Annotated in this window: 52 protein-coding genes and 3 pseudogenes (2 of these 55 running past the window's edge); 29 read left to right on the forward strand and 26 right to left on the reverse strand. The window is 71.1% G+C overall.

The genetic code is table 11. The annotated features are described in order from the left end of the window. Positions 1–342 carry the 5' portion of an alpha/beta fold hydrolase gene (locus ACFYTE_RS17580; RefSeq protein WP_388710480.1) on the reverse strand. 555 nt of this gene lie to the left of the window's left edge, so only the first 342 of its 897 coding nucleotides appear in the window; it begins with the start codon at positions 340–342; the stop codon falls past the left edge of the window. Between the two features lie 99 nt (positions 343–441). Here ACFYTE_RS17580 and ACFYTE_RS17585 point away from each other — a divergent pair, with 99 nt between their 5' ends. Continuing rightward, positions 442–1,335: a LysR family transcriptional regulator gene (locus ACFYTE_RS17585; protein ID WP_388710482.1), complete on the forward strand. Its 894-nt coding sequence runs from the start codon at positions 442–444 to the stop codon at positions 1,333–1,335. Positions 1,336–1,404: 69 nt separating this feature from the next. Then, positions 1,405–2,460 (forward strand): tartrate dehydrogenase, encoded by a 1,056-nt coding sequence (locus tag ACFYTE_RS17590; RefSeq protein ID WP_388710484.1) that lies wholly within the window; start codon positions 1,405–1,407, stop codon positions 2,458–2,460. Between the two features lie 54 nt (positions 2,461–2,514). Here ACFYTE_RS17590 and ACFYTE_RS17595 read toward each other — a convergent pair whose 3' ends face one another. Together ACFYTE_RS17595 and ACFYTE_RS17600 are read right to left on the reverse strand one after the other, a co-directional pair. Next, a complete protein-coding gene (locus ACFYTE_RS17595; RefSeq protein ID WP_388710486.1) occupies positions 2,515–3,306 on the reverse strand; it encodes a CPBP family intramembrane glutamic endopeptidase in 792 nt (263 codons plus the stop codon). A gap of 192 nt (positions 3,307–3,498) precedes the next feature. Beyond that, positions 3,499–4,035 (reverse strand): hypothetical protein, encoded by a 537-nt coding sequence (locus ACFYTE_RS17600; protein ID WP_388710488.1) that lies wholly within the window; start codon positions 4,033–4,035, stop codon positions 3,499–3,501. 405 nt (positions 4,036–4,440) lie between these two features. Here ACFYTE_RS17600 and ACFYTE_RS17605 point away from each other — a divergent pair, with 405 nt between their 5' ends. After that, positions 4,441–6,336, forward strand: coding sequence for an N-acetylmuramoyl-L-alanine amidase (locus tag ACFYTE_RS17605; RefSeq protein WP_388710490.1), 1,896 nt, complete (start codon positions 4,441–4,443; stop codon positions 6,334–6,336). 96 nt (positions 6,337–6,432) lie between these two features. On the opposite strand, the pseudogene ACFYTE_RS17610 reads toward ACFYTE_RS17605, so the two are convergent. Then, positions 6,433–6,931, reverse strand: a pseudogene (locus tag ACFYTE_RS17610) (SDR family oxidoreductase); the annotation flags it as partial. Between the two features lie 59 nt (positions 6,932–6,990). On the opposite strand from ACFYTE_RS17610, the gene ACFYTE_RS17615 reads away from it, so the two are divergent. Continuing rightward, entirely contained in the window at positions 6,991–7,248 is a 258-nt protein-coding gene (locus ACFYTE_RS17615) for a hypothetical protein (RefSeq protein ID WP_388710492.1), read from the forward strand. 80 nt (positions 7,249–7,328) lie between these two features. Here the strand turns inward: ACFYTE_RS17615 and ACFYTE_RS17620 are convergent, their stop codons facing one another. Then, positions 7,329–8,228, reverse strand: a complete 900-nt coding sequence (locus ACFYTE_RS17620; protein WP_388710494.1) for an RNA polymerase sigma-70 factor — start codon at positions 8,226–8,228, stop codon at positions 7,329–7,331. Between the two features lie 334 nt (positions 8,229–8,562). Between ACFYTE_RS17620 and ACFYTE_RS17625 the strand changes: the two genes are divergently transcribed. From ACFYTE_RS17625 to ACFYTE_RS17635, 3 genes are all read left to right on the forward strand, one after another. Continuing rightward, positions 8,563–9,096, forward strand: a complete 534-nt coding sequence (locus ACFYTE_RS17625; RefSeq protein WP_388710496.1) for a DUF11 domain-containing protein — start codon at positions 8,563–8,565, stop codon at positions 9,094–9,096. A 248-nt stretch (positions 9,097–9,344) separates the two neighbouring features. Continuing rightward, on the forward strand, positions 9,345–9,677 hold the full coding sequence (locus tag ACFYTE_RS17630; RefSeq protein ID WP_388710498.1) for a hypothetical protein: 333 nt from the start codon (positions 9,345–9,347) through the stop codon (positions 9,675–9,677). A 186-nt stretch (positions 9,678–9,863) separates the two neighbouring features. Then, a complete protein-coding gene (locus ACFYTE_RS17635) occupies positions 9,864–10,967 on the forward strand; it encodes a hypothetical protein (RefSeq protein WP_388710500.1) in 1,104 nt (367 codons plus the stop codon). 42 nt (positions 10,968–11,009) lie between these two features. Here the strand turns inward: ACFYTE_RS17635 and ACFYTE_RS17640 are convergent, their stop codons facing one another. From ACFYTE_RS17640 to ACFYTE_RS17670, 7 genes are all read right to left on the reverse strand, one after another. Further along, positions 11,010–11,306, reverse strand: a complete 297-nt coding sequence (locus ACFYTE_RS17640; RefSeq protein ID WP_388710502.1) for a hypothetical protein — start codon at positions 11,304–11,306, stop codon at positions 11,010–11,012. Positions 11,307–11,369: 63 nt separating this feature from the next. Then, positions 11,370–12,797, reverse strand: coding sequence for an RtcB family protein (locus ACFYTE_RS17645; protein ID WP_388710504.1), 1,428 nt, complete (start codon positions 12,795–12,797; stop codon positions 11,370–11,372). A 51-nt stretch (positions 12,798–12,848) separates the two neighbouring features. Beyond that, positions 12,849–13,292: an archease gene (locus tag ACFYTE_RS17650; RefSeq protein ID WP_388710506.1), complete on the reverse strand. Its 444-nt coding sequence runs from the start codon at positions 13,290–13,292 to the stop codon at positions 12,849–12,851. Then, a complete protein-coding gene (locus ACFYTE_RS17655; protein ID WP_388710507.1) occupies positions 13,289–14,242 on the reverse strand; it encodes a GAF domain-containing protein in 954 nt (317 codons plus the stop codon). The genes ACFYTE_RS17650 and ACFYTE_RS17655 overlap by 4 nt, the downstream gene beginning before the upstream one ends. A 189-nt stretch (positions 14,243–14,431) precedes the next feature. Then, positions 14,432–14,950, reverse strand: a complete 519-nt coding sequence (locus tag ACFYTE_RS17660) for a hypothetical protein (RefSeq protein ID WP_388710509.1) — start codon at positions 14,948–14,950, stop codon at positions 14,432–14,434. 237 nt (positions 14,951–15,187) lie between these two features. Beyond that, on the reverse strand, positions 15,188–16,333 hold the full coding sequence (locus ACFYTE_RS17665; protein WP_388710512.1) for an RNA polymerase sigma factor: 1,146 nt from the start codon (positions 16,331–16,333) through the stop codon (positions 15,188–15,190). Then, positions 16,330–16,749 carry a YciI family protein gene (locus tag ACFYTE_RS17670; protein WP_388710515.1) on the reverse strand — a complete coding sequence of 140 codons (420 nt, stop codon included), beginning with the start codon at positions 16,747–16,749 and terminating at the stop codon, positions 16,330–16,332. The genes ACFYTE_RS17665 and ACFYTE_RS17670 overlap by 4 nt, the downstream gene beginning before the upstream one ends. Before the next feature lie 275 nt (positions 16,750–17,024). Between ACFYTE_RS17670 and ACFYTE_RS17675 the strand changes: the two genes are divergently transcribed. The 7 genes and pseudogenes from ACFYTE_RS17675 to ACFYTE_RS17705 all read left to right on the forward strand — a co-directional run bounded on the left by ACFYTE_RS17675 (position 17,025) and on the right by ACFYTE_RS17705 (position 23,039). Beyond that, a complete protein-coding gene (locus ACFYTE_RS17675; protein ID WP_388710518.1) occupies positions 17,025–18,530 on the forward strand; it encodes a hypothetical protein in 1,506 nt (501 codons plus the stop codon). A 7-nt stretch (positions 18,531–18,537) separates the two neighbouring features. Then, positions 18,538–18,753, forward strand: a pseudogene (locus tag ACFYTE_RS17680) (nitroreductase family protein); the annotation flags it as partial. Positions 18,754–19,020: 267 nt separating this feature from the next. Then, the gene (locus tag ACFYTE_RS17685) at positions 19,021–19,404 is read left to right on the forward strand and encodes a nitroreductase family protein (protein ID WP_388710817.1); all 384 of its coding nucleotides are present in this window, start codon (positions 19,021–19,023) and stop codon (positions 19,402–19,404) included. Further along, a complete protein-coding gene (locus ACFYTE_RS17690) occupies positions 19,392–20,990 on the forward strand; it encodes a hypothetical protein (protein ID WP_388710521.1) in 1,599 nt (532 codons plus the stop codon). Before ACFYTE_RS17685 ends, ACFYTE_RS17690 begins: the two co-directional genes overlap by 13 nt. Next, complete coding sequence (locus ACFYTE_RS17695) at positions 20,987–21,406, forward strand: hypothetical protein (RefSeq protein ID WP_388710524.1); 420 nt, start codon at positions 20,987–20,989, stop codon at positions 21,404–21,406. Before ACFYTE_RS17690 ends, ACFYTE_RS17695 begins: the two co-directional genes overlap by 4 nt. After that, on the forward strand, positions 21,403–21,816 hold the full coding sequence (locus tag ACFYTE_RS17700) for a hypothetical protein (protein ID WP_388710527.1): 414 nt from the start codon (positions 21,403–21,405) through the stop codon (positions 21,814–21,816). Before ACFYTE_RS17695 ends, ACFYTE_RS17700 begins: the two co-directional genes overlap by 4 nt. Continuing rightward, a complete protein-coding gene (locus ACFYTE_RS17705) occupies positions 21,813–23,039 on the forward strand; it encodes an acyl-CoA dehydrogenase family protein (protein WP_388710530.1) in 1,227 nt (408 codons plus the stop codon). Before ACFYTE_RS17700 ends, ACFYTE_RS17705 begins: the two co-directional genes overlap by 4 nt. Before the next feature lie 150 nt (positions 23,040–23,189). On the opposite strand, the gene ACFYTE_RS17710 is transcribed toward ACFYTE_RS17705, so the two are convergent. From ACFYTE_RS17710 to ACFYTE_RS17720, 3 genes are all read right to left on the reverse strand, one after another. Continuing rightward, the gene (locus ACFYTE_RS17710; protein ID WP_388710533.1) at positions 23,190–23,948 is read right to left on the reverse strand and encodes an MASE1 domain-containing protein; all 759 of its coding nucleotides are present in this window, start codon (positions 23,946–23,948) and stop codon (positions 23,190–23,192) included. Beyond that, positions 23,945–26,656, reverse strand: coding sequence for a SpoIIE family protein phosphatase (locus ACFYTE_RS17715; protein WP_388710819.1), 2,712 nt, complete (start codon positions 26,654–26,656; stop codon positions 23,945–23,947). The genes ACFYTE_RS17710 and ACFYTE_RS17715 overlap by 4 nt, the downstream gene beginning before the upstream one ends. A gap of 138 nt (positions 26,657–26,794) precedes the next feature. Beyond that, positions 26,795–27,460: a hemerythrin domain-containing protein gene (locus tag ACFYTE_RS17720; protein WP_388710536.1), complete on the reverse strand. Its 666-nt coding sequence runs from the start codon at positions 27,458–27,460 to the stop codon at positions 26,795–26,797. Between the two features lie 236 nt (positions 27,461–27,696). On the opposite strand from ACFYTE_RS17720, the gene ACFYTE_RS17725 reads away from it, so the two are divergent. Both ACFYTE_RS17725 and ACFYTE_RS17730 read left to right on the forward strand, forming a co-directional pair. Next, positions 27,697–28,563 (forward strand): DMT family transporter, encoded by an 867-nt coding sequence (locus tag ACFYTE_RS17725; protein ID WP_388710539.1) that lies wholly within the window; start codon positions 27,697–27,699, stop codon positions 28,561–28,563. Between the two features lie 102 nt (positions 28,564–28,665). Then, a complete protein-coding gene (locus ACFYTE_RS17730) occupies positions 28,666–30,477 on the forward strand; it encodes a thiamine pyrophosphate-requiring protein (protein ID WP_388710540.1) in 1,812 nt (603 codons plus the stop codon). Positions 30,478–30,495: 18 nt separating this feature from the next. Here ACFYTE_RS17730 and ACFYTE_RS17735 read toward each other — a convergent pair whose 3' ends face one another. Beyond that, on the reverse strand, positions 30,496–32,277 hold the full coding sequence (locus tag ACFYTE_RS17735) for a glycoside hydrolase family 15 protein (RefSeq protein ID WP_388710543.1): 1,782 nt from the start codon (positions 32,275–32,277) through the stop codon (positions 30,496–30,498). 217 nt (positions 32,278–32,494) lie between these two features. On the opposite strand from ACFYTE_RS17735, the gene ACFYTE_RS17740 reads away from it, so the two are divergent. The 4 genes from ACFYTE_RS17740 (at position 32,495) to ACFYTE_RS17755 (ending at position 37,819) form a co-directional block, all read left to right on the forward strand. After that, positions 32,495–34,294, forward strand: a complete 1,800-nt coding sequence (locus ACFYTE_RS17740) for a thiamine pyrophosphate-requiring protein (protein WP_388710545.1) — start codon at positions 32,495–32,497, stop codon at positions 34,292–34,294. After that, positions 34,291–35,439, forward strand: a complete 1,149-nt coding sequence (locus ACFYTE_RS17745; RefSeq protein WP_388710548.1) for an enolase C-terminal domain-like protein — start codon at positions 34,291–34,293, stop codon at positions 35,437–35,439. Before ACFYTE_RS17740 ends, ACFYTE_RS17745 begins: the two co-directional genes overlap by 4 nt. A 327-nt stretch (positions 35,440–35,766) precedes the next feature. Beyond that, positions 35,767–37,458, forward strand: a complete 1,692-nt coding sequence (gene ctaD / locus ACFYTE_RS17750) for a cytochrome c oxidase subunit I (RefSeq protein ID WP_388710552.1) — start codon at positions 35,767–35,769, stop codon at positions 37,456–37,458. A gap of 16 nt (positions 37,459–37,474) precedes the next feature. Then, positions 37,475–37,819: a cytochrome C oxidase subunit I gene (locus ACFYTE_RS17755; protein ID WP_388710555.1), complete on the forward strand. Its 345-nt coding sequence runs from the start codon at positions 37,475–37,477 to the stop codon at positions 37,817–37,819. Here ACFYTE_RS17755 and ACFYTE_RS17760 read toward each other — a convergent pair. Both ACFYTE_RS17760 and ACFYTE_RS17765 read right to left on the reverse strand, forming a co-directional pair. Beyond that, a pseudogene (locus tag ACFYTE_RS17760) lies at positions 37,817–37,933 on the reverse strand (ubiquinol-cytochrome c reductase cytochrome subunit B); the annotation flags it as partial. The gene ACFYTE_RS17755 and the pseudogene ACFYTE_RS17760 overlap by 3 nt on opposite strands. A gap of 17 nt (positions 37,934–37,950) precedes the next feature. Further along, on the reverse strand, positions 37,951–39,012 hold the full coding sequence (locus ACFYTE_RS17765; protein ID WP_388710558.1) for a PucR family transcriptional regulator: 1,062 nt from the start codon (positions 39,010–39,012) through the stop codon (positions 37,951–37,953). Positions 39,013–39,366: 354 nt separating this feature from the next. Here ACFYTE_RS17765 and ACFYTE_RS17770 point away from each other — a divergent pair, with 354 nt between their 5' ends. Then, on the forward strand, positions 39,367–40,056 hold the full coding sequence (locus ACFYTE_RS17770; RefSeq protein ID WP_388710561.1) for a hypothetical protein: 690 nt from the start codon (positions 39,367–39,369) through the stop codon (positions 40,054–40,056). 32 nt (positions 40,057–40,088) lie between these two features. Here the strand turns inward: ACFYTE_RS17770 and ACFYTE_RS17775 are convergent, their stop codons facing one another. Together ACFYTE_RS17775 and ftsH are read right to left on the reverse strand one after the other, a co-directional pair. Continuing rightward, on the reverse strand, positions 40,089–41,252 hold the full coding sequence (locus ACFYTE_RS17775) for an MFS transporter (protein WP_388710564.1): 1,164 nt from the start codon (positions 41,250–41,252) through the stop codon (positions 40,089–40,091). Between the two features lie 99 nt (positions 41,253–41,351). Next, on the reverse strand, positions 41,352–43,361 hold the full coding sequence (gene ftsH, locus ACFYTE_RS17780; protein WP_388710567.1) for an ATP-dependent zinc metalloprotease FtsH: 2,010 nt from the start codon (positions 43,359–43,361) through the stop codon (positions 41,352–41,354). 169 nt (positions 43,362–43,530) lie between these two features. On the opposite strand from ftsH, the gene ACFYTE_RS17785 reads away from it, so the two are divergent. Beyond that, a complete protein-coding gene (locus tag ACFYTE_RS17785; protein ID WP_388710570.1) occupies positions 43,531–43,668 on the forward strand; it encodes a hypothetical protein in 138 nt (45 codons plus the stop codon). 47 nt (positions 43,669–43,715) lie between these two features. Here the strand turns inward: ACFYTE_RS17785 and ACFYTE_RS17790 are convergent, their stop codons facing one another. Continuing rightward, positions 43,716–44,057: a hypothetical protein gene (locus ACFYTE_RS17790; protein WP_388710573.1), complete on the reverse strand. Its 342-nt coding sequence runs from the start codon at positions 44,055–44,057 to the stop codon at positions 43,716–43,718. 114 nt (positions 44,058–44,171) lie between these two features. Continuing rightward, positions 44,172–44,918: a PP2C family protein-serine/threonine phosphatase gene (locus ACFYTE_RS17795; RefSeq protein ID WP_388710575.1), complete on the reverse strand. Its 747-nt coding sequence runs from the start codon at positions 44,916–44,918 to the stop codon at positions 44,172–44,174. 174 nt (positions 44,919–45,092) lie between these two features. Between ACFYTE_RS17795 and ACFYTE_RS17800 the strand changes: the two genes are divergently transcribed. Together ACFYTE_RS17800 and ACFYTE_RS17805 are read left to right on the forward strand one after the other, a co-directional pair. After that, entirely contained in the window at positions 45,093–45,278 is a 186-nt protein-coding gene (locus ACFYTE_RS17800; RefSeq protein WP_388710578.1) for a hypothetical protein, read from the forward strand. Further along, positions 45,275–45,586, forward strand: coding sequence for a type II toxin-antitoxin system PemK/MazF family toxin (locus tag ACFYTE_RS17805; protein ID WP_351727684.1), 312 nt, complete (start codon positions 45,275–45,277; stop codon positions 45,584–45,586). Before ACFYTE_RS17800 ends, ACFYTE_RS17805 begins: the two co-directional genes overlap by 4 nt. Positions 45,587–45,782: 196 nt before the next feature. On the opposite strand, the gene ACFYTE_RS17810 is transcribed toward ACFYTE_RS17805, so the two are convergent. Both ACFYTE_RS17810 and ACFYTE_RS17815 read right to left on the reverse strand, forming a co-directional pair. Next, a complete protein-coding gene (locus ACFYTE_RS17810) occupies positions 45,783–48,335 on the reverse strand; it encodes a trehalase family glycosidase (protein ID WP_388710581.1) in 2,553 nt (850 codons plus the stop codon). Between the two features lie 155 nt (positions 48,336–48,490). Further along, the gene (locus ACFYTE_RS17815; RefSeq protein WP_388710584.1) at positions 48,491–49,456 is read right to left on the reverse strand and encodes an ArsR family transcriptional regulator; all 966 of its coding nucleotides are present in this window, start codon (positions 49,454–49,456) and stop codon (positions 48,491–48,493) included. A gap of 148 nt (positions 49,457–49,604) precedes the next feature. Here ACFYTE_RS17815 and ACFYTE_RS17820 point away from each other — a divergent pair, with 148 nt between their 5' ends. Beyond that, positions 49,605–50,612 carry a hypothetical protein gene (locus tag ACFYTE_RS17820; protein WP_388710587.1) on the forward strand — a complete coding sequence of 336 codons (1,008 nt, stop codon included), beginning with the start codon at positions 49,605–49,607 and terminating at the stop codon, positions 50,610–50,612. Positions 50,613–50,763: 151 nt separating this feature from the next. Here ACFYTE_RS17820 and ACFYTE_RS17825 read toward each other — a convergent pair whose 3' ends face one another. Continuing rightward, positions 50,764–51,216 carry a YbhB/YbcL family Raf kinase inhibitor-like protein gene (locus ACFYTE_RS17825; RefSeq protein ID WP_388710590.1) on the reverse strand — a complete coding sequence of 151 codons (453 nt, stop codon included), beginning with the start codon at positions 51,214–51,216 and terminating at the stop codon, positions 50,764–50,766. Positions 51,217–51,299: 83 nt separating this feature from the next. On the opposite strand from ACFYTE_RS17825, the gene ACFYTE_RS17830 reads away from it, so the two are divergent. Next, complete coding sequence (locus ACFYTE_RS17830; RefSeq protein ID WP_388710593.1) at positions 51,300–52,049, forward strand: erythromycin esterase family protein; 750 nt, start codon at positions 51,300–51,302, stop codon at positions 52,047–52,049. Next, a complete protein-coding gene (locus ACFYTE_RS17835; protein ID WP_388710596.1) occupies positions 52,046–52,432 on the forward strand; it encodes a DUF2267 domain-containing protein in 387 nt (128 codons plus the stop codon). The genes ACFYTE_RS17830 and ACFYTE_RS17835 overlap by 4 nt, the downstream gene beginning before the upstream one ends. Positions 52,433–52,442: 10 nt before the next feature. Here the strand turns inward: ACFYTE_RS17835 and ACFYTE_RS17840 are convergent, their stop codons facing one another. Continuing rightward, positions 52,443–53,186 (reverse strand): SOS response-associated peptidase, encoded by a 744-nt coding sequence (locus ACFYTE_RS17840; protein WP_388710599.1) that lies wholly within the window; start codon positions 53,184–53,186, stop codon positions 52,443–52,445. Positions 53,187–53,600: 414 nt separating this feature from the next. On the opposite strand from ACFYTE_RS17840, the gene ACFYTE_RS17845 reads away from it, so the two are divergent. Both ACFYTE_RS17845 and ACFYTE_RS17850 read left to right on the forward strand, forming a co-directional pair. Then, positions 53,601–54,671, forward strand: coding sequence for a LacI family DNA-binding transcriptional regulator (locus ACFYTE_RS17845; RefSeq protein WP_388710602.1), 1,071 nt, complete (start codon positions 53,601–53,603; stop codon positions 54,669–54,671). A 129-nt stretch (positions 54,672–54,800) separates the two neighbouring features. Continuing rightward, positions 54,801–55,764, forward strand: partial view of an ABC transporter substrate-binding protein gene (locus ACFYTE_RS17850; RefSeq protein WP_388710605.1) — the 5' portion only. Its footprint extends 353 nt past the window's final position; only the first 964 of its 1,317 coding nucleotides appear in the window; it begins with the start codon at positions 54,801–54,803; the stop codon falls past the right edge of the window.

Below are 55,764 nucleotides of genomic sequence, written 5' to 3' on the forward strand. Positions count from 1 at the left end.
CCCGACCCGGCCGCCCCGATCGTGGCCGACGACCGCGAAGCGCTCGAAGCCCAGTTCCCGCATCACCAGAAGCTGATCATGTGCCATCCGGCGCTTGGCGTAGGCACCGTGGTCGGGGCCGGAGCGCGGCTTGTCGCTGTCGCCGTAGCCGCGCAGGTCGGTCAGGACCACGGTGTGCCGGGCGGCCAGCAGCGGAGCCACATGGTGCCAGATCAGATGCGTCTGCGGGTAGCCGTGCAGCAGCAGCACCGGAGGGCCGTCTCCGCCGACTCGGGTATGGATGCGCACACCCTCGGCGTCCACGGGACGAGTGGCGAACTCAGCGGGCAGCAGGTCGGTCATGCCCTGATCACAGCAGCCCGCGGCAGCGCCGGTCCAAGACCGTTTGACGACCATCCTTATAGGGTCACCCTATGAGACCCCTGGTGTGGAGGCGCGGCGATGGATGTCAGGCAGCTTGAGTACTTTCTTGCCGTGGTCGACCATGGCGGCTTCAACCGTGCGGCCTCGGCGCTCTATCTGGCCCAGCCCTCACTGTCGCAGGCGATCCAGGCGCTGGAACGCGACCTGGGCAGTGAGCTGTTCCACCGTATCGGCCGCAAGGCCGTGCTGACCGAGGCCGGAACCGCACTGATCGAACCGGCCCGCGCGGCCGTCCGCAGTCTGGAGATGGCGCGGGCAACGGTGGAATCCGTGCACGGCCTGCGCAGCGGACGGGTCGACATCGCGGCGATGCCCTCCCAGTCCATCGAACCGCTCACCGGCATGATCAGGCGCTTCGCGGAGCGACACCCGCAGGTCTCCGTGGCCATTCAGGCGGCGTTCACCCCAAGAGATGTCACCGAGACGGTGCGCACCGGGAAAGCCGAACTGGGGCTGGTGGCGAGCCCCGTGCCGCTTCCGGCGACCGATGTGCGGCCCTATCCGGTCATGGAGCAGAGGTTCGTTCTGCTCACCCCGCCCGACGGGCCCTTCCCGCCCGGGTCGCCGGTACGGCGTGAGCAGCTTGCCGGGCAGCGTCTGATCGTCGGCCAGCAGGGGACGGGGATGCGTCAGTACGTCGATGACCTTCGGGCGGCGGGAGTCGAGTGGACCCTCGCCGTACAGAGCGAGCACCGCATCGCCCTCGTGCCGCTCGTGCTCGGCGGCGTCGGACTGGCCGTGGTGACCGATTCCTGGCGGGAGTTCGCCGAACGGGCCGGGGCGCTCGTGCTGGACATCGAGCCGGCGACCACACTGCACATCGCGCTGCTCAGCAGGAAGACAGCGCTGACCCCGGCCGCCCGGGCCTTCCTGGCCGATGCGATACAGGGCGCCGGTCGCCAAGCTGGATAGGCGCCTCCTATAAGACACATGGATGGCCCGTCTTGGACGCATCGATGCGCTGGTTGCTGCAATCCACACATGACGACCCACCGCATCGCCCTCATCCCCGGTGACGGGATCGGCACCGAGGTGCTGCCCGCCGCCCGACGCGTCCTGGACGCCGTCGCCGCCCGGCACGGCATCGCCTTCTCCTACGACGAGTTCGACTGGTCCTGCGAGCGCTATCTGCGCGAGGGCGCGATGATGCCCGACGACGGCCTGGATCAGCTGCGCGGCCACGACGCGATCCTCCTGGGCGCCGTCGGATACCCCGGCGTGCCGGACCACGTCTCCCTGTGGGGCCTGCTGATCCCCATCCGCCGCGGCTTTCGCCAGTACGTCAACCTGCGGCCGATCCGCGTCTTCGAGGGCGTGGCGAGTCCCCTGCGCACCGCCGAGCCCGGCGAGGTGGACTTCGTGGTCGTCCGGGAGAACGTGGAAGGCGAGTACAGCGAGATCGGCGGCCGTCTGAACCGCGGCTTCCCCGAGGAGATGGCCGTCCAGGAGGCCGTGTTCACCCGCGCCGGGGTCGGCCGGGTGCTCGACTACGCCTTCGACCTGGCCGCCCGGCGGGGCGGCCGGCTGACCTCGGCCACCAAGTCCAACGGCATCGTGCACACCATGCCCTTCTGGGACGAGCTGGTGAACGAGCGCGCCCGGCACCACCCGCACGTCGCGTGGGAGCAGGAGCACATCGACGCACTGGCCGCGAAGTTCGTCCTCCAGCCCGCACGCTACGACGTCGTCGTCGGATCGAACTTGTTCGGCGACATCCTCAGCGACCTTGCCGCCGCGGTCGCGGGCAGCATCGGCATCGCCCCCGCCGCCAATCTCAACCCCGAGCGTGCATTCCCCTCCATGTTCGAGCCGGTGCACGGCTCCGCACCGGATATCGCGGGACGCGGCATCGCCAACCCGCTCGGCGCCATCTGGTCCGCCGCCATGATGCTCGACCACCTGGGCCACCCTGCCGCGGCCACCGACATCACGGACGCGATCGCCGCGGTGCTCGCCGAGACCCCCGTGCGCACCCCGGACCTCGGTGGCTCTGCCGGCACCGCGGAGTTCACCGAGAAGCTGCTCGAACTGCTCTGACGCACACGGCGGCAGACCCGCGCGGTGAACAGTCCACGGCGCCGCTTTCGCGCCTTACCGTGGGTCTGTCGGGGCCTGGTCCCCGGCGGACCCGGAGGCTGCCGCGGAACGCCTGGCCCCTGCCGCGTCGCCGGTTCCGTACCGGCGCAACAGCCACACGCCGTACAGGGCGTGGAGGAGGTAGACGCTCACCTGCCACCAGTCCGGGGCCGCCCCGGGAGAGCGTATCTGGAAGAAGTCGTCCAGCCCATGGACGACGACCATCGGCCAGACGGAACCGATCGCGTAACGCAGCGCAGCGCAGGTGAAGCCGAACAGCCCGGCGGACAGCATCTGCCAGAGGGTGCTGTCCAACGGGGCATCGAAAAAGAGGTAGTTCTGGAGGTGGCCGCAGCCGAAGAGCAGCCCGACCCAGAGGGCCGCGCGGACCGGGCCGAGCGGAGTCAACGTCTGCTGTACCAGACCGCGACTGTAGATCTCCTCGTTGACACCGACCCACAGCAGGGACAAGAGCCCGCTCGCAAGAACGGTCGTGCCGCCGCTGATCCCGGCAACGGCGTAAGAACAGGCGATGGCCAGCAGAGGCGCCGCCAGCCACCATCTGCGCACCCGGCCCCACGTGGCCGTTCCGGACGCACGCAGCCATCCCCACCGCCACGCGACGAAGACCACGCCCGCACAGCAGACCATGTTGACCACCATCGGCCCGAGGTCGGGAAACCAGGCGGGGGCCAGCGGCGGCAGCACGACCTCGGCCGTCAGCAACAGCACGGCATGCCAGGCAACGGTCAACTCCAGGGCACCCCAGAGCGGGTGACGTACTACGTGGCCCTTCCAGCGCTCCATCACGAGGCCAACACTGTAGCGGCATGTGCACGCCGAGGCAGTGTCGCGTCGGATCAGCCGGGCCGCTCCCGTACCCGGCCCGGACGTCCCCTGCGGTTCGACGGCGCCCCGAAGGGGCGCGGGGAACTGCGCGATCAGCCACGACGGTGCCGCAGACAACCGACGGCACAGCGCGGCACACGGGCAGAGCGCTCAGCGCTTGGCGCGGTACAGACCCCGGCCGGTGCGCCGGATACGCGACGCACCGACGAGACGGTCGAGCGTGCTGCGGACCCCGTTGATGCTCCCGCTGTCAACGTCGCGCCCCAGGGCCGCCGCGACATCGCGGGCCCGGACGTCGACATCGCCGACCGCGGCGAAGTACTCCATGATCTGCTCGGTGAGCTTGCCGTACTTCTTCTGCCCGTCGATGCCGGCACCGGCCGGCGTGGGCGCGTCGGCCGGTTCGGGGGAGGCGGGACGGGACCGCCGGGCGACCGGCGTCGCAGCCTCGTCGCGTTCCGCGGCAGCGGTTTTGGCGGCCGGACCCGCCGGGGCCGCCTCGCCGTACGGGGGCAGCATCAGGGTCTCAAGCGTGCTGAGGGCCCGCTGCACCGAGCCGAGGTGCGCCACGACCGCGGCCAGCTCCCTTTCCAGTGACTGCTTCTGGATCCGCAGGCGCTCCAGTTCGGCCTGAAGGCTCTCAGCGGTGACCTCGATGTCATGCGCCGCGTGGGTTCCGGAGACCATGTGTTCCTCTCATCCTCACCCCATGCTGCCGCGCCGGACTCATCTGCGGTGTCGCCGGACACGGAGACGGATGTCCCTTCACATCATACGCAGCGTTTTTCCCACGCCCTGAAGTCGGGAGCACGAAGAAACAGGACAGGTCGGCCATGCCGTGATGATTGCCACTGTGTGCGTCTGATGCAACGGCATGAGACACACGGTTGTAAACAATTTGATGGTCCTGCCCGCAGGGTCCTTCAGCCGGACGGCCCGCCGTGCCGGAGGCTCCTTGAAAGAACTGGTCCGTGCCGTCGTGACGGCGTCCACAGCGTTGCGATGTTCACGATGTCATCACAGCAACGTGAGATAGTGTCAGCTCCGCTGTTCACGGCGGGCGCAATCATCACGTGAAGGCAAGGTATCGCAGTGCACAAGCGCAAGCCGCGATGGCGGCTGCCACTTCTGATCACATCCGGCGCCCTCGCGGCGGCCGGCGTCACCAGTGTTCCGCTGCTGGCCCAGGCTGCGGACCCCGACCCCCAGACGGCCGGCCGACAGCAGGTGTTCGAACGGGCCGCGGCCGAGTTCCACGTTCCGTTGCCGGTCCTGCTCGGTGTGGCCTACCACGAGTCGGCCTGGGAACCGCATCCGGGCGAACCCAGCACCAGCGGCGGCTACGGTCCGATGCATCTGACAGACGTGACGCCCGAGATGATGGCCGACGGCGACGCGGGAGCCGCGGGTCGTGCGGATCTGAAGGAGATGGCCGCCGACCCCTCGTTGCACACCCTGCGCGCGGCGGCGGAACTGACCGGACTGCCCGCCGGGCAACTGCGCGACGACGAGGCCGCCAACATCCGCGGCGGCGCCGCCCTGCTGGCCTCCTATGCGAAGGCCACCACCGGACGGCTGCCGCAGGACCCGGGCCAGTGGTACGCCGCCGTGGCCCGCTACAGCGGCTCGCCGCAGGAGCGCGGGGCGAAGGCGTTCGCCGACCGTGTCTTCGCATCCGTCAAGAAGGGCGTCAGCGAGACGACGGGGGACGGTCAGCGGGTCCGGCTGGACGCCGTCACGGACGTACGGCCCGCGACGGACCAACTCGGCGGCCTTCATCTGAAGGCGACGGCCGCCGCACAGACCGAGTGCCCGACGACACTCGACTGCACGTTCGTCCCCGCCGCCGCCGCCAACGGGCAGGTGTCCGACCGGCCCGCCAACGACATCCGGATCGACTCCATCGTCATCCATGACACCGAGTCGTCCTACGAGTCGGCCATCAACAGCTTCCAGACACCCGGTGGCGGCTCGGCGCACTATGTGATCCGGTCGTCGGACGGTGCGGTGACCCAGATGGTGCCCACCAAGGACCTGTCCTTCCAGGCCGGCAACTACTCGACGAACATGCACTCCATCGGCGTCGAGCACGAGGGCTACGCCGCCGCCAACGGGACCTGGTACACCCAGGTCCAGTACGAGGCCAGCGCCGAACTCGTCAGGTACCTGGCCGACCGCTTCGGCATTCCGCTGGACCGGCAGCACATCATCGGGCACGACAACGTCCCGGGACCGAACTCCTCCCTCGTCGCCGGCATGCACTGGGACCCGGGACCGTCCTGGGACTGGGAGCGCTACATGCGTCTCCTCGGCGCTCCCGTCGACGCGGCACACGGCACCGCACGGGTCGGCACGGCGGTCACCATCACGCCCGGTTTCACCCGGAACCAGCAGACCGTGCAGGTCTGCCCGTCCGACGATCCGACGGGCGCCACGCCCGAATGCACCGAACGACGCCAGCCGGCCGGCTTCGTCCACCTGCACACCGCACCGAGCAGCAGCGCACCGCTCTTCGGTGACCAGGCCATCCACCCCGAAGGGACGGGCACCCGCAGGATCAACGACTGGGGGAGCACCGCACAGGCGGGACAGCAGTTCGTCGTGGCCGATCAGCGGGACGCGTGGACGGCCATCTGGTACAGCGGCAGCAAGGTGTGGTTCTACAACCCCTCCGGACGCAACACGACCCCCGCCCACGGGGTGACCGTGATCAAGGCCGCCGGTGCCGCGCCCGCTGCGGTGTACGGCAGCAGCTACCCGGACGCGGACGAATACCCCGCCGGGCTTTCGCCCTCCACCCAGGCGCCGCTGAGCTTCTATGACATTCCCGCCGGCCAGGCGTATGTGGCCACCGGGGAAGCCGCCGCCACCGACGACTACTTCCCCGCCGGCGGCACCGTCGTGACCGGCGGCAAGAAGATGTACACCATTCAGTACAACCACCGTCTGGGCCTCGTGCACGAGGCGGACGTGGCCGCGAGCCGTTGACCGCGCAACCGTGACGCAAGGCCCGCGGGGTGCCTGCCGAGCAGCGGGGCGGCATGTGGGGGTGGCCCCCGACCACGGTGGCCACCCCCGCGGGGTTCACTGCTGCTGCGCGAGCCAGTCGGCGAACCGGGGTCACGCCGATGTGCGCGCCCGGAGCCGGCAGCAGCGTGGTCTCCTTCAGCTCGGCGCCGAAGTACGGGGCGTGCACGTCCGCCACCACCGTGCGGGGGTCGTTCTTCGCGGCCAGCCCCTTGCCGATGAGCTGGTCGAGCCGGAACTCGTCGGGGCCCGCGACCTCCACCACACCGTTGACCGGATCGCCCACCGCCGTGCGGCCGACGGCCCTGGCCACATCGTCGGAGGCCACGGGCTGGATCTTCACCGGCGCCAGCCGCACGGTGTCGCCCTCGGTGGCCGCGGCGGCGATGGCCTTCACGAACTCGAAGAACTGCGTGGCGTGGACGATGGAGTAGGGGATGCCGGACGCCTTGATCAGCTCTTCCTGGGCCTGCTTGGCACGGAAGTACCCACTGTCCTGGAGGCGTTCGGTGCCGACCACGGACAGTGCCACGTGGTGCGTCACGCCGGCCTTCGAACCGATGAGCCCGGTGCCACCGATCACTACGACCACGAATCCCGCCAAGGAGTACAGCCGTGGACAGAACGGTGCCGGGGCCCGCACATGACACACGGTGGTTCTTCGCACCGCGTCAGCGCCTCGTACGGGAACACAGCGGCGAGAAGGTCGCCGGCTGGGTCAACGGGCGACTGGGCATCCGCAGCCCCACGAAGGGCACGCCCACCAGAGTCCGGCGGATGCGAGCCCGGCTCAGCCACGGCCTCCACCGGGAGGCGAGCCAGATCCCCAAGCCCACGGAGCGCGAGTACAAGGAGATCACCGGTCGGCATTGACGGTGGCACGTCCCGCTCCCCACGCGTTCAGGAGAGCGGGACGCCGTCGACCACGCGGGGGCGACCGCCGGGGGAGACGGTCAGCCGTTCAGGGAGGCCACGTAGGGCAACAGCTTGGACGGATTCATCACCCACATGATCCGGTCGATCCCGTCGGCGGACGCGTCGATGCACAGCAACGCCACGGCGTTTGCGCCGGCCGAGACAAGAACGGACGGCCGCCCGTTGGCCTCGACCCACTGGATGTCCGCCTGGGGCCAGAACCGGGGTGCGAAGGCCGCGAGGTACTTGGCCACGCGCAGCCGCCCGACGACCGGGATCTTCGATGCGCCGCGCACCCCGCCGCCGTCGGAGTAGCTGACGACGTCCTCGGCGAGAAGGTCCTCCAGCACCGACAGATCGCCCGTCCGCGCCGCGGCGAGGAACACCTCAAGCAGCCGTCGGTGCTCGGCCGGGCTCACCCGCTTCCTGCGCTCGGCGCCGAGGTGCTTGCGGGCCCGGCTCACCAACTGGCGGGCGTTGGCCTCACTGGTCTCCAGGATGTCCGCGACCCTGTGGTAGGGGTAGTCGAAGGCCTCTCTGAGGACGTAGGCCGTGCGTTCCACCGGGTTCAGCTTCTCCATGAGGAAGAGAACCGCCAGTTCCAGCGCCTCGGCCCGTTCCGCGCCCACCTGCGGGTCCACCGTGGTGTCGACCGGTTCGGGAAGCCACGGTCCGATGTACGACTCCCGCCGCACTCTGGCGGACCGGGCGAGGTTGATGGCCAGCCGTGCGGTGACCGTGGTCAGGAAGGCCGCAGGTTCCAGGACGTTCGTGCGGTCCGTGTTGTGCCACCGCAGCCATGTCTCCTGGACGATGTCCTCGGCCTCCACCGAACTGCCGAGGATCCGGTACGCGATACCGAAGAGCTGGGGGCGTGCAGCAAGGAAGTCCTTCGTCGCCTGGTCAAGGGCCTCAGTGTGATCGTTCCCAGCGTGCATCGTGGTCCCTTCCGGCTCCGGGACCACCATGCTACAAGCTGCCACAGCGTGCGTTTGCGGCGGTGGGCGGGCACACCGAGCCAACATTGTGAGCGCACAGTTGCACTCACGTCTCACCACTCCCTCGTTCGGCTTATCCGCTCGTCACATAAAGCGGCCGTGAAGATCTTTAGATATGCGAGCCAGCTCGCTTCGGCTGCATGTCCATTGGCGGAGGAAAGGAACGAGTAGTGGATCAGCGGCAGCGCCGGCGGTGGTCTGGCGGTATGTCCTTGGCCTTGTCGGCCGCGTTATCGGCGTCGGTGAGACGTCAGGCAACCCCTACCCGGCCGTCGTGGTGACGCCGAAGGGCGCAGGACAGAACGACCACGGTGCCGACTTCGGGTTCACCAACCCGCAGGCGGACCTGTCCGTGATCAAGGTCGGCCCGGCCAAGGTCAACCCGGGCGAGGAGATCGAGTACCAGATCATCGTCACCAACAACGGGCCGAACACCGCCACGCGCTGGACGGTCACCGACCCGCTGCCCGAGGGGATCACCAACGCCCGCACCTCCAACGCGGACTGCGGTATCGCCGCCGGCAAACTGACCTGCTCCGGCGGGCCGCTGGCGGTCGGGCAGAGCCACACCATCACCGTCCGCGCCGACGCGCCCTACCCCGCGCAGACGGTCGTGCTGAAAAACTGCGTCAACGTCAAGGGTACGGAGCCCGACCCCAACCCTGACAACAACAACTCCTGCTGGCCGACCGAGGTCCCCGAGATCCCGGTCATCAACCCGGCCATCGGTGGCGCAGCCGCCGCGGCAGCCCTCGGCGGCTTCCTCCTGATCCGCCGCCGCCGTAACGCCACCGGAGTCGCCATGTAACCAGACCACCAACCCTCTCTCCGCTGGAACGATCGGTCCCTCCCCGACATCACGGGGAGGGACCGATCGTTTCCGGCGCCGTTCCACCGGTTGTTCGCGAGGGCTGTCACAGACCGGAGCACCGGCCGGTCTATTGCCCAGAAGGTGCGAACAGCCCATGCCGATGGCAGTGTCCGTGCGCTGCACGCGGCCGGTCACGCAGCGGTTTCCGCCCGCACCCCGCCCCCGCCCACCTGAGGACGAGTTCGATGACCAGCACTGCCCACGTGAACCCCGGCAGACAGCCGGACATACCCGAGACAACCGACTCGGCGATCGCGTTGCTCGACGACCAGGGAACGGTGGTCGGTCGGGCACAGACCGCCGAGCGGCTTGTCGGGTACGGCGCGAGCGAGGTGGCGGGCGTTGGCCCAGGCGTAGGCCAGCCCGCGGTGGACGGCGACGTCGAGGTCGGCCTCGGCCAGGGCGCAGGATCGAGCGGGGCACGGGATCGACGGGACGTCCCGCCGCACGCGGAAGCGACGGCGCCTGGCAGGTGCGCAGGTACGACTAACATCGTGGAGATCGACACCACGGCCTGACGCCGTCCGGCTCCTCGTGTCCGATGTGCCGTCCGAGAGCCCGGTCGAGGTGGGCGCGGCTCGTCGGGTGGGCGCATCCTGGAGGGGGAGCGAGCCGCGGCGCGCCGACCCGACCGTGTCCCGATGCGGTGGCATGCCGGGCGGGCGTGGTGACCTGCGGTGCCCGGAGCCCACTCGGGAGTGACCATGAGACTTTCCTTCCTCGAACCCCTGTACCAGCAGCCGGGCCCTTTCGCGTCCGTGTATCTGGACACCTCGCGCGATGCCGCCGTGGACGACCCCGATGCCGCCATAGAGCTGCGCCGGCGGCATCTTCGGGACGCTCTGACGGCCGAGGGAGCGGACCGGGACTCCATCATCGCGGTGGCGGACACCGTGGGCGGTGACACGGAGGTACCCGGCACCCACGGGCAGGCGGTGTTCACCGCGCACGGGCACCTCGTCCTGTTCGACGAACTGCCCGCCCCACCCGCACGGGACACCGCGCACTTCGGAACCCTGCCGGACACCATGCCGCTGATCGTCCAGCACGCGCCCGGCATCCCGTACCTGGCCGTGTACGTGCATTACGCCGGCCGTCACGCCACGGACGCCGCCGGCACCGTACGGATCGACGCCGAGGCCGGCACATGGCCCCTGACCCGGGTCACGCCCGGACACCGTCTCCACGAGGAGATCCCGGTGACCGACTGGCTGAACGCCGCCGCAGAGGTGGGCCGGGAACTGGAGGGCCACGCACGGCGCACCGACGTCGAGACGGTGGTCGTCGCGGGCGACGTCTGGGCGCGCGGCATCCTCGTCCGGCGGCTTCCGGTCCCTCTGCGCGGACAGGTCGTCACGGTCGACGGCGCGGACACCTCCCAGCCCGGACGGGCACTGCTGGAGCGGCAGCTCGACGACCTCTTCCGAGGGCGCATGGCCGCGCGCGACCGGGCACTGCTGGGTGCCTTCCTCGCCGCGCGAGCCCATGGCGGAGCGGCCACCGAAGGCCTTGCCGCCGCCGTGTCCGCCCTGCAGGGCGGCCGGGTCAAGGCCCTCTTCCTCAACAACCACCCGGAGTCGCCGCTGCGCCTGTGGATCGGCCCGGAACCAGGCCAACTCGCCCTCGCCGAAGACGAATTGCGCGCCTACGGGATACGGGAGGTCAGCGAAGAGCGGGCCGACGCGGCCCTCGCCCGCGCCCTCGTCGGTACGGGCGCCGAACTGGTCGTGGTGCCCGAACGGGAGCTGCGGCTGCGGGAGGGCGTGGGCGTGCTGCTGCGCTACGCCGAGCCCGCGTCCGGCGTCTGAACGGGCTTCCGGCAGGGGCAGGACGGCGGTTCCCGCCCGTGGTCAAAGGCGTGCCCACCGCTCGTCGCGCCGGGGCACGGTGGCGCCGCCGCCGGCCCGCACGGCGTTCACCACCGCCTGGTGCAGATGGCGGCTCTCCTGCCGGGAAGGACAGGGGAGCGGGCTCCCGGTCAAGGTGAACCACCGGGATGTGCCGCCGTACTGGACCTGCACGTCGGCCCGCCTGCCGTCCCAGGTCGTGCGCACGGTCAGATCCCCGGTGACGATCCCCGTCTCGTCGGTGCGGGCGCCGCCCCGCCCCGTGAACACGCCCGTCGTCGTCCATGACGTCCCTACCATGGCCTTCGCCTTCCTCCCAGGGGCCCCTTCATCCCCTTCAGCTCTTCATCCCTTTCATCTCTTTCATCCCTTGAGGACGCCCAGCGGCACCAGGCGGGCCACGAGGCGCCCCAGGTCGTTGTGTTCACTTGCCCGGACCACGGCATCGACGTCCTTGTACGCCTCCGGTGCCTCCTCGGTGACGCTGCGCCAGGAGGCGGGACGCACCGCGACCCGCGCATCGGCCAGCTCCCGGCGCAGCCGCCGCCCGGACATCTCGCGGTGGGCGCGATGCCTGCTCCAGACGCGGCCGGCGCCGTGGCAGCAGGAGTCGAAGGCCCGATTGCCGGTGATGCCGGTCATGACGTACGAGGCGGTGCCCATCGTGCCGGGCACGAACACCGGCTGGCCGAAGGGGCGCAACGCGTCCGGCAGCTCCGGGTGGCCGGGCGGCAGAGCCCGGGTGGCGCCCTTGCGGTGCACGCACAGCAGGGGACCGCCGCCGCCCTCGCCGGTGGGGCGTTCCAGTCTGGCGAGGTTGTGTGAGACGTCGTAGAGCAGGTCCAGGCCCGCGCCGGTGGCCTCGCGGAAAGCGCCGCGGGCGGCGTCGGCCAGCAGTTGGCGGTTGGCGCGGGCGTAGTTCGCGGCCGCGGCCATCGCCGCGAGGTAGGCGCGGCCCGCGGGCGAGTCGACGGGCGCGCAGGCGAGCTGCGGATCGGGTACGTCGATGCCGTACCGCCGCATCACGCCGTCCATGGCCCGTACATGGTCGGCGCAGATCTGGTGCCCCAGGCCCCGCGAACCGCAGTGGATCATGACGCACACCAGGCCGGGACGCAGGCCGAAAGCCCGTGCACACGTCTCGTCGTAGACGACGTCGACCGCCTGGACCTCCAGGAAGTGATTGGCCGACCCCAGACTGCCGACCTGGCGGGCACCGCGGTCCAGCGCACGTTCGCTGATCTGGGCGACATCGGCGTCGCCGACGGCTCCGCCGTCCTCGCAGCGGTCCAGGTCGCGCGGTACGCCATGGCCCTGCTCGACCGCGTAGCGGGCCCCGCCGCGCAGCACCTCGTGCAGCTGGTCCCGGCCCGTCAGGTGCCACAGGCCGCCGCGCCCGAGCCCGCGCGGGATCAGCGCGTCCAGACGGTCCATCAGCGCGGGCAGTTTCCCGAGCAGCGCAGAACGGTCCACGTGCGCGATGAGCAGGCGCACACCACAGGAGATGTCGAAGCCCACTCCGCCCGGCGAGACGACGCCGCCGCGGTCGACGTCGGTCGCGGCCACACCGCCGATCGGGAAGCCGTAGCCCCAGTGGATGTCGGGCATGGCGTACGAGGCGCGGACGATGCCCGGGAGCGTGGCCACGTGGGCGACTTGGGCGAGGGCCTGGTCACCGGGCTCGTCCGGCAGCAGCTCGTGCGGCGCGAGGACGGCCCCGGGCACGCGCATGGCGCCGGTCCGTTCGATCCGGAACCGCCAGGGCCCCTCCGCCGTCAGCCGGATGTCCATGTCGGTTCGGCCTCCTCGGCGAGCCGATCCGGCGCGGGAGCCGGACCGGCGTCACACATCCAGCGTCACCCGGCAGGCCCACCCGTGCGAGTCCTGGGCCAGCCTCAGCCCGTGCAGTGCCACGGCCTTGGGTACGGCCCCGGTCTGTGTGACCGCCGAGCACTCGCACATCGTGCATCGCATCCGCACCCGCACTCCGCCCGGCTCCGGCGTCACCGCGACGTCCGACGGCAGCTCGTCCGCGGCGTCCATGCGGTAGATGATCTCTTCGAGCGCCCCGGCCAGGAGCCGGTCGTCGTCCTCGGCGGACACCACGCACTCCCGTACGGTGCCCGACGCGTCCGCGGGCAGTTCGGCGAAGCTGGCGACCATGCCGCGCACCGCCTCCGCGACGCACTCCTCGCGGGTCGGCGCCCAGGCCTCGACACGCAGATCACCGGTGTGCGGAACACTTCGATGACCGCACGGCGGCTGCCCCGGCCCGGCATGCGTCATGGCACCCTGCCGCACCCCCTGTGGTGGCGCGGACGCGGACCGGCCCACTCCGGCGGGCTGCCGTGCCCGTGTCGGTGCTCGTCGCGCACGCCGAGGTCGACGGCGGCCCGCTGCATCGAGCGGATCATCTCGTCCAGTTCCTCGATACCGGCCCGCACGCGCTGGGCCGCGAAGTCGTCGGTGATACGGGGCAGGGCACCGGCGAGGCTCAGTCCTGCCGAGAAGATCCGGTTGATCGTGTCGGACAGGATCCGGCTCATGAGCGGGTCCGCCGGCGCCTGGCCGGGATCCTGGCGTGCGCCGGGTGCCGCGTCGTGCAGCAGGCCCGGGGGCACACCGTCGACGGACGGCGCGCGCAGCCGCCGACCGACGGACTCACCCGCGAGGAGCCCGTAGAGCCGCATGATCCTCAGGTCGTGGTCGGACGGCCGGCCGGGCTCCGACATGTGTGTCGAGACCATGCCGACCAGTCGCCCCACGCAGTCGACCAGCGGTGTGGACTGAACGGCCCGTACCCCGGCGGCACGGAAGATCCCTTCGTGCCGCGCCATGTCAGGGGCGGCGAGGACATCGGTCACGACCGCCTGGGCGCCCTGCCGGGCGGCTCGTCCGCACACGCAGTGGTCGTCGTGCACCACAGCGAAGTGGTCGAGGAACTCGGGGCCGAAGCCGCACTGGGTGACCAGGACGAGCGAGCCGTCGCAGGGGTCGATGACCTGGACGTACCCGAAGTCGGCGGCCACAAGGGCCATGGCCGTCCGCACGACACGCACGAGCACCAGGGCCAGGTGCGGGGCGTCACGCAATTCCGCCGCCGCATCCTGCAACTGCCGCAGGGCGGACGGGTCGTCCAGGGCGAGGGAGACACATGTGCCGAGCTGATCGGCCCGCGCGGCGTCCGCCATCACGCCGGCCGGCCGCGGTGACGACGCTCGGTACGCAACCGTCACATGCTCCAGCGGACCTGCGAGTATCTGGGAACGATCCGGCAGCATGGCACCACGCCCTCGCTCGGGTGCTCTTGCGGACACCAGCAGCTTACGTCCCCGGTGCCGCCCAGGACAGTCGGCCCGGCCCGCCCCGAGGCCCTTGCCGGCGCGAAGGCGCAGGGCTCCGTCCGCCGCCCATCGCCCGGCCCGTCACCGGTGAAAGCGTGCGGACCACAGGGGTTCCACCAGGTCCCACTCGGCGTCCCACTGCGCATACCTCCGCCGGTCCAGGGCCGCGCGCAGGGCCGCGCGCACCGCATAGCAACCGGCGGCCGCACCGGCTCCCGCCACGCCACCCACGAACCAGCCGTTGGACCTCGCGGCGAGCATGCTCATCGGCGGGCCGGTGATCCTTCCCTCCCGGTCCACCCACACCCGCACGGTGGCGCCCTTGGGTGTCCCGGACTCCACGAGCGCGGTTCCCGTCCGCGCCCTGCCGTCGGCGTCGGTCCAGCGGACGAGCGCGGGCTGCCTCCCCGTCGTCGGATCGCCCTGGACGCCCGATGCCAGGCGGGTCGCGACCTCGTGCCGCTCGGCCGCCTGCGCCGTCACCGTGCGCATCGATGCCTCGTACGCCGCCTGTCCCGCGCTGAACGCGGCCAACGGCACTCCGAGGACGAGGACGGCCAACAGGACCCGACGGAACCAGCATTCGAGTCTGTCGGACATGCGTGTCAGGGGGTTCGCCCCCCGAAGTGGCCGCGGCCCGCGCGGCGGTGGTGGACCGGACGTGTACGGCGAATCCGGTGTGCTCATGCGTCGGCCTCCAGCACATCACTGGTCCGTTCACCCACTCGGTATCACCGTCGGACGGCGGCACACTCGGCTCACAGGGCCGAAGGTCCCCACAAGACCGGCTGGACGGCTCAGGTTCACGGCCCCAAGACGGCACTGCGCCGCCACCCGTCAGCGGCGTCGGCGGGTGTTGAGCCGGGCGGCCTGGCGGGTCAGATGGTCGCGTTCGGCGAGGCTGGGTGCCGTGCGGGCCGCCTCGGCGTACAGCCGTGCCGCCGTCGTCAGATCACCGTCGCGCTCGTGCAGGTACGCCGCCACCGCCGCATGGCGTGGCAGCGCGGGGTCCACGGCCGCGAGCGCCGCCAGGCCCGCGCGCGGCCCGTCGGCCTCGCCGACGGCGACGGCGCGGTTGAGCCGGACGACCGGGCTTTCGGTCAGGCGCGCGAGTTCGTCGTACCACTCGACGATCTGCACCCAGTCGGTCTCCTCGGCGGTGGGCGCGTCGGCGTGGAGCGCCGCGATGGCGGCCTGGGCCTGGAACTCGCCCAGCCGGTCACGGGCGAGGGCCGCCTGAAGGATCTCGACGCCCTCGGCGATCGACGCGGTGTCCCACCGGCCGCGGTCCTGCTCGGCGAGCGGGACAAGGCTGCCGTCGGGCGCGGTCCGGGTGGCCCGCCGGGCGTGGTGGAGCAGCATGAGGGCGAGCAGCCCGGCCACTTCGGGGTGATCGATCGCTGCCGCGAGCTGCCGGGTGAGCCGGATGGCCTCGGCGGCGAGGTCGACGTCACCGGAGTAGCCCTCGTTGAAGACCAGATACAGGACGCGCAGCACGGTGGCGACGTCGCCGGGCCGGTCGAACCGCACACTTGAGACGGTGCGCTTGGCCCGGCTGATGCGCTGCGCCATGGTCGCCTCGGGCACCAGGTAGGCCGCGGCGATCTGGCGGGTGGTCAGCCCGCCGACGGCGCGCAGCGTGAGCGCGACCGCGGACGACGACGTCAGCGACGGGTGGGCACACAGGAAGTAGAGCTGGAGCGTGTCGTCCACCGCGGGCGCCGGCCCGGGAGCCGGCTCCTCCTCGACGCGGTCCTCACGCCGGCGGCGGGCGGCATCGGCGCGCGTCGCGTCCAGGAACCGGCGCCAGGCCACGGTGACCAGCCAGCCCTTGGGGTCCCGCGGCGCATCGTCGGGCCACACGCGGACCGCCTCGATCAGCGCGTCCTGCACGGCGTCCTCGGCCGCCGCGAAGTCGGCTCCGCGGCGGACGAGGATCGCGAGCACGCTCGGCGTGAGGCTCCTCAGCAGGGCCTCGTTCATCGCAGATGGCACTCCGTGATGGTGGGCGGGGCGGCCAGGAAGGGGCGCAGCTCCAGCCACTCGTGGATCGGCTTCCCGCCGGCACCGGGCGCGGCCGACAGCTCCCCGGCCAGCTCGACGGCGCGCTCGTAGCTGTCGACGTCGATCACCATCCAGCCGGCGATGAGGTCCTTGGTCTCGGCGAACGGGCCGTCGGTGACCGGCGGGCGCCCCTCGCCGTCGTACCGGACGAACGTCCCCTCCGGGGCGAGCGCCTGCCCGTCGACGTACTCGCCGGTCCCTTCGAGCCGGGCCGCGAAGTCCCGCATGTACTGCACGTGTGCCGAGATCTCCTGCGGCGTCCACTGGTCCATCGGTACGTCGTTGACCGCCGCCGGAGCGCCGCGGTAGTGCTTGAGCAGCAGGTACTTGGCCATGGTGTGTCTCCTCGGTGCTGGTGCGACCCATTGTGGTCACATTCACCGCTGGGACGGAGCCGGTGACGGGATCTCGACATCGCCGTCCGAACTTTTTTTGCGCCCTCGTGGACGGGCCCTGGGCGAGCCGTCTCGTGGCGTCCGGGAAGGCGTTCCCGCAATGGCTGTGCACGGCCGCCGGCGGTAGCATTTTTGGCAGGCGTATGTGACTGAATAGTCGAGGCTCGCACCTTCCAAGACCTTCGGCATCCCGGACTTGCGGTGTTCGAACCCTGATGTTCGACCATGGGATTCACATGGGCTGGCTGACCTTTGGATACTTCGTCGCGTATATCCCCTACGCCATGCTGGTGAAGGCTCTCGCCAGCGGGGTGACCCCGCTGGCGTCCCAGCCCGTCAGCGGTTTCGAGATGCTGCCCGCGGCCGTCCTCGGGCAGCTCGTCGCGATGGTGCTGTTCCTCTGCGTGACGGGGCGGTGGCGGCACATGCGCCGCATCGGGATCGGCGGGCGCCGGATTCCGATGGCGGGGCGGGAGACACTGGCGGCCGGTTTCTTCACGTCGCTCATCATCGGTGCCACCACGATGAACTACACCTTCGCCGGCGTCTCCATCCTCTTCATGCTGTTGTTGATGCGGGGCGGGGTGCTCATACTCTCCCCGATGATCGATGTGACCGACGGCCGCCCGGTCATGAAGCACTCCTGGCTGGGGCTGCTCCTCAGCCTGATCGCGGTTTCGGTCGCTCTCGGTGATGTGAACAGCTACCACCTCACGCTGGCCGCCGTGCTGAGCGTCCTCGTCTACCTGGCCGGCTACCTCGGCCGGTTCGACATCATGAGCCGCGTCGCCAAGAACGGTGTCGTCGCAACGGACCGGCGGTTCTTCGTGGAGGAGCATGCCGCGGCACCCCTCTGGCTGGCCGTGCTGCTGGGCGCCGGGGCGCTGGCCGGGCAGCCACAGCTGGCCGCGGGTTTCACCACGTTCCTCGCCACACCCGCCGCATTGGGGGCGGCGGGGATAGGCGTGGCCTACGAGGTGCTGTTCGTCTTCGCTTCGCTGATCTACCTCGACCGGCGCGAATACACCTGGGGTGTGCCGGCCTGGGCGTTCGCCAGCCTGATGTCCGGCCTGGTCGCCTCCTACGCGCTCGCATGGCTCGCCGGACTCGTGGCTCCGGGCAGCAGCCAGCTCATCGCGCTCGCGTTCGGCGTCGGCGCGGCTGCGGCCCTGGCCTGGCCGTCGGCCGTCCTGTGGTGGCGCAGCCGCGGCACCGGCGCGGCATGCCGGGTGCTGTTCGTCTGCGGTGGGAACACCTGCCGCTCGCCCATGGCGGAGGTCATCGCGTGGGCCCAGGCCGCGGAGGCGGGTCTCGTCCACGTCCTCCGATTCTCCAGCGCGGGTGTCGCGACGCCGCTGCCCGCACGTCCGATGGCCGTCGGTGCCCGCTCCGCGCTCGCCGACCTCGGTCTGCGACGGGTGCCGGGCCGGGGTAATCCCCGCCGTCACCGCGCTCGCCCGGTCACCTCGGAACTGTGCCTGGTCAGCTCCGTCATCTACTGCATGACCGGAGCCCATCGCGACAGGGTGATCGCCATGGCGCCCGAGGCCGAGGGCCGTACCCTCCGGCTGGACCCGTACGGTGACATACCCGATCCGGAGGGGCAGTCCCCGGAGGCGTACCGGCAGTGCGCGCAGCACATCCAGCGCTCCGTCCACGTCCGTCTGTGCGAGCTGGCCGAGTCCTACGGCCCCCGCGGTATCACTTCGGGACGGGGGTGAGGCAGGGATGACCTACGGGCTCTGCGACGGCCTGTCCCTGATCACCTCCCGCCACTGCAAGCGGGCCTTTCTGGACCGGGTGGTGCCGAAGGACGACCTGGCGGAGGTGTTCCTCGCCGCCGGGCACGCGCCGTCGAGCCGCAACACCCAGATGTGGCAGGTGACGGTGGTGACCGGCGGCACCCTCAAGGCGCTGGTGGACGCCCTGTGCGAGGCGTTCGACCGCGGTGACCCGCCCCGCCCGGACTGCACCAGCCGGCCGGGGGGGGGGGCCCCGGGGGGGGGGCGCCCCCCCCCCCCGCGCCGGGGGGGGGGGGGGGGGGGGCCCGGGGGCGCCCCCCCCCCCCCCCCCCCCCCCCGGGGGGCCCCCCCCCGGGGGGGGGGGGCCCCCGGGGGGGGGGGGGCCGCCGGGGGCCCCCCCCCCCCCCCGCCCCCCCCCCCCCGGCGGGGGCCGCCCGCGGGGGGGGCCCCCCCCCGCGCCGAACTGGCCGTGACCGGGGTGCTGTCGGCCAAGGGGCACGCCGTCCCGGACCGCGCCGCCGTGCGGGCGCACCTCCGTGACAACCTGCGCTTCTACGGGGCTCCCACGGCCGTCGTCTGCCATCTGCCCGGGAACGCGGTGCCGGGCACCTTCCTGGAGTTGGGCCTCTTCCTGCAGAACGTCATGCTCGGACTGGTGGCCAGGGGGCTCAGCAGTTGTCCGCAGTTCAGTGTCGCCGGTTACGGAGACGTGCTCCGAGCGAATCTGGGAATCTCCCCCGACCGGCTCGTCGTATGCACCATGGCTGTCGGCTACGCGGACGAGACAGCCCCGGTCAATCGGTTCGTCCCGCGGCGAGCCGGTCTGGAGGAGTACGTCCAGTGGCGCGAGTGACGAGCGGATACGGAGCCCCCCTCGGGCGTCGGGCCCGGCTGGTCGCGGTGGCCGCCGAACCGGAAGACCTCGCCCCCCGTTCGCTGCGCGGCCTCGCCGCAGTGGCGGACGAACTGGAGGTCCGCGCCGATCTGGTCGGCGACCCCGATCCGTCCCGGCTGCGTCGGCATTTCGCAGGGCAGCTGACCTACAGCCTGCGCTCCGCGCGACAGGGCGGGCGCTCGGCCGCCGGCACGGTGGAACGGCGCACCCGGCTGCTGCGCGCGGCCGACCACTACGAACGGGTCGATCTTGAGGCGATGGACGACGTGTGCCCGGAGTTGCTGGCGGCCATCCCGGCCCCGCAGCGGCGCCTGTCCTGGCACGCGTCCGCAACCGCAGGCAGGGGCGAGGGCGCGGGGCTGCGGGAGGCGGCAGGCAGACTCCGGGAGCGGTTCGCCGCGATGTCTGCCGTGCCGGCGGCGCTGTACCTCCTCGTGCCGCGGTCGGGAGCACAGTACGGGTCCGCCGCCCCGCTGCTGCTCGCCGGGCTCGGACGCACCGACGTCACGGCGTTCGCGTCCGGTCCCGCCGGCTTGTGGACCCGGGTGCTGGCGCCGTGGCTCGCAGCGCCTGTCGTCTACGGCCGGGTCGGTGCGCCGGGGGCCGACGGCATGCCGAGCGTGGACCGGCTCCGGGCCGACTACGGCCTGCCCGCGCTGGCTCCGCTCAGCGCCCTGCTCGGCATCGCCGGTCGCGCCCCGGGCGGGTCGTTGTCGCCCCGGCTGCACAACGCGGCGCTGCGGGAGCTGCGGCTGCCCGCGCTCTACCTGCCGTTTCAGGTGGACAGGTTCCCTCACTTCTGGCAATGGGGCACCCACTTCGGCGCGCTGGGCGGGCTGCCCCTGCACGGCCTGACCGTGACCGCTCCGCACAAGGAGAGCGCCCTGCAAGCGGCCGACGTCGCCGACCCGGAGGCGTTGGGCAGCGGCGCGGCCAATCTGCTGTGGCTCGACGCCGGGCGCTGGCGGGCGGCCACCACCGACGCCGTCGGTGCCCTGCGTGCCCTCGCCCTGCACGGAGTCGACCCGAACGGCCGCAAGGCCGCCGTCATCGGCTGCGGCGGCGGCGGACGGGCCGTCGCCTGGGCGCTGCGTGCGGCCGGAGCCAGGGTGACCCTGGTCAACCGCGGGACGGCGCACGGCCGGGAAGCCTCCGCGCGGCTCGGGCTGCCCTACATACCGCTGTCCCGGTTCTCCCCGGCCGGGTACGACCTGCTCACCCACGCCACGCCCCAGGTGGAGCGGGAACCGTTCCCGGTCGCCGCGGCCGACTGGGACGCGGTGGTGCTGGAGATGGCCTACCGCGATCCGCCGACCGCGCTCACCCGCGCCACCCGTGCCCGCGGTCTGCTCGACATCGACGGCTGGCAGGTCCTGTCCGTCGAAGTACGCGAGCAGTTCCGGCTGATGACGGGCCATCAGATGCCCGAGACGCTGCCCCTGCGCTCCCTGTCCCGCGGATCCGACGAGCGGGCCGCCACCCACGGCCCCACCGCGTCGGGGGGCCCGGCACCGACACACCGCACGAGGCGGGAGACACCATGACAACCCGTCCGACAGCCCCGTCCGGACCGCCCACGCCCCGCCCGCCCGGCACACCGGATGTGTCGGCCCTGCTGGGGGAATGGGTCAACACCGACCGGCACACCGCGAAGGGCGCCCATCTGCTCAGCGTGACGCGGCAGGACGAAGGCGTGGACGTGAGGGCTTTCGGCGCCGGCGGCCCACAGCCGGGCGACTGGGGTGCGGCACCGGCGGTCCTGTACACCCCGCCGGGCACGCCGTCGCTCGCCTGGGCGTTCTCCGCCGTCTACGACTTCGGCGCGCTGCGCACCGTCGTGTGCGCCTACCACAAGACGGGCATCCTGGTCGCGACCACGGCCACCGTCCTCAGCGGCGACAGCGAGGGCGCCGACCACTGGGCCCGTTCGTTCTTCCACCGGACGGAGGCGGGGGCATGACGGTGCATCCGGTCGATCCGGCGCCGCTGGCAGGCGACTGGGCCAACTTCGACACCACAGCCACCGGCATCGACCTGCTCGGTGCCGCGGTCGACGGCAGCCGGCTCATGCTGCGGATCACGGAACGAGGCGATCCGACGACCTCACACACAACACCTGAACCGGAAACCACACCCGTCACCGACGCCGTCCTGCCCGCGGTGCCGCTGGCCGATGACATCGACGCCTCCGAGGCCGTCGCCTTCCTCGCCGAAGGCCCGCTCGGCTCCCGGCAGGTCGTCCTCGTCGGCTATCTCAACCGCGGCCTGCTGACCATCGACGTCCACACCGTCCACCCCGTCCACGCGCGGATGCCGAACGTGATGTACCGCGCTCACTTCTACCGCCTGGAAGGGCCCACCCCGCCATGACCGACGACCTGTCCCGAGCCGCCGCATCGGTCCGCGATGCGGCGGTCGGAGACGACCGGGCTGTTCTCGCCGCCGCGGCGAAGCTCGCCGTGGACAGATTCGCCGCCCGCGCCGAGGAGTACGACCGCAAGGCCGTCTTCCCCGCCGAGGACTTCGACGATCTGTTCGCCGGCGGACTCCTGGGCGTCACCGTGCCCCGGGAGTACGGGGGCCTCGGCTACGGCCCCCGGCAGCGCCACACGCTGCCCCTGTGGGAGATGACCACCGCGCTGGCCAAGGCCGATCTGTCGCTGGCCCGTTGCTGGGAGGGGCACGCCAACGCACTGGTCCTCATCGATGCCCTGGCCACCCCGGAGCAGAAGCGGCGCTGGTTCGCCGGCGTGGTGGAACACGGGGAGAAATGGGCCGCCTGGAGCGGCGAACCGCAGACCCCGAAGCCGGGCGAGAGGCTCAGCTTCGGCACCAGGCTGGTCCCCGTCCACGACGGCTGGGTCCTCCAGGGCGGCAAGGCGTTCGCCACCAGCGCCACCGGAGCACAGTGGGCGATCCTGCTCGTCGATCCCGACACCCCCGGCGGAGCCCGCCGCACCCAGGAGGCCCACGGGAGGCTCCTGCTGCTCGCCTGCGACCTGTCCGATCCGACCGTGACCGTGGACGCTTCCTGGTGGGACCCCGTCGGCATGCGCGCGACGGTCAGCCACGCGGTGCGCTTCAACGACACGTTCGTACCGCGCGAGCACATCATCGGCGGCCCCGGCAGCTACTTCGAGGGGCTGTGGCAGACGGCTTTCGTCCCCCATTACGCGGCGAGCTTCCTCGGCGGTGCCCTCGGCGCCTACGAGTACGGGCTCGCCTATCTGAAGCGGCAGGGCAAGAGCAAAGACCCCTATGTGCAGCAACGGGTGGGCAGCATGGCGGTCAATGTGGAGACCGCCCGCCTCTGGCTGCGCCATGTGGCCGGTCTGTGGGACGAGGGCAGGCTGGAGGAGGCCCGGATCGCCGGGGACAGGGCCTGGCATCTGATCGCGCGCACGACCCAGGAAACCGTCCATCACGTCATCCAGGTGTGCGGCGCCCGCAGCCTGGTCCGCCCCAGCCCGGTGGAGCGGATCCTGCGGGACCTGACGCTGTATCAGCTCCATGACGTCGGCGATCATGTACTGGCCACCATAGGGCGGGCCGAGCTGGGCGAGCCGTACGACCCGTCCTTCCACACGCTCTGAGCCGAGACGTCCGGTCCTGAGCGGCGTCAGCGTCGTGGCCCGTCCGGTGATGCCGCAGTCAGGTGATCGGGTCCGTCCGGCGCCGTCGTCTCATTGGGGTCGCCGTAGCCGCCCTGGCCGTCGTGCCAGCGTTGAACGCCTGCAGAGCGATCATGCTGACGAGAGGTCATGTCCGGCGAACGGCCCTGTTCTGCGGGTGGCGGCGAGGATCGCGAAGGTCGATACGGCCAGGGCGCACGGGGCTGCCCCGCTGCGCTGGAAGCGCAAGGCGGCCCAGATGAGCACCGGGAAGGCGAGCAAGACCAGCGGTGCGGGAGACGCTTCGAGGACGGCGACGGCGGCGGTGGCCACTACGAGCAGGGAGCCCTCCACCCACCGGGACCGCGGCACGTCCTTCGGCCGGTGCGCCGAGCGGAGGATGAGCAGGACTGGGGTGACCATGAGCACGCCCATCGCGTCACCGGTCCACCCGACCCACCACGTCGGCCAGAATCGGTCGTCGGGCAGCGCGCCGGCGAAGTGCAGCGTGTCACTGCCGACCGTTGCGCTGATGAGCATGCCGGTGAACGCGCCCAGGAAGATCAGCCCGAGCACGTCCCGCAGGTGGTTCATGGTGGTGCGGAATCCGGCACGGTGAAGCAGCGCAAAGGAGCAGATGGGCGCGAGTGTGTTGCCCGCCGTGATCGCGAGCACGGCGGGCAGCGAAGGGCCGAGTGCGATGTTGATCAGGAACGCGCCGAGTGCGATCCCCGGCCAGACCCGCTGTCCGAGGAGGAGCAGGCCGGCCAGTGCGATGCCCGTCGGCGGCCACAGGGGCGTGACCTGGCCGCGCACGAGCTGCCGGAGCAGACCCAGCCTGCCCGAGGCGTAGTACAGCGCGGCGACCACAGCCCGGGCAGGCGCGGTCACAGGCCGGCGTCGTCCCAATGGCTCAGGAGGCGGTCGACGAGGTCGGATCCTTCGTCCCGCAGGCCGCCGTGAAGGGACTGCTCGGCCCAGATGACCTTGCCCCGCGCGGTGTAGCGGGTGCCCCAGCGCTCGGCGAACTGGGCGACGAGAAACAGCCCGCGGCCGCCCTCATCGGTGGTGGCCGCCCGCCGCAGGTGCGGGGAGGTGCTGCTGCCGTCGGAGACCTCGCAGACCAGGGTGCGCTCGCGCAGCATGCGGACCCGGATGGGCTGGCTGCCGTAGCGGATCGCGTTGGTGATCAGCTCGCTGAGGATCAGTTCGGTGGCGTACCCGATCTCCTGCAGTCCCCAGGCGTCCAGGATGCGGCCGCAGTCGGCGCGGATCGGGGCCACCGCCGCGGGATCGGAGGTGACGCCCCACTCGGCGACCTGGTCCCGGGCGAACAGCCGGGTGCGGGCCACCAGCAGCACGACGTCGTCGTGCGGGCAGGCGGGCAGCGCCGAGTCGAGGACGTCGTCGCAGGTCTCCTCGGGGCTGCGGTCGGCACCCGAGGTGAGGGCGTCGCGCAGCGCCTTCAGGCCGGTGCCGAGGTCGCGGTCGGGTCCCGTCAGGAGCCCATCGGTGAAGAGCACCATCCGGGACCCCTCGGGCAGCAGGATGTCGGCCGTCTCCACGGGCAGGCCGCCGCCGGCGCCCAGGGGAGGGGAGGCGGGAACGTCGGGGAAGGAGACGGTTCCGTCGGGCCGTACGACGGCCGGCCCGGGATGGCCGGCCCGCGCGACGGTCACCCGGCCGGTGACGGGGTCGTAGATCGCGTACAGACACGTGGCTCCGGTGATGCTCGCGCCGCCGCCCCCCGCCTCCTCGGAGTCGATGCGGCTGATCAGCTCGTCCATGTGCACCAGCAGATCGTCCGGGAGGAGGTCGAGGGCGGAGAAGTTGAGCACCGCGGTACGCAGCCGTCCCATCGTGGCGGCGGCGTGCAGTCCGTGGCCGACGACGTCGCCGACCACCAGCGCCACCCGGGCACCGGGCAGTTGGATGACGTCGAACCAGTCCCCGCCCACTCCCGCCTGGGCGGGCAGATAGCGGTGGGCCACGTCCAGGGCGGACTGCTCGGGTATGCCCTGCGGCAGCAGGCTGCGCTGCAACGTCACGGCCATGGTGTGCTCGCGGGTGTATCGGCGGGCGTTGTCGATGGCCACGGCGGCACGGGCGACCAGTTCCTCCGCGATCGACACATCCTCCTGCTCGAACGGCTCGGGCGTCCCGGAACGCCAGAAACCGGCCACCCCCATGAGGACGCCCCGCGCGCGCACCGGGATCACGATCACCGAGTGGATCCCGTGCTCGACGACCCAGTCGGCGGCGACAGGATCCTGCTCCCGCCAGCCCGCCGTGGGGCCGTTCATGAGCAGGGGCTCCTCGCTCGCGAAGGCGATCCCCTGAGGACTGGCGGGAACGAAGTCGACCAACCTGCCGACGTGGTACAGGAGCTGATCGCCCTCGACGCCGGTGACGGCCGTGCGGCGCATCGTCGTACCCGCCGGTTCCCCGCCCTCAAGGATGGAGGCGACCAGATCGACGGTGGCGATGTCGGCGAACCGGGGGACCGCGAACTGCGTCAGCTCCTCTGCGGTCCGGGTCACGTCAAGGGTGGTGCCGATCTTGGTCATGGCGTCGTAGAGCATCCGCAGGCGGCGTTCCGCCGCGGCCGCCTTGCCGGAGACGGCCCGCAGCTCGGTCGTGTCACGCAGCGTGACCACGCTTCCGGCCGCGGTGCCATGGGGTGCGGTCGGTCTCACGTTCACCGACAACAGGCGCTCGCCCACCCTGTGCACCTCGTCCGAGGCCGTCCGGCCGGAGATCAGCAACTCGGCGATGTCCGCCTCCAGACCGAGGTCCTTGAGGGGGCGTTGCTCCGCGTCCCCGGGCAGCCGCAGCAGCCGCCGTGCCTCGTCGTTGGCCAGCAGCAGCCGTCCGTTGTCCCCCACGATGAGCACACCTTCGCGCGCGGCGTGCAGCACCGCGTTGTGGTGGTCGTACATCCGCCGCAGTTCGGCCGGCTCCAGGCCGTGTGTCTGCCGCCGCAACCGCCGGCTCACCAGCGCCGACCCGGCGGTCACCAGCACCATGGCGCCGCCGGCCGAACCGAGGACGAGGGGCAGTTCCCGGATGACCCTCGCATCCGCGTTCTTGACCGTGATGCCCACCGAGACCAGCCCGACGATCTTGTGGTCGGTGTCGACCACCGGAACGGTGGTGTTCACGGCCGGGCCCATGGGCGTGGTGTACGTGGAGGAGTACGTCTGTCCGCCGAGCGCCTTGCGGTAGTCGCCGACCACATGCTTGCCGATCAGCTGCGGAAAGGCACTGGTCCATTTGTAGCCGGCCGGGCTGAACGCGACGACGTAGTCGACTCCTGATGCCCGTCGAACCTGCTCGGCGCGCGGCTGAAGCAGTGCGCTCGGCTGGTCCGACTTCATGGCGGCAAGCGTTCCCGGCGCGTGCGCGAAGGTCTCCGCGGCGACGAGGGAGCGGCCCTGTGCCTCCTGGAGGCTCGCCGAACGCGCCTGGAGCAGGAGCGCCACCACGGCCGCCAGGCCGAACGGGATCAGGATCACCAACTGCAGCACGAAGATCTGACCCGCAACACTGCGCACGTTCAGTGAAACGCGGCGACGTCGCCCCGGGGCAGGCGGTGACATCCCAGGGCCGGCGCTGTCCCCCGACCGCCTGAACAGGCTGGAGAGCCGTCCCATGGTTCCTTCTTAACACCGGGCGGGGACGGGGGCGACCGGCTGTTCCGTCTGCCGCTGACCACATCGGCGGCACTGCCGTGAGCGTCAGGGGGTCTTGCGGTGCTGAAGGGCGTCGAGCGCTCGGTCGACCGGGCCGAGGACCGGCGCGGCCAGCTTGTTCGTGGCCTCGTTGTTGACCCAGCGGTGCGGCCTTGTCGGCGCGTAGACCTGGGTGAGCTTGACCTCGGCACCCAGCATGCTCAGCCGGGCCGGGCTGACGGCCTTGCGCAGCGCCTTGAACTCCTCGCGCTCCTCACGGGCGGCGTGCCGGGACACCGCGCGCCGTACCTCGTTCAGCTGCCGCAGATAGCCGGCGCCGTCGGGGCCCGTCCGCCACAGCGCGATCAGCAACTGCTTGGCCTCCCGCTCCTCGTCGCGGCGGCGGGCGGCCAGCTCGCGACCGTGCCGCAGCGCCCGACGGGCGACGGGGTGGACGTGGGCCTCTTCGGCCGCCTCGTGCACGGCGAGCAGGCGCATCAGCCGATCGAAGTTCCGGCGCCGCCACGGACCGGGCAGCGCGGCCCGCAGAAAGCCGAGTTTGATCTGCCGGTGCTGTCGGGTGAGCACATCGACGACGCTTTCCGCGCCCATGGCACGGGCCACCCGCAGTGACCAGGCAGGCGTGGTTTTCGCCACCTTCGCCGTGGCCTTCGCGGTGAGCAGCGGCTTGGTCGGCAGGTTCAGCGCGGCCGGTTTCGTCAGGGTTCGCATGATGCCTCCTTGCTGCGGTCTCAGCGGTCGCGGGTACCCGTGAGCCGCCCCGCCGACGCACACCCGACGGGTTGGTTTCCGCCTCTGCCCGAGCCGGACGGGCCCGCGACGAGCAGGTGTACGAACGGCCGCCGACACCGTACGCGGCGGCCCGCGCACGGGCGGTTGCGGTGTGGAACTGCGGAGTCCTGCCCAAGCACATACGGTGGCGATGTCCGGTGAGACGGGTAGCTCCCATGGTCTATGTCTTCGCCCTGGCCGCCGCATGCCTGCTCGGCATCGGCTTCGTGCTCCAGCAGCACGCCGCCGAACGGGCGCCCGTTGCTGACGTCCTGCGGTTCCGGCTCCTGTGGGACCTCGCGCACAACGGCGTGTGGCTCGGCGGGATCGGCTGCATGGTGGCCGGGCAGCTGTTGAGTGCCGTCGCGCTCGCCGAGGGTGAATTGTCCCGGGTGGAACCACTGCTGGTCACCAATCTGCTGTTCGCCTTCGCGCTGGCGCGTCGGCTGAGCGGTCAGCGGATCGGTACCTCCGGCTGGGCGGGCGTCCTGCTGCTCGGCGGAGGCGTGATCGCCTTCGCCCTGGCCGGGCGGCCCAGCACCGGCGCGGCGCAGGCGGGGGCCTTCCGGCAATGGACCGTCATCGGCCTGGTCATCGGTCTCTCCCTCATCCTGATCGGTGTCGCACGTCATCTGCCGCTGTTCGAGGAGCCGCCGTTGCTGGCGACCGCGGCGGGCATGCTCTACGGTCTGCAGGACGCCCTGACGCGCATGTCCAGCGGGATCATCGGCAGCGAGGGGGTGGTCGCGCTGCTCGTCAGCTGGGTGCCGTACACCTTGGTCGCGCTGGCCGTGACCGGCCTCATGCTGGTGCAGAGCGCGTTCGAGGCGGGTCCGCTGCGCATGTCCTTGCCGGCGCTGACGGCCGCCGAACCGCTCGCCGGCATCGCCTGCGGCGTCGGCTTCCTCGGCGACCGCCTGCGCACCGAACCCCTCGCGTTGGCCTGGCAGGTCGCGGGGCTGGTCGCCATCGTCGCCGGCGTCTTCGTGCTCGCCCGCCACCCGGCCATGCCCGGTCGGGACGCGACCGACGCCGGCCGGTAGCGCGAACCGATGCGGCTGTACGGCGGATGCCCGGGGTTTGTGCCGGACGCGTCGAGGCAACCCCCTCCTCGACCCTCCGCACCCCCGGCTCAGGAGAACCCCATGACCCAAGTCGCCGACTATGTGCTGCACCGCCTGACCGAGTGGGGCGTGCAGCGTGTGTACGGCTATCCCGGAGACGGCATCAACGGGCTGCTGGGCGCTTTCGACCGCGCCCGGGGCAACCCGGAGTTCATTCAGACGCGGCATGAGGAGATGGCCGCTTTCATGGCCTGCGCGCATGCGAAGTTCACCGGTGAGGTGGGCTGTTGTACGGCGACTTCGGGGCCGGGGGCGGTGCATCTGCTCAACGGGCTGTACGACGCGAAGCTGGACCATCAGCCGGTGGTCGCCGTGGTCGGCCAGCAGAAGCGGCTCTCCCTCGGCGCCCACTACCAGCAGGAGGTGGATCTGGAGCGGCTCTTCGCCGATGTCTCGGAGTTCTGCCAGATGGTCGTGCATCCGGGACAGGCCCGGCATGTGATCGACCGCGCCTTCAAGACGGCTCTCACCACCCGCGGTGTCGCCACGGTCATCATCCCGAACGACGTCCAGGAGGAGGAAGCCCAGCCGTCGCCGCCGAAGACGCACGGGTCGGTGTTCTCCAGCGTCGGCTGGAGCCGGCCCCGGGTCCTGCCGGACCCCGGCGAACTGCGCAGGGCCGCGGACGTCCTCAACGAGGGCAGCAAGGTCGCCATGCTGGTGGGCCAGGGAGCCGCCAACGCCGAGGGGGAGGTCGTCGAGGCCGCCGAACTGCTGGGGGCGGGGGTCGCCAAGGCGCTGCTGGGCCGCGAGGTGCTGCCCGACGACCTGCCGTTCGTGACCGGCCCGATCGGTCTGCTGGGCAGCAAGGCGAGCGACGACATGATGCGGAACTGCGACACCCTGCTGATGGTGGGCACCAGCTTCCCGTATGCGGAGTGGCTGCCGGACGAGGGCCAGGCACGCGGTGTCGAGATCGACATCGACGGACGCATGATCGGCATCCGCTACCCCATGGACGCCCATCTCGTCGGCGACGCCAAGGAAACCCTCAAGGCGCTGATCCCGCTGCTGCGTCGCAAGGAGGACCGCGGGTGGCGCGAACGGATCGAGAAGGACGTCCGCGCATGGAACGACCTGTGCGACCGCTGGGCCGGGCAGCACTTCGAGGGCCTGATCAATCCGCAGGCGGTGGCGGCGGAGCTGTCGTCGCGGTTGCCGGACGGGTGCATTCTGACGGCGGATTCGGGGTCGGGGACGAACTGGTGGGCGCGGCATCTGAAGCTGCGCCGGGGCATGCGGGCGTCGCTGTCGGGGACGCTTGCCACGATGGGTCCGGGGACGCCGTACGCGATCGCCGCGCGGTTCGCCCATCCGGACCGGCCGGTGATCGCGTTCGTCGGTGACGGCGCGTTCCAGATGAACGGCATGAACGAGATGATCACCGTGAAGCGGTATCTGGACCGGCTGTCCGGTCCTGCGCCGTTCGTCTTCTGCGTGTTCAACAACCAGGACCTCAACCAGGTCACCTGGGAACAGCGCGCCATGGCCGGCGACCCGAAGTATCCGGGCTCCCAGGACATCCCCGACGTTCCCTACGCGGCATACGCCCAGTTGCTCGGCCTGAAGGGCATCGTCTGCGACGACCCGGCACGGGTCGGTGCCGCATGGGAGGAGGCACTGGCCTCCGAAGTGCCCGTGGTGCTGGAGTTCAAGGTCGACAGCGAGATCGCGCCGATCCCGCCGCACCTGATGAAATCCCAGGGCATGAAGGCCGTCAAGGCGGCGCTGCACGACCCGGCGCGGGTCGGCATCGCGGCCAAGGGCGTACGGCAGAAGATCACCGAGTATGCCGAGCACCTTCCGGGCCGCGGGGACCATGCCCGGATGTGAGGTGCGCGCGAGGGCCGCTCAGACCGGCAGTGTCGAGGCGTCGTTCAGGCGCACCGCGCACTCCAGCAGGAGCACGTGGACGAACGCCTGGGGCAGGTTGCCGCGCAGCCGGCGCTGACGTACGTCGTACTCCTCCGCGAACAGCCCGGGCGGTCCGCAGGCCGCCCGGGTTCGCTCGAACCAGCGCAGCGCGCCGACCCGGTCGCCGAGGTGGTCGGCGGCCAGCGCCATGGTGAACCCGCAGAGCAGGAAGGCACCTTCGGCCTCACCGAGGGGGATGCCCGGGTGGGCGAAGCGGTAGAGGTAGCCGTCCTCGGCCAGCCGCTCCTCGATGAACCGGCGGGTGATCGCGTTGCTGGGATCGTCGGCGGGAGGACAGCCACGGGCCAGGGGAGTGAGCAGGGCGGCCTCCGGCCCGTCGTCGGCGGCGGCCCTGCGCCACCGGCCGTCCGGCCGCAGACAGCGGCGGCGGGTTTCCGCGAAGACGAGGCCGGCGGTCCGGGCACAGCGCTCGCCCGTCCGGCCCGGCAGCGCCCCGGCCAGGCGCCGCAACCCGCAGACCACACTCAGCCGCGACTGGGTCCACCACCGTTCGTCGAGTTCCCACAGCCCCGCGTCCGGCCGGCTCCAGTTGCGTTCCACCGCGTCGACCGCGACCGTGACCGCTCTGTGCGCGTCGGGCGTGAGCCGGTCGTGGTGCGCCGCGGCGGCGAACAACGGGAGCACCTCCCCGAACGCGTCGAGCTGGAACTGCCGGGCCGCCCTGTTCCCGATGCGGTCGCCGCCGCCGGGATAGCCGGTGAGCGCAAGCCCCCGCTCGTCCGGCACGGGGCCGCCGTCGACGGTGTACGCCGGGTGCAGCCGGTCGCCGTCGGCGAGGACGCGTTCCGCGGTGAACCGTACGGCGGTGTCGAGGAGTTCGTGTGGGCCGTGGGCGGCGACGGCGAGGCCCGCGTAGCACTGGTCGCGCACCCAGGCGAAGCGGTAGTCGTAGCTCCGGCCGGTGTTGGCGCGCTCCGGCAACGACGTGGTCGCGGCGGCGACCATGCCCCCCGAGGAACTGGTCAGGCCGCGCAGCACCGCGTAGGCGTGCCGGGCGTCGCGCGGCGCGGCAAGGCCGGAGCAGTACGGCACGGCCCGCCGCCACGCCTCCTCCGTCTCCTTCCAGCACCGCTGCGGGTCCGGCCGGGGCGCGTCGGCCCGCGTCGACAGCTCAAGGACGAGATCGTGCTCCTCGCCCTTGCGCAGGCGGACTTCACCGCGGAGACCGGACTCGGGATCCCACGCGGCCCGGTGCGCACCGGCCAGCCGCAAGCGCAGCCCGCCCGCCTCTGCCGTCCACACGTCCCCCTCCGGCCGAGGGTCACGCATGCGGCCGGCGCCGAATCCGGGCCGCGGATCGAGGGTGAGCCTCAGGCGCGCCTCGCCGCGTTCCACCCGCATCCGGCGCAGCACCACCAGGCGGTTCGCGGACGCCGGCATGGCCAGGGCGTCACGGCATTCGATCACCGAGCCGGCGGTCAGCCAGCGGCTCACCCGGATCAGGGTGCCGTCCTCGTAGTAGCCGCCCCAGACATGCCAGGGGTCTTCCGGTTCGACCCCGAAGTACCCACCGCCCCCTACCAGGGAGGAGAACACCGCGTCACTGTCCCACCGGGGTGCGCACAACCAGACGATCCGCCCCTCCGGGTCCACCACGGCGCCGCGTTCGCCGTCGGCGAGAACCGCATAGCCCCGCAGTACCCACGGTGGGCAGAGACCGCCTCCCGGCGCTCGGCGTTCGTCCGCTCTTTCCTCCATGACACGGGGGGTTCCCGACGGCCGGGCCAGGAAACGACCGGTACGCCGACCGGCTCGCCGGCCGGAGCGCTGTACGACGGGGCTCCTTGCCCGGCAGAGCCGTCCGGCCGAGCACATGTTCGTCAGGACGGGGGAGCGGCACCACCGGTTGTTTACGCGACGCGGCTCCTGGTCACCCCATGCCCAGGGCACAGGTGCGTATCCGAGGGAGCACGTCATGACGCTGGTGGCCGACTACGTACTGGAACGGCTGAAGGAATGGGGGATCGAGCGGGTCTACGGCTATCCCGGAGACGGCATCAACGGGCTGCTGGGCGCTTTCGACCGCGCCCGGGGCAACCCGGAGTTCATTCAGACGCGGCATGAGGAGATGGCCGCTTTCATGGCCTGCGCGCATGCGAAGTTCACCGGTGAGGTGGGCTGTTGTACGGCGACTTCGGGGCCGGGGGCGGTGCATCTGCTCAACGGGCTGTACGACGCGAAGCTGGACCACCAGCCGGTGGTCGCCGTGGTCGGCCAGCAGAGGCGGCTTTCCCTCGGCGCCCACTACCAGCAAGAACTCCCTCTCGCCCAGCTCTTCGCGGACGTCTCGGACTTCTGCCAGACGATCGTGCACTCCGGTCAGGCGCGCCACGTGATCGACCGGGCCTTCAAGACGGCCCTGACCATGCGATCCGTCGCGACCGTGATCATCCCGGAGGACATCCAGGAGGAGGACGCGCAGCCCTCGCCGCCGAAGACGCACGGGTCGGTGTTCTCCAGCGTCGGCTGGAGCCGACCGCGCCTGCTTCCGGACCCGGACGAGCTGCGCAAGGCCGCGGCGGTCCTCAACGCCGGAACCAAGGTCGCCATGATCGTCGGCCAGGGGGCCGCGCACGCGGAGAACGAGATCGTGGAGACGGCGGAGCTGCTGGGGGCGGGGGTCGCGAAGGCGCTGCTGGGCCGCGAGGTGCTGCCCGACGACCTGCCGTTCGTGACCGGCCCGATCGGTCTGCTGGGCAGCAAGGCGAGCGACGACATGATGCGGAACTGCGACACCCTGCTGATGGTGGGCACCAGCTTCCCGTATGCGGAGTGGCTGCCGGACGAGGGCCAGGCCCGGGGCGTCGAGATCGACATCGACGGACGCATGATCGGCCTCCGGTATCCCATGGACGCTCATCTCGTGGGGGACTCGAAGGAGACCCTCAAGGCCCTCGTGCCCCTGCTCGCACGCAAGGAGGACCGTGGTTGGCGGGAGCGGATCGAGCAGGATGTCCGCGAGTGGGACGTCATCTGCCAAAAGCGCGCCGGGCAGCACTTCGGCGGCCTGATCAATCCGCAGGCGGTGGCGGCGGAGCTGTCGTCGCGGTTGCCGGACGGGTGCATTCTGACGGCGGATTCGGGGTCGGGGACGAACTGGTGGGCGCGGCATCTGAAGCTGCGCCGGGGCATGCGGGCGTCGCTGTCGGGGACGCTTGCCACGATGGGTCCGGGGACGCCGTACGCGATCGCCGCGCGGTTCGCCCATCCGGACCGGCCGGTGATCGCGTTCGTCGGTGACGGCGCGTTCCAGATGAACGGCATGGCCGAAATGATCACCGTGAAGCGGTATCTGGACCGGCTGTCCGGTCCTGCGCCGTTCGTCTTCTGCGTGTTCAACAACCAGGACCTCAACCAGGTCACCTGGGAACAGCGCGCCATGGCCGGCGACCCGAAGTATCCGGGCTCCCAGGACATCCCCGACGTTCCCTACGCCAGATACGCCGAGATGCTGGGCCTGAAGGGCATCCGCTGCGACAAGCCGAGAAAGGTCGGGAAGGCATGGGACGAGGCGCTTGCCTCCGATGTGCCCGTGGTGCTGGAGTTCAAGGTCGACCAGGAGATCGCGCCCATCCCGCCGCACATCATGCTCGCCCAGGGCAAGAAGGCGGCCAAGGCGGCCGTCCGTGACCCGGAACGGGTCGGCACCGCGGCCAAGGGCGTACGGCAGAAGTTCGCCGAGGCGGCCGAGCGCCTGCCGGGACGGCATGCGTGAGCGACGACGGCCCGGGACGGGAGCTGCACGGCTGCCGGATCGACTCCGTGGACGTGCACGCCTTTGAAGTGCCGACCGACGGGCCGGACGGGCAGGAGCAGGACGGCACGTTGGAATGGGACTCCACGACCATGGTGCTGGTCCAGGTCGGCGCCGACGGTCGCACCGGGCTCGGGTACACCTACGGCGATGTGTCGGTCGCCGCGTTCGTCGAGTCCAAGCTCGCGCCGCTGGTGCAGGGCCGGACCGTCACGGCGCCCGCTGCCCTCTGGCACCGGATGGGACGGCAGATCCGCAACGCCGGCCGCCCCGGCGTCGGAGCCATGGCGGTCTCCGCGGTGGACGTGGCGCTGTGGGACCTCAAGGCCAGGCTGCTCGACCTGCCGCTGATCCACCTGCTCCCGGCGTACCACGACCGGGTGCCGGTGTACGGCAGCGGCGGGTTCACGAACTACCCCCTCGACCGGCTCACGGACCAGCTGGCCGGTTGGGTCGGACAGGGGATCAGCCGCGTCAAACTCAAGACCTCCCGGCATCCCGAACGGGACCCGCAGCGGCTGAGCGCGGTGCGGCAGGCCATCGGTGACGAGCCGGAACTCCTCACCGACGCCAACGGTGCGCTCGGCCGCAAACATGCGTTGTACTGGGCCCGCCGTTTCCATGACGAGTGGGACGTGCGGTGGTTCGAGGAGCCGGTCAGCTCCGACGACCTGGACGGTCTGCGCCTGCTGCGGGCGCGCGGACCCGAGCTGCTGGAGATCGCCGCGGGCGAATACGCCTACACGACACGGGACTTCGCCGACCTCGTCGAAGGCCCCGCCGTGGACTGCCTCCAGGCCGACGTCACCCGCTGCGGAGGCATCACCGGCGTACTGGAGGCGGCCGGCCTGTCGGCGGCCCACCATCTGGATCTGTCGGCGCACTGCGCGCCCGCCGTCTCGGCCCACGTCTTCTGCGCCGTGCGCCGGCTGCGGCACCTGGAGTACTTCCACGACCACGTGCGACTCGAAGGCCTGGTCTTCGACGGCACCCTGGCACCGGACGGGGGCACACTGCGCCCCGACACCAGAAGGCCGGGACACGGCCTGGAGGTCAAATGGCCCGACGCCGAACGCTACCGGGTCTACGGCACGCGGGCCGCGTGACCGGACCGCGAAGGAGACCGAAGAACCGATGGGACGGCTTCTCCTGTCCAGGGACCGTCCCGACAACCCGGAGCCGGCGGAGGACCGGCCGCGTGGTGGCGGTCCTGACGGCCGGCCGCTTTTCGGCGTCAGGCCGGTCCGTGTTTCAAGCGTCGCGCACCGCGTCGGAATATGCCCCCATACAGCTTTATGGGCCATTCAGGTGCCCATGTCATCCTTTGTCGGCGTGTCATCCGGTCCGGGCGTCGGCCTTTTTTGCGTCTCGCAAAAATGGCGGGCGACAGACGCCACGGCGTAGCGCAATCCCCGCACCGGGAGACACAACCTGTGAGCATTCTCAACGAGCCTCCGGGGCCGATCGACACCTACCACGGTGAGCTGCCGGTGAGGCGCAGACAGCCCGGGAACGTCGTGGTGACGTGGATGACGACCACCGACCACAAGACGATCGGCACGCTGTACCTGGGGACATCGTTCGGCTTCTTCCTGCTCGGCGGTGTGATGGCCCTCGTCATGCGCGCCGAACTGGCGCGACCGGGCCTGCAGATCGTCTCCAAGGAGCAGTTCAACCAGGCGTTCACGATGCACGGCACGGTCATGCTGCTGATGTTCGCCACCCCGCTGTTCGCCGGCTTCGCGAACTGGATCATGCCGCTGCAGATCGGCGCTCCGGACGTGGCGTTTCCGCGGCTGAACATGCTCGCCTACTGGCTGTATCTGTTCGGCTCGCTGATCGCGGTCGCGGGCTTCCTCACCCCGCAGGGCGCGGCCGACTTCGGCTGGTTCGCCTATGCCCCGCTGCACAACGGCATGTACTCGCCCGGTATCGGCTCCGACCTGTGGTTCATGGGCCTGGCCTTCTCCGGCTTCGGCACCATCCTCGGCTCGGTCAACTTCATCACCACGATCATCTGCATGCGGGCTCCGGGCATGACCATGTTCCGCATGCCGATCTTCACCTGGAATGTGCTGCTGACCGGTGTCCTGGTCCTCTTCGCCTTCCCGGTCCTCGCGGCTGCCCTGCTGGCCGCGGAGGCGGACCGCCACTTCGGCTCCCATGTCTTCGACTCCGCCAACGGCGGCGCCCTGCTCTGGCAGCACCTGTTCTGGTTCTTCGGCCACCCGGAGGTGTACATCATCGCCCTGCCGTTCTTCGGCATCATCAGCGAGGTGATCCCGGTGTTCTCCCGCAAGCCGATGTTCGGCTACATGGGCCTGATCGCGGCGACGAACGCCATCGCGGGGCTTTCCATCACCGTATGGGCGCATCACATGTTCGTCACCGGCGGGGTGCTGCTGCCGTTCTTCTCCTTCATGTCCTTCCTGATCGCGGTCCCGACCGGGGTGAAGTTCTTCAACTGGATCGGCACCATGTGGAAGGGCTCGGTGTCCTTCGAGACACCGATGCTCTGGGCGGCGGGATTCCTCGTCACATTTCTCTTCGGCGGTCTGACCGGCGTCATCCTGGCCTCGCCGCCGATGGACTTCCATGTGTCCGACTCGTACTTCGTGGTGGCCCACTTCCACTACGTGGTGTTCGGTACGGTCGTCTTCGCGATGTTCGCCGGCTTCCACTTCTGGTGGCCGAAGTTCACCGGCAAGATGCTCGACGAACGCCTCGGCAAGATGACCTTCTGGACGCTGTTCGTCGGCTTCCACACCACCTTCCTCGTCCAGCACTGGCTGGGCGCCGAGGGCATGCCCCGCCGGTACGCCGACTATCTGGCGGCCGACGGCTTCACCGTGCTGAACACGATCTCGACCATCGGATCGTTCCTCCTCGGACTGTCGATGCTGCCGTTCCTCTACAACGTGTGGAAGACGGCCAGGTACGGCGAGCCGGCCGCCGTGGACGACCCGTGGGGCTACGGCCGCTCGCTGGAGTGGGCGACCTCCTGCCCGCCGCCGCGGCACAACTTCGTGACGCTGCCCCGGATCCGCAGCGAATCCCCCTCTTTCGACCTCCACCATCCCGACATCGCGACGGCCGAGGCCGAAGCCCACGGCGTGTACCAGTGAACGGGCAGGGACAACGGTGAGCGAACTGGCGAGACAAGGAAACGACGGCACGTTCGTCAACGAAGTGGAGGGTTATCTCCTCTGGCAGGCCAGGATCGCGGAGGCCAGGCAGCGCGCGCAGGAGTTCGTGCGGCCGATGGAGTGGCTGACCACCGCGCAGCGTACGGAGATCGAGCAACACTACGTCACCGACAATCTGCGACGCGCCAAGAGCGACCTCGAACGCATCGCGGCCCGGTGCAGGTCCCTGCGGGCCGAGTACGAGCACCGCTACCGGACACTGCGCAGGCGCTGCGTGGGCTCGGCGCTGGCCGCCTGCGCGGCCTTCACCCTGCTGGTCACCCTGTGGATGCTCCTTTAAGGCGGTGCGCGTGGGCTGGTCGCGCGGCCGGTCGCACAGGTGCTGCTCCGGGGCGGGCCCCGTGATCCACCGTTCGAAGAAGGGATAGCCGTACAGGACGGCGAACAGGGCCGAGGCTGCGGGGGCGGGGCTCAGAGTTCCCGGGTGGGCCACCCCAGGAGCCTCGCCCCGATGACGGCGGTCTGGAGCGTGTACCGGTGCATCGGGTCGGCCGGATCGCTTCCCGTCAACTGGCGGATGCGGTCGAGCCGATAGGTGACGGCACGGACGCTCAGCGACAGCCGCCGGGCCGCCTGTGCCGCGGTGCAGCCCGACTCGAAGTACGCCTCCAGCGTCAGCAGCAGCGGCTCGGCACCGCCACGGGCGCTCCGCAGCGGCCCCAGCGCGCTGAGCACGAGGTCGGCCATCGCCTGCCGGTCACGGGTGAGGACCGGGTACACCAGCAGGTCGGCCGCCCGCACCACCGGATCGTCGAGGCCGAGGCGCCGGGCGAGATGGAGGGTGCTCAGCGCCTCGTCGTAGGAGTGCACCACACCGCCCGCGCCGGGCTGCGGACGCCCGATGGCCACCCGGCTGCCGTCCGTCGCCGCGTGGGCCTGTTTGGCGAAGTGGGTGAGAACGTCGTCCTGGTCACCGGGCGCGATGCAGATCAACTGCCCGTTCTTCGTGGCGAGCAGGATGCGCCGGTCGCCGAACCGGGCGATCAGGGCGGCCTCTACCCGTCGGGTGACGGGGGCGGTGTCGTCGTAGGCCTCGGGCCCCTCGGCCACCGCAACCGCGTGCGCGCGGGACAGGAGCAGACCGAATCGTTCGGCCCGTTCGGCGAGCCGTCCCAGGTCGCTGCGCCCGTACAGCAGGTCGTCGATGAACTCCCGGCGTGCCGCCTCCTCCTGACGTACGGCCATGCGCTGCGCGCGTTCGTATCCTTCGGCGAAGGCGTCCACGGCCTGTTCCACCGCGGCCAGCACGCGGCCGGTCCCGGCTGCCGTGGTGGCGTCGGGCCAGCAGGTCCGGGTGGCCGTCAGGTGCGCACGCACCAGGGCCCGCAGGCTGTGACCGGCGTCGGCGGCCTGCTCGCCGAGAGCGCGCCGTTCGTCCAGTTCCGCGCGGGTGAGCCTGCGTCCGGTAGCCAAGACGTCGGTCAGTATGCGGGCGTACCCGCGCAGGTATTCGGCCGCCTCCGGCTGCGCCACCGTCGCCCTCCCGCTGTCCTGCCACCCTGTTGACGCGTTCTTGACGGCGTCAGGCCCAGGGAGGGTAATCAACGCTGCCGGGTATCGGCAACGCGGCCCCTTCACCGGGTGCCGGCACCGCATCCCGGTCTCCTCTCCCACCTCGAAGATTTTGCCTAATGCACGGGAAATGCGGGGTCGTGAAAGGCGGTTGCCGGGTTCCGGCAACGCCCGTCACGCGAATGTGTCCGGTCCCGGGCGCGGCGGCCGTTCCGCCTCGGTGGCAGCATGGTCGGTAGCTGACGGACCGGAAGAACGCGGAGGAAGACATCTGTGCGCCGAAGGCATCGGCCCTCCGCCACACAACCCCACGTCATGGTGCATCTGCGCACCGCCGTATGGGGACCCGCCGAGTTCGTCGGACTGCCGCCCCGGTGGCTGGTGGGGGAGGGACTGCTCGTGGGAGCCCTGGGCGCCGTGGCCATCGTCGGCACCACGCTCTTCGGCGCCTGGACGGGCAGCCCCTCGCTCGCCGCCGGCGAGGCGGGCCTGGTGTGCGCCGCGGCCCTCGCCCTCCATCTGGTCGTCATGGGAGCCGGCCGAGCCCTGGTCGGTATCGCCGCGGTGCTCGGCGTATGCCTCGCCCTCCAGGCTCCGCAGGCCGCCGCGGGGGTGGTGCTGGCGAAGCGGGGGCGGGTGCAGACCGCGGTGGTGACCTCGGTCGAGGACGGCCGGGCGGCCGACGGCGAGCACCGCCGTTACCTGTGCACGGTGGCCGACACCCACGGCGTGCCGTTCAAGGTCCGCGTCTGGCCCGGCTGCGGCCAGACGACCAGGCCAGGAGACACCCTCTCCGTCGTCTACGACCCGAAGGGGCGGGTGCCCCCGCGCGCCGTGCCGGCGGCGGGCGGCATGCCGGACCCGCTGCGCGACCTGGCCCCGTGGGGCGCGGCGCTCGTGGCCGTGAGCCTGCTCGCCGTCGTCCGCTCCTACCGCCTCTCCAGCCCCGCCGACGGGATCCCGCGGCCTTCGCAGACGGGGCAGCGGAGCGACGTGCAGGAGTGACGGCCCGGGCGCAGCCGCTCCACCGGCACGGCTCAGGTGCGGTGCGCCGTGGTGGCCGCCAGCAGGGCCAGGGCGAGGATCTGAATGACCACGACGGCGGTGATCAGCACGGGGATCGAGTAGCCGTACAGGCCGCCGGTCAGCGCGCCGCCCGCGAGGCTCGCGGCGCCCACGACGCCGGCGAAGAGGCCGTAGGCGGTCGCGCGGCGGCCGGAGGGGACCAGGTCCGCCACCGTCGCCCGCAGGGTGGATTCCTGGATGCCCATGGCCGCGCCCCACACCAGCGAACCGGCCGCGGCGAGCGCGACGGTGTCGGTGAAGGCCAGAGCCGCGACCACGGCGGTCAGCACCGGCAGGGCCACCAGGACGCGGGGACCGTGCCGGTCGTACAGCCAGCCCGTCACGAGCGCGGCGACGGCGTCCACGGCCATGGCGGCGGCGTACAGCACGGGCACCCAGGCAGCGGTCAGCAGGTGGCGTTCGACGAGGTGGTAGGAGAGCACGCCGAAGGTGGCGAACCCGGTGGTGGTCGCCGCGGTGAACGCCGCATACGTCCAAAACGCCGCCGGCAGACGGCTGCTCGGGGCCGCCTGCCGGGTGGGAGGTGCCGCCTCGCGCTCGTACGCCTCGGGGTCGGGGACGCGGGACCGCAGCCAGCACAGCAGTCCCAGGGCCGCCGCACCCGGCAGGGCCAGCACGCCCAGCGCGGGCGCGTAGTCGTCCCCGGTGAGCGCGAGCACTCCGGCCACGAGCAGCGGGCCGACGATGGCGCCGACCTGGTCCATGGCCTCGTGCACGGCGAAGCCCCGTCCGCGGCCGGTGGCGGCGGTGGCGTGCGAGAGCAGGGTGTCCTTGGCCGGCGAGCGCACCGCCTTGCCGACCCGCTCGGCGATCACCAGCACACAGGCCGCCCACAACACGCCCGCCACGCCCAGCAGCGGCACCGAGACCACCGTCAGCGCATAGCCGGCGATGGCCAGGCCCCAGAAGCGACGGGTGCGGTCCGCCAGCGGGCCGGAGACCAGCCGCAGACCCAGCGCCGCCGCCTCGCCGGCCCCGGTGACCACGCCGACGACCAGGGACGAGGCGCCCAGCGACGCGAGCAGGGGACCGGTGACCGAGCGAGCCCCCTCGTAGACGAAGTCGGCCAGCAGACTGACCACGCCGAACCACACCACGAACCGCCACGGCCGCATTCCCACCGGACTCCTCACCTCTGCCCCGGCACCGGTCACCGGCTTCATGCCCACTGCGAGTGCGACGACTGCTTCCCGTACGCCGTCGATCGCCGGGGATCACCGAGGCGGGGTGTGAACTCCTGGATCGGGACGCCCCGGGGGCGAGGAGGAGTCGACGGCATGGGCGTCTCCGCTTCCGTCCGCCTGGCTGCGTTCCCGGCGCAGGACGTCGAGGACGACGGAGCCGTCCACGGTCTCGCGGGCGACCAGTTGTTCGGCCAGATGTTCAAGGGCGGGACGGTGGCCGCGCAGCAGGGTGATCGCGCGTTGTTCGGCCTGGCGCAGCAGGCGGGCGACCTCCTCGTCGACGACGCGCTGGGTCTGCTCCGAGTACGGCGGCCGACCCGGCTCGTCGGTGGTGTCACCGAGATAGCGCTGATGGGAGGAGGCGTAGCCGATCGGGCCGAGTTCGCAGGAGAGGCCGAACTCGCGCACCATGCGGGTGGCGATCTGGGTCGCCCCGGCCAGGTCGTTGGCGGCTCCCGTCGATCCCTCGCCGAAGGCCACGAGTTCCGCCGCGCGCCCGCCCAGACGCACCGCGAGCAGGTCGGTCAGATAACTCTCGCTGTACAAGTGGCGCTCGGCTTCCGGAAGTTGCTCGGTGACACCGAGGGTGACACCCGCCGGCAGGATGGTGACCTTGGCCACCGGGTCGGCGTGCTCGCACAGGGCCGCGACCAGGGCATGGCCCGACTCATGGACGGCCACCGAGCGGCGCTCCTCGGGCAGCAGGGCGTTGGAGGACTCCCGGCGCCCCAGCAGCACACGGTCTCGGGCGGCGTCCAGGTCGTGCGGCTCGACCCGGGTGCGATTGTCCCGTACGGCGTTGATGGCGCCCTCGTTGACGAGGTTGGCGAGGTCCGCGCCGGAGAACCCGGGCGTGGCGCGCGCGATGGCGTCCAGGTCGACATCCGGCGCCAGGGTCTTGCCACGGGCGTGCACGGCCAGGATCGCCGCCCGCTCCGACTGGTTGGGCAGCGGCACGGTGACCTGGCGGTCGAAGCGCCCAGGGCGCAGCAGGGCCGGGTCGAGGGCGTCGGGCCGGTTGGTGGCCGCGAGGACGACGATGCCGCTGGACTCGTCGAAGCCGTCCATCTCGGACAGCAACTGGTTGAGGGTCTGCTCACGCTCGTCGTTGCCGCCCATCCTCGCCCCGTCGGCGCGGCGCGCTCCGAGCGCGTCGATCTCGTCGATGAAGATGATCGACGGGGCACGTTTGCGGGCGTCGCCGAACAGGTCACGCACCCGGGAGGCGCCGACCCCGACGAACATCTCCACGAACGCGGAGCCGGTCACCGACAGGAACGGCACGTTCGCCTCACCGGCGACCGCCCGCGCGAAGAGCGTCTTACCGGTACCGGGCGGACCCACCATGATCACGCCACGGGGTCCCTTCGCCCCTGCGGCACTGTACCGGGTGGGGTTGCGCAGGAAGTCGACGATCTCGCTGATCTCCTGCTTGACCCCGTCGTACCCGGCGATGTCGCCGAAACCGGTGGTGGGCCGTTCCGCCTCGATGATCTTCGCGCGTGAACGTCCGATGGCACTCAGTCCGCCGGACACCGACCCCGCGGCCCGGCGCCCCATCCAGACGAAGAAACCGATCAGCAGCACGAACGGCAGGAACGAGAGGAGCACGGACAACCACGACGAGCCGCCGCCGCGGCTCTGACTGGCGGTGATCTCGACGTGGTGAGACGTCAGCTGCTGCTGGAGCTGGGATCCGGTGCCCAGCGCGGTGGGGATCTGGGTGGTGAACTTCGTGCCGTCCTTCAGCGTGCCGGTGACGGCGCCCTTGTCGTTCACGTCGACCATCTGCACCTGGCTGGCGCCGACCTTGCCGACGAAGTCGCTGTAGGACAGCGCCGTCGGGTGCGGCCCGGACCGGGCGTGGGAGAGCAGCAGGACGAGGGCCAGCGTCATCAGGATCCACCAGAAGATCCACCGTCCGCCGGCCGGTCGCGGTTGCCGCGACGGAGGCTTGGGCGGTTCACCCGGCGGTCCGGGCCTGGCGGGCGGCGTCAGGTGCCGGTGGGGGAACCGCACTCGTGTGATCACCGAACCCACGCCCTCCGGTTGCCACTGACCTGTTCCTCGACGTTCCGGTTGTCCCCGGCGGGCGACGTTGCCGGACGTTCATCTTTCCGTTGGCAAAATGCCGCATTCAGGACCTGTCCGTGTCGCACGGGCACGGACACACTCGACGCACACCCCCACGAGCAGGAGAGCAGCACCAATGAACGGTTTCCTCATGAGTGTGCTCGGCAAGGCCGTCATGGCCCTTGTCGAGGCCATCGTCGTACGCCTGGCACTGGACCTCTGGGCGACGTACACGCGCTCGCGCGGCACGGCGGCCGTGCCCCAGGGGGCCTGACGCGTCGGCGCCGGACCCTGCAGGCGCCGACGCTCGTTGTCCTCCGACTACCCTTGACGCTCCTTGGCTTCGCCCCTTCTCCTGCCGCGCAGGACGGCGGTGGCGCCTCCGATGGCCAGAGCCACGGGCCATTCGAGGGCACCCGCCACCGTGAGCGCGCCCAGGCCGCCGTAGAAGAGAAGATCCCTGGTCGGCACCTTTGAGGTCATGGCCTGTGTGTTGGCCACCACATCCCCGGGTGTGAAGTAGGGGATGTGGACCGGCGCGTGCACATCCAGACGGTGCATGTGCAGTTTGCCGTCCGTGGCGGTGCTCTGCTGTGCCGTCGGCTCGGCGCTCGGACGGGCGCGGGTCGCCGTCGTCTTCCTTGTGGTGGCTGGGCTGGGCATAGCCACCTCCTCGATGGATCCGAGTACGGTTTCGCACCTCCATTGTGGCGCGTATGCGCCGCCGTCGACAGCTTTGGCCGGTGCGAGTGGGCCGCGGGACGCCGCGCGGGGAGGTCAGCGCTCCGCGATGCGGGCCAGGGCGAGCGTGATGTTGTCGGGGCCGCCGGCGGCGATGGCTGCCTTCCACAGTTCGAAGGCGGCCCGGCCGTCGTCGTACTCCCGCAGCAGATCGTCGAGCAGGTCGTTCGGCACGGCGTCGGTCAGGCCGTCGGTGCAGATCAGATATCTGTCGCCCGAGGCCAGCGGAACCGTCGTCACATGGGGGGTGATGGCCTGGTACGTCGCGGCGCCGCCGAGGGCCTGGGTCAGGATGGGGGTGGTGCGCTGCCCTGGCGCGAGGGGTGGGTTGTCGTCCACGCTGACCTGGAGCAGTCCGTCCTGGGGTGCGGCGTACACCCGGCTGTCACCCACGTTGAAGGCCAGGAGCGAGTGGGGCAGCAGGACGGCGCCGGCGACGGTCGTGCCCATCGTGGCCGGTCCGCCGCCGTCGCCGCCCGCGGACCCGTACACCTCGCGGTTACAGGTGTGCAGCACCTCGCGGACGCTGTCCTCATCAGTCAGGACGGGCCCGGTCAAGGCGAGCTGGCGGACGACCAGGGAGCTGGCCACCTCGCCGCCGGGCTGGCCGCCGAGCCCGTCTGCGACGGCGATGACCAGCGGCGTGCCGAGCGGGAAGACCAGGGTCTGCGGGTTCTCGGTCACACTGGCGCACAGCGTCCACGGCCCGACGGCCAGACTGTCCTCGTTCCGGTCGCGGATCAGTCCCGGATGGCTCAGCGCACTCACAGCGACGTACGTCATCGGACGCCACCGCCTTCCCGTACCGGACCGATGGGGGTGCGACTCGTGACTGCCTGGTCGAGACCATTCTCAAGTGGCCCGCGCGGCGGTGCATCTCGGCCGCGGTGAGTGTTGTCGTCGGCGTCCGGTGCCCTGGATTGCCGCGATGTCATGGGTGAAGCTAAATTTGGTGTCATGACTGCCATCACCCTGCGGATTCCCGATGCGATGGACAAGCCGCTGCGCGATGCCGCGGCCGGAGCCCCCTCGCTCAACGACTACATCCTGCGCGCCGTGCGCCGGCAGATGACGCTCGACGCCGCACGCAAGCTGGCCTCCGTCGAGCCCTTGGACCTGGCGGGCGAGGGCGACGCCCTGTGACCATCCGCAAGGGCGACATCTGGGACGTCGACACCGGCAAGGGAGACCGCACCGTCCTCGTCGTCAGCCTCGACGGACTGGCCGAGGCCTACGGCGCGGCCGTCGTCCTGGTGCTGCACGCGCCCGCGCAGCACCCCGACACGGCGATGAGCGTGCATCTGAGCACGCCGGTCGACGCCTCCGCCGTCGCCGTGAACCTCCTCCAGCTGTCCGTTTCCCGCTTCGAGACGGGCACCTATCACGGCACCATCGGCCCTGAGCAGCAGGAGCAGGTCGACAACGCTCTGCGCGCCGTCCTCGACCTGTGACCGCTGCCGTTTCGGCGCGTCCCGCGCCGCCCGGGGCCGGGGGCGCTGGGCCGTGGTCGTACGTGCCGTCGGTGACGTGGGCGACCGTGACGCCGTCGATGCCCGCCGTGATCGTCTCTCCCGAGAAGCCGAGCGACAGCCGGTGCCAGGTGTCCGCACCGGGGGAGGGCGGGGCGCCGTCGGCCCGGACGGTCGCTCACAGCTCGACATGGCTGCGGCCGGCGGGCACCTTCCGCACCCGGGGACGGCCGCCCGGCACGAACACCTCGACGCGCGCCGGTCCGTCGGCGTTGACGTCGAAGGAGGCCCCCGAGCCGCGCAGCACGAAGTTGCGGACGGCCACGCGGGCGCCGGTCGCCCCGAACAGCATCCGGCCGTCCCGGACCAGCGTGGTCCGGTCCGGTCCCGCGGAGAGGGCGTAGGTGTGGCCGCGCAGACGTACGTTGGCGACCGTATTGGTGCCCGGCAGGGACAGCGTGCCGAACATGAGCGCGGCGGGATCGCCGTCCCAGGGATTGTCCGAGATCAGCTCGTGCAGCCCCTGCACCGCCATCGCGTTGGACCAGGAGTAGGTACGCCATGCGGTGTCGACGGCGGAACCCATGACGGACTGGCCCGGTTCGGGATCGAAGGACTCCGGGAACCAGCCCTCCTTGTCCCAGGCCTCCAGATACATCGCGGTGCTCCGGGCGGCGAACCGGCCCGCGACGTCGTCGAAGCCGTACCGCTTGACGCCGTCGTACACGGTCGCGTTCATGGGCGGCCACACGGCACCCTTCCACTGCTCGGGGGCCGAGCCGTCGCCGTACCGGGAGAAGAAGCGGAAGTGTTCCGAGCCGGGGTGCACCGAACCGCCCGAGCAGTAGGCGGGATCGTTGCGCGCGACGCTCGGGACGACGTACTCGCCCCAGAACTCGTCCGGGTCCAGCAGGTGTTCCTCGACCAGGATCCGTGCGCGTTCCCGCGTGGCGAGGCCCGCGAACAACGGGTAGAAGACGGTCGGTGTGACCACCTCGTTCCATGTGCCGTCGAGGTAGCGGCTCAGATACAGGCCCTTTCGGGGATGCCACAGCCGCTCGTTGAGCAGCTGCCGGATTCTCGCGTGCTGCGCCGCGAACCGTTCGGCGTCCCGCGGCCTGCCGAGCACCCGGGCCATCTTCGCCAGGGTCTCGGCGAGCAGCGCGTAATAGGAGTTCAGTGCCACGTCGGTGAGGTCGGTGTTGTCCCGGGCGTCACCGCTGCCGCCCCGCTTGGCGACCCGGTGGTAAGCGGCGTACACGGGGCTGTCGTCCAGCCCGAGGTGGTTTCCCCGGCCCCCGACGCGGTCCCCGAAGTAGGGGCTCTCCAGCAGCCCGTCGCCGTCGGTGTCCCACTCCGGCAGCAGATCATGGAAGGTGACCAGCGTGGGGTACGCCTGCTCCAGCAGCGAGCGCTCGCCCAGCTTGGTGTACAGCCGCCAGACGGCGTACGCGTGCATCGGCCCGGAGTTCTGCTGGTCGTAGCGCGGGCCGCGCAGCGGAACCTGGTTGGGCGGCGCCGGTGCCTCGAAGACACCGGTCTCGTGCTGGACGGCGAGGGGATGGCTGACGAGGGCCGCGTTCACGGCGTCGAAGGCCGAGTCCCAGCCGGTGAACAGGCCGCCTCCGCCGCCCCAGCCCCACAGGACGAAGGTGCGCCCGTGCTCCTTGTCGTAGTTCGTGTTGAGGGACAGCGCGTCACGCACCGCGTCCGCGGACCGTCCCACCGGCCCCGAACCGGTGAGGTCGCCGGCGCGGACCCGCGCCTCGCGGGCGGCGAGCACCCGCTCCACCTCGCGCGCCTTCGGCACGTCCGCTGCCGGCGGCCGGTCGCCGATCCGGGCGGCGAACGTGAGCGTCCTGCCCTTGCCGAGCCGGTACTTGAGCGCGGCGACCGCGGTGCCCGGCGCGCCGCTGCCGCCGGTCATGGCCGCCGTCATGTCGGCGACCGAGGCGTAACAGCCGGCGCTGTCGGCGGGTTGCGCGGGGGAGAGCCGGATGTGACCGGTGCGGTGCTCCTCCAGCAGTCCCGGTCCGCTGCCCGTCACGCTCTGGCCGTCCAGCGCGAAGTCCGCCTTCTCGCCCCAGGGCGTGCTGAGTTCGAGGACGACGGTGGTGTTGTCGTCGAGCGCGGTGACGGCTCCGACCAGGCCGCTGCCGTCGTCGGTGCGCGCGTACCGGACGCGCAGGGTGCGTTTCTCGGTCTGGGTCTGTGCGTACTTCTGCTCCAGTTGCGCGCGTTTCGCCGTGGCGTCGGCCACCTCGCTCTGCGACCACTCGTCCGGGTGGGCGATGACCTCGCGCAGCGCTTCCAGGTGTGCCGGCATGATCGTGCGGTCGTCGGAGCTGACCGTGACCTCTTTGTAGGCTCCGTCGGGTGTCATGGGGCCTATGCGCCAGAGGTGGTTGGTCATCTTCTCCCGGATCAGTCTGCCCTGCGCGGTGAGCAGCGCGACGCGCAGCGCGAACCGGCTCTCGCCCTCCCCGACGAACAACGCGCCGGTCCACTCCTGCTCCTTGATGCCCGGCATGGCGAACGGCCGCTTGAGCGTGGGATGGACCAGGGTGCCCGCGGCCTCGGGGCCGGCGATGGTTCCCGGGGCGGGCTCGGGGGAGGGCGCAGCGGCCTGTGTGGAGCCCGGGCTCGCCGCGAGGGCGAGAGCCGAACCGGCGATCCCGGCGGCACCGACCGTGCGCAGGAAGTGACGTCTGGGCAGCTGAGGTTGCGTCATGTGGCCTGACCTTTCGGTAGCTCGTTCGAAATACGGAACGTCAATCGGTATATCGGCCATAGATTCACGCAGGAGTATGGAGGACGAGGCGCGGCTGTCAAGGCCGTCGGCGGAGAAATGATCGCTGTGCGAGGGAACCCGTGCTGCGGGTGTTGTCAGCGTATGACGGCGTCACCGCGGAGGAGGGCGTCTCCTAGGGGGCTGAGGGTGTGCAGCACGGCGCCGCCGGTGCGCGTGGTCATGATCAGGCCGGCGTTGCGCAGGACGGTGGTGTGCTGGCTGGCGGACGGCAGGGAGATACCGGCGCGTTCGGCCACCATGGTGGTGGTGGCGGAGTGACGTACGGCGGCGAGGACGGCCGCGCGGGTGCGACCGAGCAGGGGACCGAGGGCGTCCGCGCTCGCGGTGGCCGGTTCTCCCGTGCTCATGGGGTAGATCAGCACCGTGGGTTCCTCGGGCCGGTACATCAGCGCGGGTCCGCCGAAGTACGAGGGGACGAGTACCAGGCCGCGGCCGCACAAAGACACCTCGACGTCGCGCGCGCCGGGCCAGGGTATGTGCAGGACGGGTGACTCCCAGCGCCAGCGCGTGACGAGCGTGGCCAGCAGGCCGTCGACGCCGCCGCGCAGCAGTGCCTCGGCCCGCAGCGCCCGGTCGGCGGTGGCATAGGCCCGGACCTGCGGCCACAGATCGACCAGACTGGAGTCGAAGTAGCGCCGCACATCCCTGGTCAGCGCCTGTCGCGCCGCGGAGGTGCCCTCGGCCAGTTCCCGCAGCCGCCGGTGGGTGCGCGCGGGGGCGGGTAACTGGCCGATGTCGGCGGCCAGTTCCTCGGTGGGTGTCTGCGCGAGCAGGGCGATGCCGGTGTCGAGGTCATCCGACAGCTGCACCAGGAAGTCGGGCAGGAACCCGCCGCGGGGGACCAGGTCGAAGAGGAGACCGGCCCGGATCGCCGCGCCGGCGCGGGTCTGCCGGTGCCACTGCGCAAGGCCCGGCCGTGTCCCGGGCCCGCCGGTCGGCCCGACCCGCAGGCAGCGCATGCTGAACGCGGTCTCCTCCAGCGCGTCGGGGTCCAGGAGGGTGATCCGGCACAGGTCGGCCGCCGTGAAGTGTATGCGCATCACATTCACCGATCTTGGCCTGACCTGGCCCTTTTGGCCAGCCCCCGGCTACTGCTGCTCCACGTGGGCCGCGAACTGGGAGCACCGGACGCACCTCTGCAATTGATCGAATTTGCGTTCGATATCATAGGGGTGGGAGGCGAACGCGATGGCGGATGACGCGCCGGCGTGCCAGGAGTCGACGGTGATGCATGTGCGCTGCCCGGACCGGCTGTCCGAGCAGACGTACCGGCAGGTCCTGGAACTGCTCGCGGATCTCTCTACCGTCGTGCAGGCACTGCCCCCGGCCGCGGCCCTCATGGAACTCAAGGGGGTGCTGCGCTACCACGGGGCCGAAGCGCGGCGGCTCGGGGAGGTCCTGCGCGTGCGCACGATCTCCCGTCTGGGCATCGACGTCCGCGTCGGCATCGGCCCGTCCATCACGGTCGCCGCCACCGCCTCCGGACAGCTCACCGGACCCGGCGGCGTGCTCGCCGTCCCTCCCGACGAGGTCACCGCCTGGCTGGCCGCACTGCCGGTGGAGGCCCTGTACGGCATCAGCGGGCGCGAGGCATCCGCGCTCCGCGACTACGGCATCCACAGCGTCGGTTCGCTGGCCGCGATCCCGCCCGCCACGGTGCAGCGCCTGCTCGGCGGCCGGGCCGGACGGCTCGCCGTGGACCGGGCCCGCGGCATCGACCCCCGCCCCGTCGTCCCGCGCGCTCTGCCCACCACCGCGAGCGTCCAGCACACCTTCGACCGTCACACCCTCGACGGCGCCGCCGTCCGCGCCGCCCTGCTGGAACTGGTCGTCCAGCTCGGTCTGTTGCTGCGCGGCCGTGGTCAGGCCGCCCGCGTCCTGACCCTCACCTTGCGGTTCGCCGACGGCACCCGTTGGCGCAGGACCCGCCGCCTGGCCGAGGCCTCAGCCCACGAAGAGGACCTGCGGGTGACCGCCTACCGGCTGATGGACGCAGCCGGCCTGCAACGCGGACGGCTGACCGGACTCGGCCTCACAGCGCAGGACCTCATCGACGCCGACCAGGTCGCCGAGCAGATCAGCCTGGACGATGCCCGGGAGGCACGCCTGGTCGCCGAGGCCGCCATGGACCGCATCCGCGCGAAGTTCGGCGCGGGCGCCATCGGGCCGGCCGCCATCTTCCGGCACGTATGCTGACGTGCCCCGCTGCCCGGCCGCATCGCCCGCCCGAGGCAGCGGCCGGGTCGGCTCCGTCCCGCTCGGTCACCCTCGGCACCATCGACGCGGCACACCCCACCACTCCGGCCTGACCAGGCGGGCCCGTCGCGCCCGGCTGCGTCACGGCACGTCAGCGCTGGTAGAGCGCGACGATGGTGCCGCTGGCCAGTTGTTGCCTGTCGAGTACGGTGTGGATGTCGTCGGCGGTGGCTCGGTCGGGGAGCGAGACCGGGGCGGGGAGGGCGTAGAGCCGGAAGAAGTACCGGTGGGCGTCGTCGCCGACCGGGGGCTGCGGGCCGCCCCAGCCCCGCTCCCCGAAGCCGTTGCGATGCGCCTGACCGCCCTGAGGCGTCTCGCCGGCGTCCAGGCCCCCGGCGCGCGGGTCGATGCCCGTGACGAGCCAGTGCACGAAGGTCCCGGACGGTGCGTCCGGATCTTCGCACAACAGGGCCAGCTCCGCCGTGTCGTCCGGTACTCCGGACCAGGTCAGGGGCGGAGAGACGTTGTCCGCGTCGTGGGCGTGGCGGCGCGGGATCATGGTGTGGTCGCTGAAGGCTGCGCTGCGGAGTTCGATACCGGCCATGCGACACGGAGTACCCCGCGCGGCCAGGCTCATACGGCCGGATCGACAGCGGGCCCGAGGCGTGGAACAACCGGGACCGTCACATGGCCGACACCCTGGACCGGCTCATGGCGCACCACGGTCCGCAGGCGAAGGCGGTGGTCTGGGAACACAACACACATGTCGGCGACGCGCGGGCCACCGACATGGCCGACGTCGGCGAGGTCAACGTCGGTCAGCTGGTGCGTGAACGCCACATGGGCCGGGGCGTGGTCCTGGTCGGATTCGGCTCGCACTCCGGCACCGTGCTCGCCGCCGACGCATGGGGCGACGTGCCGAGGATCATGGGCGTGCCGCCCGCCCGCACGGGCAGCCTGGAGGATCTGCTGCACCGGGCGGTGCGCGGCGAGCGGGCTCTGTTCGTGTTTCCGCATGTGCAGCTCCAGGGTCCGCCCTCGGCCGGCCGGGCCGAGTGGTTCCACGAGGAGCACGGCCACCGGGCGATCGGGGCGGTGTACCGGCCGCGGTACGACCGTGTCGGCAACTACGTCCCCACGGTCCTGGCCCAGCGCTACGACGCCTTCTGCTATCTCGACCGCACCGTGCGCTCACCCCGCTGCGCCCCTTGGCCGGGGAACCCCGGGAGGGGCAGACCCGGCCCGCGGGCGTGTGACCCTCGGCGCGGTCGGCCCACACGCCGTGATGTCCCTCGCGAGCGCCGTTTCCCGTCCCGCCGGACGGGCACCCGGAGCCGGAACCGCGTATGTCGGCCCCTCCGCTCTGACATCGCCGGAGTGGCGCCAGGCGCGCGGCGACAGAAGCCCGGCCGGACCAGCAGCAGGAGGGCACCGTGAAGCTGGAGGAGTTTCTGGCTCAGGTCCGTGATCGCGGGGAGTACGGCAGCCGGGAGGAGGCCGAGCAGGTCAGCACAGCGGTGCTGCGCGTGCTCGCGACACGGATCACCCCCGAGGAGGCCGACGACCTGGCGGCTCAGCTTCCCGCTCCCCTGGATGACGTGCTGCACCGGGAACGGCGGGCGCCCGCGCCCCTCGGCCTTGAGGAGTTCCTGCGACGCGTGGCCCAGCACACGGGGGCCCGGCCACGGACCGCGGAGTGGGACGCCAGCGCCGTGCTGTCCACCGTCGCCGACGCGGTCTCCGGCGGACAGGTCAACCACCTGCTGTCGCAACTGCCGACCAGTTACGCGGAACTGTTCGGCAGGCCGGGGCTGAGCTGACCGTACTTCTTCAGCGCCTTGTCTCGTCCAGTAGGTGGGCGTCGTTGTTGCGGGTGCTGTTCACGGCCGAGGAGACCGGGCGTGCGTCGAGGTCGCCGTCCGCGGGCCGGGTGAGCAGGGCCCGCAGCTCTTCCGGATCGTCGTGGTGGGGATCGAGCCAGGCGGCGTAGTGGTCGGGGGCGAGGGCGAGCGGCATGCGCGGGTGGACCCGCCCGGCCGCGTCGGTGGCCTCGGTGGTGATGATGGTGCAGGTCATCAGCCAGGCGCCCGGGTCATCGTCGTTCTTGATCCTCGGATTGCGCCAGTACGCGTACAGGCCGGCCAGTGCCATCACCCGGCCGTCGGCGGGGTGGATGAAGTACGGCTGCTTGCGGGTGCGGCCGGTGACGGCATCCTTGATCCTGGTCCATTCGTAGAAGCCGTCGGCCGGGAGCAGGCACCGGTGCCGGGAGAAGGCGCGGCGGTAGGCGGGCTTGTCGTGCACCGTCTCGACGCGCGCGTTGATCATCCGGGAGCCGATCTTCGGGTCGTCGGCCCACGACGGCACCAGGCCCCAGCGCAGTGGCCGCAGCTGCCTGTGTGTCACCGCGCCGGCGCCGCCCTCGCGAGGGGCGCGTTCCAGGACGGCGTACACGTCGTCGGTGGGGGCGACGTTCCAGTTCGGTGCCAGTGTCTCGTCGGGGTGCCAGTCGGTGACGCCGAAGAGGCTGACCAGGTCCTGTGGACTGCGGGTGGAGACATAGCGGCCGCACATGTCGCCACTGTGCCACGGCGGCCTCGGGCCCGCGGCGGGGATCATGTCCGTACCGGTCGCACGGCGGTCACCCGGCTGCCCCGCTCGATTCGACGGCCCGACGAGCTGACACCAGCCTGAGCTTGGGTGCCGTTTCCAGGCGCCGGTACCACCGCATCTCCCCGGGACCTGGACCGGCACTCCATGCCGAGTGTGCCCCTCGCAGATCGCAGCGCCTGGTGAGGGGCACACTCGTTCCCCCGGGCGGCCCGCCACCCACCCGCCCGGGCCTTCGAGGCCCCCGGTGCGCCGCCGTCCCGACAGGCCCTGGGACCCACACGCGAGAACTCCATGGACGCCGCCCTTGCGTCAAACGTTTGACGTTCTTACTGTCGGGGTCGCTCGACTGGCCGACCGGCGGGAGGTGGATGACACATGGTGACGATGCGGGACATCGCCACGCGCTGTGGTGTCTCCATCTCGGCCGTCTCCCTCGTGCTCAACGATCAGCACGAGGGACGCGTGAGCGCCGAAACCGCCGAACGCATCCGGCAGGCGACCGAAGAACTCGGGTATCTGCCCAACCTGGCCGCGAGGGGACTGCGGACGCGGCAGACCCACACACTGGGCCTGCTGTCCGACGGTGTCGCGAGCGTTCCCTTCTCGGGGCAGATGCTGGCCGGCGCACAGTCCAAGGCGTGGCAGGAGGGATACGTCCTCCTCCTCGTCGACATGGCCGGAAATCCGGACATGGAAGCGCCGGCGGTGCGGTCCCTGCTGCAACGCAGCGTCGAGGGGCTGATCGTGGCCGTCGACTACCACCGTGAGGTCGATCTGCCGCTGCTTCCCCGGCCTGTGCCCCAGGTGATCCTGGGCGGCCGGCCGCGGGGCGGACACGCCGACTGGGTCGTGCCCGACGAGAGGGCCGGCGCGCGGGCGGCGACCCTGCATCTCATCGAGGCCGGGCACCGGCGGATCGCCTTCTGCAACCTCATCGCACCGGCTTTCGCCATCGCCGAGTCGCTGCGCCGCGAGGGATATGAGAAGGCACTGGCGCAGGCCGGTCTGTGCCTCGACGAGTCGCTTGTCGTGGAGGCGTGCGAACCGAACGCATCCGCCGCGCGGGAACCCGCTCGCCGGCTCCTCGGCCGCAGTGACCGGCCCACGGCGGTGTTCTGTTTCTCCGACCGGCTCGCGCTCGGTTTCTACCAGGCGGCGGCCGAACTCGGCCTCGACATCCCGAGGGACCTGTCCGTCGTCGGCTTCGACAACCAGCAGAACTTCGCCGAGAACCTGTTCCCCGGGCTGACGACCGTCCAGCTTCCGCACTACCAGATGGGGGTGAGCGCGGCGGAGAAGGCGATCGCCCGGCTGCGGGGAGACGGGGGCGCAGGCCAGACCGGCCACCTCGTCCCCTGCCCCTTGGTCGTCCGGGACTCGGTCGCGCCCCCCAGCGCTCGGCTGCCCAAGAAATTAACGGCACGCCGAGGGACCCGCGCGGTCTGATCCCGCCCGGCCCCCGACGGCGCGCACACCACCTTCCCACCGGTTGCTCCGGCGGGCCGAGCCTGCCCGGACGACGGCAGGCCGGCATCAGCACCCCCGTTCAATGACGAGTCGAGAGGGAGCTTCGACATGAGAGCTCGACCCACGGCACGGCGCTGCCTCAGCGTCTGTCTGTCCACCACGATCGCCCTGGCCGTCGCCGCCTGCGGAGGCGGCACCGGTGAGAAGTCCGACGGGACCTTCACGATCCTGCAGTACGAGGACCAGACCTCGGCGCAGGCTCAGGGCTGGCAGAAAGCGGTGGCGATCTTCAAGAAGCGGCACCCCGGCGTGACGGTGAAATTCCAGACGACGAGTTTTGACGCGATGCGCCAGAACGCGAAGATCACGCTGTCCGGAAACAACGTCCCCGATGTGGTCGAGTTCAACAAGGGCAACGCGGACGGCGGCCAACTGGCCGGCCAGGGCCTGCTGCAGCCGTTGACGGACGAGGCGAAGGCACGGGGCTGGGACAAGAAGGTGACGGGCGCGATGGCCGCGTTCGCCCGGTACGACCAGAACGGGCTGGCCGGGTCCGGTGACTGGTACGGCGTCCCGAACGTCGGCGAATACGTGACCTTCTACTACAACAAGAAGATGTTCGCGGACGCCGGCATCACCAAGCCGCCGACGACCCTGGCCCAGCTTGAGGCCGACATGGACAAGCTGAAGTCCGCAGGTCACCTGCCGATCTCCAGTTCCGCCAACACCAGCCAGGGCTTCAACCAGATGTGGCTGTGGTACTCGCTGGTCTCCGCCTCGGCGTCCCGGCAGCAGATCGACGACTTCATGTTCCTCAAGGGCGACGTGAACGTCCGCTCCGGCCCCTGGAAGCAGGGAACACGGACGTTTAAGGACTGGATCGACAAGGGATACGTCGGCGACAAACTCGGCGGCCTCTCCTACGAGCAGGCCATCGTCAACTTCCTCCGTGGCGACGCCGCCATGCTGATGTGGAACCAGAGCCAGTTCTCCCGTATCCGCAAGGACGCGGACTTCTCGTGGGGATACTTCACGCTGCCGGGCGCCGAGCAGGTCATGGGCTCCTCGGGAC

It is taken from the genome of Streptomyces sp. NPDC004629 (assembly GCF_042873595.1).
In the GTDB taxonomy this organism is placed as follows: Bacteria; Actinomycetota; Actinomycetes; order Streptomycetales; family Streptomycetaceae; genus Streptomyces.

Coding starts and splice junctions, on each gene's coding strand:
- ACFYTE_RS17715 (WP_388710819.1), bottom strand. CDS start 26,656: ATGTCACCGCCTGCCCCGGGGCGACGTCGCCGCGTTTCACTGAACGTG.
- ACFYTE_RS17825 (WP_388710590.1), bottom strand. CDS start 51,216: ATGGCCGGTATCGAACTCCGCAGCGCAGCCTTCAGCGACCACACCATG.
- ACFYTE_RS17670 (WP_388710515.1), bottom strand. CDS start 16,749: ATGGCCAAGTACCTGCTGCTCAAGCACTACCGCGGCGCTCCGGCGGCG.
- ACFYTE_RS17730 (WP_388710540.1), top strand. CDS start 28,666: ATGACCCAAGTCGCCGACTATGTGCTGCACCGCCTGACCGAGTGGGGC.
- ACFYTE_RS17600 (WP_388710488.1), bottom strand. CDS start 4,035: ATGGTCTCCGGAACCCACGCGGCGCATGACATCGAGGTCACCGCTGAG.
- ACFYTE_RS17695 (WP_388710524.1), top strand. CDS start 20,987: ATGACAACCCGTCCGACAGCCCCGTCCGGACCGCCCACGCCCCGCCCG.
- ACFYTE_RS17810 (WP_388710581.1), bottom strand. CDS start 48,335: ATGACGCAACCTCAGCTGCCCAGACGTCACTTCCTGCGCACGGTCGGT.
- ACFYTE_RS17845 (WP_388710602.1), top strand. CDS start 53,601: ATGGTGACGATGCGGGACATCGCCACGCGCTGTGGTGTCTCCATCTCG.
- ACFYTE_RS17725 (WP_388710539.1), top strand. CDS start 27,697: ATGGTCTATGTCTTCGCCCTGGCCGCCGCATGCCTGCTCGGCATCGGC.
- ACFYTE_RS17630 (WP_388710498.1), top strand. CDS start 9,345: ATGACCAGCACTGCCCACGTGAACCCCGGCAGACAGCCGGACATACCC.
- ACFYTE_RS17815 (WP_388710584.1), bottom strand. CDS start 49,456: ATGCGCATACACTTCACGGCGGCCGACCTGTGCCGGATCACCCTCCTG.
- ACFYTE_RS17585 (WP_388710482.1), top strand. CDS start 442: ATGGATGTCAGGCAGCTTGAGTACTTTCTTGCCGTGGTCGACCATGGC.
- ACFYTE_RS17790 (WP_388710573.1), bottom strand. CDS start 44,057: ATGCCCAGCCCAGCCACCACAAGGAAGACGACGGCGACCCGCGCCCGT.
- ACFYTE_RS17640 (WP_388710502.1), bottom strand. CDS start 11,306: ATGGTAGGGACGTCATGGACGACGACGGGCGTGTTCACGGGGCGGGGC.
- ACFYTE_RS17785 (WP_388710570.1), top strand. CDS start 43,531: ATGAACGGTTTCCTCATGAGTGTGCTCGGCAAGGCCGTCATGGCCCTT.
- ACFYTE_RS17595 (WP_388710486.1), bottom strand. CDS start 3,306: ATGGAGCGCTGGAAGGGCCACGTAGTACGTCACCCGCTCTGGGGTGCC.
- ACFYTE_RS17665 (WP_388710512.1), bottom strand. CDS start 16,333: ATGAACGAGGCCCTGCTGAGGAGCCTCACGCCGAGCGTGCTCGCGATC.
- ACFYTE_RS17740 (WP_388710545.1), top strand. CDS start 32,495: ATGACGCTGGTGGCCGACTACGTACTGGAACGGCTGAAGGAATGGGGG.
- ACFYTE_RS17660 (WP_388710509.1), bottom strand. CDS start 14,950: ATGTCCGACAGACTCGAATGCTGGTTCCGTCGGGTCCTGTTGGCCGTC.
- ACFYTE_RS17635 (WP_388710500.1), top strand. CDS start 9,864: ATGAGACTTTCCTTCCTCGAACCCCTGTACCAGCAGCCGGGCCCTTTC.
- ACFYTE_RS17795 (WP_388710575.1), bottom strand. CDS start 44,918: ATGACGTACGTCGCTGTGAGTGCGCTGAGCCATCCGGGACTGATCCGC.
- ACFYTE_RS17830 (WP_388710593.1), top strand. CDS start 51,300: ATGGCCGACACCCTGGACCGGCTCATGGCGCACCACGGTCCGCAGGCG.
- ACFYTE_RS17770 (WP_388710561.1), top strand. CDS start 39,367: ATGGTGCATCTGCGCACCGCCGTATGGGGACCCGCCGAGTTCGTCGGA.
- ACFYTE_RS17735 (WP_388710543.1), bottom strand. CDS start 32,277: ATGGAGGAAAGAGCGGACGAACGCCGAGCGCCGGGAGGCGGTCTCTGC.
- ACFYTE_RS17620 (WP_388710494.1), bottom strand. CDS start 8,228: ATGCACGCTGGGAACGATCACACTGAGGCCCTTGACCAGGCGACGAAG.
- ACFYTE_RS17645 (WP_388710504.1), bottom strand. CDS start 12,797: ATGGACATCCGGCTGACGGCGGAGGGGCCCTGGCGGTTCCGGATCGAA.
- ACFYTE_RS17775 (WP_388710564.1), bottom strand. CDS start 41,252: ATGCGGCCGTGGCGGTTCGTGGTGTGGTTCGGCGTGGTCAGTCTGCTG.
- ACFYTE_RS17675 (WP_388710518.1), top strand. CDS start 17,025: ATGTTCGACCATGGGATTCACATGGGCTGGCTGACCTTTGGATACTTC.
- ACFYTE_RS17800 (WP_388710578.1), top strand. CDS start 45,093: ATGACTGCCATCACCCTGCGGATTCCCGATGCGATGGACAAGCCGCTG.
- ACFYTE_RS17700 (WP_388710527.1), top strand. CDS start 21,403: ATGACGGTGCATCCGGTCGATCCGGCGCCGCTGGCAGGCGACTGGGCC.
- ACFYTE_RS17720 (WP_388710536.1), bottom strand. CDS start 27,460: ATGCGAACCCTGACGAAACCGGCCGCGCTGAACCTGCCGACCAAGCCG.
- ACFYTE_RS17705 (WP_388710530.1), top strand. CDS start 21,813: ATGACCGACGACCTGTCCCGAGCCGCCGCATCGGTCCGCGATGCGGCG.
- ACFYTE_RS17820 (WP_388710587.1), top strand. CDS start 49,605: ATGGCGGATGACGCGCCGGCGTGCCAGGAGTCGACGGTGATGCATGTG.
- ACFYTE_RS17840 (WP_388710599.1), bottom strand. CDS start 53,186: ATGTGCGGCCGCTATGTCTCCACCCGCAGTCCACAGGACCTGGTCAGC.
- ACFYTE_RS17590 (WP_388710484.1), top strand. CDS start 1,405: ATGACGACCCACCGCATCGCCCTCATCCCCGGTGACGGGATCGGCACC.
- ACFYTE_RS17650 (WP_388710506.1), bottom strand. CDS start 13,292: ATGACGCATGCCGGGCCGGGGCAGCCGCCGTGCGGTCATCGAAGTGTT.